Source organism: Vibrio sp. 05-20-BW147 (genome assembly GCF_013369385.1).
Lineage (GTDB): Bacteria > Pseudomonadota > Gammaproteobacteria > Enterobacterales > Vibrionaceae > Vibrio > Vibrio floridensis.
Genome location: NZ_SZTO01000018.1, coordinates 1 through 57,671 on the forward strand (window position 1 = coordinate 1; position 57,671 = coordinate 57,671).

Sequence of the window (57,671 nt, forward strand, 5' to 3'; positions counted from 1 at the left end):
TTGAAACCCCTGAGTTAGATTGATAAAAATAATTAATATTCATCCCATCGCGGCTTAACTCATCGACCATAAGTTTGCTATTATCTGTTGAACCATCATCAATAATTATCAACTCACAACTTGAAGAATGAAATTGATTAAAAAAAGACAATACCGTTTTTTTGATTGAATTCTCCTTGTTATACAATGGAATTATAACAGATATAATAGGATTAATCTTCATCATTGTTTCCTTTTATAAAATCACTGCATAATTTAATCGTCATCATTAAGTAGCATACTAAAACTGAGCATGAGAATGAAAAAATACCAAATTCGACAGAACCTAAAACTTGAGATAGCAAATATGAGCATACAGTTAGAACAAAAATTACCACATTAAAAATCAATAATAAATTTTGCTTTTCAAAAATAACAAATAAACTAAAAAATGGAGAAAAAGCCACTAAAGAAAAAATATATGGGATTAAGCATTTTATCATAACTGACACATATTCATACTCTGGACCAAACACTAACAATATAATAAAATCAATTGAAAAGTAAATAAACAGACATCCTACAAACGCTAAAGCTACTGTAAATCTCAACCCACCAATTAGCAGATTCATTACATTTTTCTTGTTCTCAATTACTTTAGACGTAAAAATCTGAGCTACAGAAGAGCAAAAGATTGATACTGGAGAAAGTGCAATTCTTATACTGGTTCCGTAGAATGCAGAATAAATGCTACCAAAGACTTTATCTATAAAAATTACCGGAAACCTTAATGTCAGAACATTAATGATTTCTGCCGTCATTTTTTGAATGGGTAATTTTTTAAATTCAACCAAATAATCATAAAAACCGTTGACACTCCACTTATATTGTTCTTGATTTGAAAAATTGACAGACCAATAAAATACATATAAGCAAATAATAGCTGTAAAACTCGTCCCTACGACATTCACCATCATCATAACTTGGCTATCTATCACCCCAGAGAACAACCAAATTAAATACACAAAAAGTGGTACAATTATTGCCACTACACATTCAAATAGAGCCAACCTAAGCAACTCACCTCTGACGATTGCAATGACTCTTGCCAAAGATTTTACACCGGAGAAAAATGCAAACAGTGTAATATAAAAATAATTTTGAACGCCCATTATTTTGAGAAAAACCAATGACAGGGAGCTAGTTGCTAATAAGAAAATTAAAACATGCTTTATATAATTGTGCACATTGTTGGGCTTCACATACAATGACTGTTCATAAAAACCTGTTATATAGACAGAACATATAGCGCCCACCGACAAAAACACAACATATTCACCAATTATTTCCGGCTTGGCAATTTTTGTTAATATAACAAATCCACAAAGTGATAGTAACTGAGCAACTAAGTTGATGAGAGTTATGTTAAACAATTTTATTAATTCACTCTTCACTCTATTTTCTCTAAAAAAAATTTTTGACTAGACAAGATTTTTTCTTTAGACCAATTCCACCACTGTTCAGACTCTAGACGCTCTATAGTTGTGTCACTAAATCTACTCTTTATGTACTTAGCTGGGTTACCACCAACGATTTCATATTTACCCACATTTTTAGTTACGACACTACCGGCTGCGATGACAGCTCCTCTGCCAATCGTAACTCCTGACAATATAACTGAATTAGAGCCAATCCAAACATCTTCTTCTATTATTATATCCCCTTTACTTGTTACATCATCCATGACAGAACCGCCATATATGTCTCTTGCAGCAAAGGTAGTAGATGCTCGGTCAAGTCTATGATTGCTATCCTGTATGGAAACGTTTTGACCTATTGATACAAAATCACCGATATAAATATTTGACTTAATGGAACTAATTATTGTACCTGGGCCAAAAATATTGACAAACCTGCCAATATTAATTTGACCCATGCACGTTGCCCGGTTAATTTTAGTTTCCTCACCGATAGACTCTATATACAACACGGACTTAGTTACTCGACAATTTTTTACTTGTTTTTTACGTAGAGATATGCTGGATACCATATCTATATTACTATACCCTTTAATAAATATAGCCCGATATAGAAACCACCGAAAAAGCACTCTGAACACATTAGTACCTCATACTTTTTATATACATATTTGTCAAATTATTAATTACTATTTTGACTTCCTTTGAAACTGGGACATTAAACCTTGCATATTGTTCACTTTCCTTTATCACCTGAGATATAGACATATGAACCCCAAAGTCTTTTACAGTTTTTATATAAGCAGCAATTGAATTTACGTTTACTTCCGCTGGGTCATCAAACTTTTTAATAAGTGAGGGTAGTTCATCAAATGAATTGCATTTATCCACCCCATCAATTAGTTCAAAAAATGCATTACCAAACATAATTGATCTTTTTCCGCAGTAGGTTGCCTCAAATGCTGATGTTCCCGATAGCGTAACCACGCCTTTAGATTTTTCTATCCAAGGTTTTGGATCATCATAACAATCTAATCTTGCCAACCTAACATTAGTTAGTTTCTTAAGTTCTTTATAAAATGAGAGAGGTCTCTCACCTATCATTGCGCCATGTTCTTTAACATATATTTTCCACCCCACAGGTAAAGACTTTGATACCGCGGCAATGACAGCATACTCATTGGGATAATGTGGTGATTTATTTAAAGTCGTAGACTCAGGTATTAAGTGCAATGGGAAATATACATAGTTTTCATCATAACTAGTGATATCTTCAAAGTATTTATTATTTCCACCTAATAAGACCCTTTCCCTATAAAACCATAGTATAAAGAAAAGTGAACTTTTTATTGGATTTGCTAATGGTGGTAATTTTCTAAATCTGAACCAGTTTGGAATGGTTGATATTAGGTAACAATTATAGTTAAGCAGCTTTTTTATATCAGAAAATGTGCTACTTTTATTTCTTTTAGCAGTATTGCTATTTAAGTAACCTTTTGATAATATATTATTCCTAGAAACAAGTTCATTAACTTTACTTATATAAACATTATCAATAGAAGTCTCTTTATTTTTATTGTATGCAGCAATAAAATAGTCGTCCGTTTTCCTCCCCAAATTAAAAGTAGGCAAAACGATATCATCGTATCTACTAAATTCAAGCGTGACATATTTCAAACCAAGTTGCTTTGAAATAACATGAAGAACGCTACGTCCAAGTTCTGCTATATCCAAATCCCAGATCATATCATAGTTATTTTCAGTCAATAGCTTTTCAATATATCTAAAGTTTAATTCAAGCCAATATAGTTTTTGAACTTCTGTCATCGGAGAAAAGAAGAATCGATAATGATAAGGCGTAGTAAAATATTGAGACGAAATTTGCAAAAGAGACAGTGGTAGATCGTGGCAGTACTTTTTTTCTACGTATTCTAGATATGATAAATCGACGGGATTTTCTAAGTCTATTTTTTCCAGATACTCAGAGAACACCCACTCTAATGTGTGAATTTTCACTGTACCAGCATGTTTATTGATTAGTGACACATAACTAGGGTCTTTAAGTAACACCTCAGTCGAATGTACAAATATAACTTCAACTTCGAAACCTTTTACTTTTAAATCATCAATCACTAAGTTCATCGGATATGCATATGTTTCCTTACATACCAATAGTATCTTATTCACCATTATCACCATGTAATTTTTTCATGAAATAATTCATCTTATTATTCTATTTAATTAAATCAAAACTAAGTGCTGTCCCTTTTTTTATATCGATAGTAGCATCCTTACCGATAACTTCTTCATAGTGTTTTGGTGCCAATCCAAATCCAGGACGGATACTACGGACATTCTCCGAAGTTAGGGGTTCGCCTTTAGCAATATCTTTTACTACATACAAAGAACGGCGAAATTTCACATTCCCTTTTTCAGCTTCTGTTCGCTCGTAGTTAACGCTCCCTATTGCTTGCCATGCTGTCTTCGTATCTTTACATAAAGCTGTTAATTCATGGGGTTCGATTGAGAAACTATCATCAGCACCTCCGCCGTTACGATCCATAGTCACATGTTTCTCAATCAAACACGCTCCTAAAGCCACAGATGCTACTGCTGTAGCATTATCAATAGTATGGTCGGAAAGGCCAGACAGAACGCCAAACCGCTCTGCAATATCAGTAATCGTCTTGAGATTATATTGCTCCGCTGGGGCTGGATAACCACTCACACAATGCAATACGATTAATTCTTTACAACCATTTTCTCTCGCTGTTTTTATCGCTTCCGCAATTTCAGCTTCGTTCGCCATTCCCGTTGAAATAATCATCGGCTTACCTGTTTGTGCGACACGCTTGATCAAAGGTAAATCAACCACTTCAAAAGAAGCTATCTTGTAAGCTGGGGTATCTAGAGACTCCAATAAGTCCACGGCTGTGAAATCGAAAGGGGAACTAAAGATAGTGATACCAAGTTCTTTCGCTTTTTCAAATAGAGGTTTATGCCACTCCCATGGCATATGAGCGCCCTTATATAGGTTATAAAGGGTCTGCCCATCCCATAGGCCACCATGAATCTGAAACTCTTCACTATCACAGTCCATCGTGATGGTTTCATGGGTATAGGTTTGCAATTTGATTGCATCTGCACCCGCTTTTTTCGCCTCTTCCATTATCTTGAAAGCACGATTAATATCACCATTATGATTAGCGGATAGTTCAGCAATGATGTAAGGAGCGAAATCAGGTCCTATTTTTCGACCGTCAATTGAAATATATGGTTTCATGTTAATCTCATAAAATGGGGTGGCGAATAAAAGTCTCAGGGCCGCTCTGTATGTAGTTTTCTGCACTTTCAAATAGCCTCTGAGAGGCCTTATTGTATTTTAATACGGTTGCGTTCAATGTTAGGTCTGGGTGTATTACATCTGCCATTTTTAGTGCTGCTGTCGCGACACCACACCCATAAGACGTTGGTGCGACAAAAATAGAGACCAGATAACTTTTCGCTTTTAACCTATCTAATCGCAATACACCTAGTTTTTCTCCAGTAACTTTGTCTTCCACCAAATAAAAAAAACCAGCGGTTGATGCTAGCTTGCGCTGCATCCAATTTTGATGTTCTTCCCAAGTAGGTACGGTGCGAATTAAAGCAAATTCTCGAGTCTTTGGGTGGCACTGCCACTCATAGACTTGCCGTATATCACTATGAGTCGCCAAAGACAGCTTGAACCGAGAAAAGAGCTGAGGCTCTACTAACTGCTGTATCTCCAAGACTATCCTTCTTATTCCAAGGCCATCACATAATTTCAAATTTGAAGTATATAGATCATTCCATTGGCTTAACGCTTTCTGGTAGGTGAGTAGTAGCTGGGTGTCGATATCATCTAGAGCAACTTTCAATATTGCTTCATGGAGTATCAGCTGCTCACAGAGCATTTGCTGGTTATCAGCCAACGGTATTAAGATGCTGGGTAAGCCAAGACAAGCCCGTTCCCAGCTTGTTGTTCCCGGTGCTCCTATTGCAATATCATGTTCAAGCATTAGGTTAGCCATATCTGCTTCAAAATCTTGATGCTGAACCTCTTCTTGCTGCTGACACCAAGCTTTAACCTCTTGATAATGAGGTGCTCTAGGACTAAGTAATACGGTAAAGTCAGCATTAACGTTACCCACAAGCGATTTTAGTGACTTCAAGGTCGCGTTCGGGTTATCTATTCCCCCCATAGAAATAAGAACTTTAGTTCTAGTTTCAGGTTGTGTTCTTAAGTAAGCAAACTCTCGTAACGACGCAAAATTAGGTGCTAAAATTGCGTATTCGCTACCAACTAACGGACGTGCTCTTCCCACGTAATCATTCGCATTACGTCCAAGCGTTTGATCAATAATTAAGTCAGCATCATGTTCTCGAGCTAGATCATCAATGGCTATCACAAAGCAATTAAAAGCATGTTGAATATGACCCTGCCATGCTTTACCAATTGCATAATGATCGGCAATAACAAGATCCGCACTCCCAACAACTTGAATGAAATCCAATGCATCATCTAGTTCAGGACGTTGTAGCCAAGCTTGATAGTCGGCTTCATATCGAGGTGTAATCAATTCGTTGGGAGCCGTAAGCCTTAGAACGTGAAAATCACGCTCCTCAATATACGACAGCATGTCACCAGGTTGAGGCAGACACGCAAAATAGATTGAATAGCCCTGTTTTTTTAATGCATCCGCAAGAACTAAACAGCGCATGACATGACCACTACCAATATGTAGTGAAGCATCCACTCTTATAACAACTTTCATTACCAAGCCGTCCAACCACCATCGACTGCGATATCGGCTCCATTTACAAATGAACTAGCAGAGCTCGCTAAAAACACAACGGGACCTTTCAACTCGGAAGCATTACCTACTCTTTGTAGAGGAACCTTATCAGCTAAAGACTGAACAAAATCAGGAACGTTATTGTTCAGGTTAGGAAAAGGACCTGGCGATATGGAGTTAAAGCGAATGCCCTCTTTGCCGAATTCACAAGCTCCATATTTAGTCCATTGAATCAAAGCTGCTTTTGCCACACCATAAAATGGCGGATTTGAACCTTCAGGCGCACTGTAAAGACTTAAGTTTGGGCTCACCTTACCGTACATCGATGCGATATTAATAACGGATGCGTCATCGCACTCTTTAACAGCAGATCTTAAACAAGGTAACGCTCTCTGAAGTAAATGATGAGCCGATTCGATGGTAATGGCATAGGCGGACATGTACTGCTCACTTGTCGAAGTCTCAATGGTTCCTCCAGCTCCAGCATATGCATTATTGATGATAACGTGCAATGATCCTGAGTACGTTTCAAAGAAGGCATCGACTTGTTTGTGAACGGTAACATCAAACACAGCAGCTTCAGCACTGAACCCTTTTAACGTTAATTGGTTCACGAGCTCTTGCGCTTTTACCTGTGAACGAGAGTTGACTAATACATGAGCGCCAGATTCAGCCAAACCAAAGCATATTTCTCTTCCTAAATACCCCACCGCGCCAGTAATCAATACACACTTACCTTGAAGGCTAAATAAACTATCTTTCATCTGCTCAGCTCCACATGGCTGGGTTTAGCGTTTTCTGGTCAAGTTCAAATGGTACTTTTAACGAAGCATCAAAAGCAACAGAGGGAGCATCAAAGCTCATCGCTGTGATGTTGTTTTCTAGTTGCTGTCGACTTTCACACCCAAGAACAAGTGCATCAATCCAACTTTGGGAACACGCATGCCTTATACACAACTCATAGATAGATGAGCAGTTATATTGCGCAGCAGTATCAGTAAGCCATTGAATAATTTCTGGGTAATTTTCGACATGGGCATTGAGCCAACTAATGGGATTATCCGACAATAACAGCCCTTGTAAAAAAACACTTCTTACGTGAATAGTTAAGTTACGTTTTCTCTTTTCAGCTAAGATTTTGTCTATCGAGGACCGCCACCTTTCATCCAATATATTAAATGGTAGTTGGATAAAGGATATGGAAGTGTTAGCAAGTGCGGCCTCAAGTTCCATTGGATTCTGAACCGAAACGCCTATATCTTGAATTGCACCGAGCTCTTGTTGATGTAACAATTCTTCCAAAATCATTCCATTCCACAATGTCATGTGTTCAGCTCGATGCAACATCAATACAGCAAGAGTTTTAGTCCCTAAAGCATGACAAGAACGGATAATTGATTCTCTCGCGGAAAGCCGCACCAAATCCAAGTTTGAATCTTTATTTAATGAAGAAAGAGGATCTAACTTGGTAATCACTTTGCAACGGCCAGACCATCCTTGCTTGAGCCACTCTCCAATGACTTTTTCACTGACACCATAAGCTCTAGCGGTATCTATATAATAAACACCCGAACGAACGGCTTGCGATAACAGACTATGGGCATCTTCGGTGGTAGGTTGTCCAATAGTGTTGTTCACACCGTAATTGAGCCCTAATTGCGCCCCACCTAATACAAGTTTGGCAACTCTTGAGTCCGCCCTCGCCTTAGGGTCTAGCTTCATACACAGTTCTGAAACTGATATCGCAACTGGGTCAACTATTTTTTCAAAGACTTTGGCGACTTGCAGGTAATCATCCAAGCTATCTATAGTGCAACGAAAACCCGTCAAATCCTCTTTAGTTCGAGGATTCATGTAATAGGCCTCCCCAAACTTTCGTCGAATATAAGGGGTCACATGCTCACAATCAAAATCAGAAGCCGTTGATCTTAAAGCCTCTCTAAGATACGCCAAGCGCGTAACTTCCGCTGCAAGTCCATAAGGTAAATTAGATTGCTCCCCATTTGCACATATGTAGTCGAGACCATTAGTAATAAACTGAGCAATAACATCTTCGATAAACTCGGCGTCCGGAAACACATTATCAGCCGTCAAGCGCACTACTATTGTATCTTCAGGGTAACCTTGAAATGCCTCTACGAACCGACTTAACACATTATTTAAATCGCCACGAAAACAATCTACGGAATGTTGAGCAAGTACTGAAGCCAAGTAGTCATCCGTTGGCTCATTCGACGTTAAAACACAAACATCAAAACTCTTATCGCGCCCAGCTCTTTTAGCTGCCAATACAGAAATAGGCATACCACCAATAGGCAGTAGTACCTTTCCAGGTAACCGACTAGAATTAGTGCGGGCTTGAATAGCGACGACTATTCTCGCTTCGCTCATGACCGCAGAACCTTTTCTAAGGCAACTTTCACTTGGTCCTGCTGTTCAATAGTCATCGTATGAAACATTGGAAGCGAAATAGCCTCTCTATAATAGCTTTCAGATTCTGGATAATCACCTTCAGAAAAACCCATAGATTGATAGTACGGCTGTGTATGCACAGGAATATAATGCAGATTCACACCGATGCCATTTTCGCGCAGAGCATCAAATACTTGCTTGTGGGTTAGTGATATTTCATCGACTTTCAAGCGTATAACGAATAGATGAAGACCAGAATAGGTATCTTCAAGCTGGTAAGGGAGCACAATAGGTAACGTCGATAGTATTTCATTGTAGCGTTTTGATAAAATATGACGGGCTGAAACAAAATCGTCAATACGTTGCATTTGGCTCACGCCCAAAGCCGCTTGCAACTCTGTCATACGATAATTGAAGCCAAGATCTATCTGTTGATAATACCAACCACCATGCGGTTCTCCTTGCATCAACTGAGGGTCTCGCGTAATACCATGACTACGTAACAGCGACATCTTATTAGCCAGTTTTTTATTGTTTGTAAGAACGGCTCCGCCTTCAGCAGTTGTCACGATTTTTACGGGGTGGAAACTGAACACTGTGATGTCTGAGTATTCACAATTCCCTATCGGTAAGCCTTGATATTTGCCACCTATAGCATGGGAAGCGTCTTCAATGACTTTAAAGCTGTATTCTTTTGCCAGCTCAGCAATCACTGCCATATCACATGGCTGACCGCATAAATGAACGGGTACAACAACTTTTGGAAGCCTACCTTCTGCTTTCGCTTTGATTAACTTTTCCTCTAGGCGTTTAGGACACATGTTGTACGTCTTAGGATCAATGTCGACGAAATCTACTTGTGCACCACAGTACAAGCCACAATTTGCTGATGCGACAAAAGTAATTGGCGATGTCCAAAGCCAATCCCCTTGCTTCAAGCCGAGAGCAAGACAAGCAATGTGTAACGCTGATGTCGCACTATTAACCGCAAGTGCATAACTAGCGCCAGTATAATCAACTAGCGCTTGCTCAAATGCAGGCACTCGAGGCCCCTGAGTTAGAAAGTCTGATTTCAAAACATCAACAACACCATCAATATCTTGTTGATTAATGTCTTGCTTACCGTAAGGAATCACTAATCACCTCACACTGTAAAATTTGGATCTACATGCTCAATAATAAGCTCACGCAGACTTTCAATAGTTTCCCACTCCGTATTTGTACCTGAATTGTATTTAAAACCAAACGGTACCTTCTCGGCTTTATGGTGCTTCATGTACTCTTCTTCAGTATAAGTAAATGATACTGAGGGCAGAATGGCATAATACTTACCCATATCAATAGTGTTCAAAGAGTCAGTATCTGTGATCATCTCTTCGTGCAATTTTTCACCTGGACGAATACCCACCACTTTTGTTTGCACGCTTGGTGCAATTGCTTCTGCAATATCTAGGATTTTGTATGACGGGATTTTAGGGATGAAGATCTCACCACCAAGGTGATTCTCAAGAGCGTACATTACCATGTTTACGCCATCTTGCAGTGAAATGTTAAAGCGCGTCATCTCTTCATGGGTAATAGGTAATAGACCTTCTACTTTTTTCTTCATAAAGAAAGGAATTACCGAACCACGTGAACCCATAACATTACCGTAGCGTACGACGCTAAAGCGAATATCTTTCGAACCACGAATGTTATTAGCCGCTGTAAACAATTTATCTGAAGCTAATTTGGTTGCTCCATATAGGTTAATGGGTGCACATGCTTTATCAGTGGATAATGCTACGACATCGTGTACACCACACTGGAGTGCTGCTTGGATGACATTTTCCGCACCATCAATATTAGTGCGAATGCACTCCGTTGGGTTGTATTCAGCAGTATCCACTTGCTTAATTGCTGCTGCGTGAATGATAACATCAACACCTTCACATGCTTGAATCATCCGGTTTCTATCGCGAACATCACCAATGAGAAAGCGAAGTTTATGATTACCAACATACTCTTGCTTTAACTCAAACTGTTTTAGCTCATCGCGTGAGTAAATTCTAATAGTTTTTACGTCTGGGTAGGATTTAAGTATGGTTTTGATAAACTGCTTACCAAACGAACCAGTACCGCCTGTGATTAAAACTGTTTTATTACTAAGCATTGAAATATCCAACATTTGCTAATTATTAATTCTTGTCCCATTTCCTTTATGCAACGAGATACTTTTATTAATTTTGAAATAGTTAATTTTAGTCTTTTTAAATCCTTTTTTTTGAAATTTTGTAACTACCACTTAAGCCTCTTTACTGCCATAGCTATAGTTGTAATAACCGTAGCCATAGGATGAGGAGGCTTTTTTCTCTATCGCATTGAGAATCACACCTTTCACTTCAATGCCCGCTTGTTCAAAGCGGCTACGTGCGACTTCTATCTCTTTAACTGTGTTCTGGCCAAAACGTGCTACCATCAGCGTAGTGCCTGCAAACGAACCAACAATGCTAGGATCGGTTACCGCCAACACTGGCGGCGTATCAATGATCACTAGGTCATAGTGTCCACTTGCCCATTCCATCAACTGTTTAAAGCGTGGATGCATCAGCAGCTCAGAAGGGTTTGGCGGCACTTGGCCACGGGTAAGAATGTCGAGATTGTTAACCTCAGTCTGTTTCACTGCAGTGGCGGTATCGATTTTACCCGCCAATAGATCAGACAAACCATTTTCCCATTTCAAACCAAAGCACTGTTGCAAATAGCCTTTGCGCATGTCGGCATCAATCAGCAGCACTTTTTGTCCAGTTTTAGCAGCAACCGCAGCAAAGTTAGTAGAAACAAACGATTTACCAATACCGGGCGCAGGACCAGAAATCATTAGCACATTATTTTTGGCTTCCATCATCGCAAAATGCAAACTGGTACGCAGACCACGTAGTGCCTCGATAGAAAGATCAGCTGGGTTCGTTTCTGCCAACAAAGCCAGCTCTTGGTTGTGTTTTCCTTTGCGCTTAATTTTTTCTTCCAATGCCAGCTGCAGGCTAGACTTTGGCACACTGGCGTACACAGAAAGGCCCACCTGCTCGATTTGATCAGGGGTCTCTACACCGCGGTGCAATGCCGCCTTCACCAATACAAGCACAACGCTTAATATACCGCCTAACAGAGTTGCCAATACAACAATGAATGGTTTCTTCGGTTTTACCGGCTGTGCAAAGCTTTGCGCCTCATCGAGAATACGTACGTTCCCCACCGTACCTGCCTTAATAATGCTCAGCTCTTGCACTTTATTAAGCAGTTGGATGTAAATTTGCTGGTTTACTTCCACATCACGTGTTAGGCGCAGCACTTCACGCTGGGTTTTCGGCAGTTTTTGCACTTGCTGATTTAGCCTCTCACGCTCTTTCAGCAAGGTTGTGCGTTTGTCTAGCAACGAAAGATAAGAAGGGTGATCTTTGGTAAAGCGTTGGCTAATTTCGCTCTCTTTAAACGTCAGCTCGTTGAGCTGAGCTTCCAGCTTTACCATCACATCCAATGTTGCTTTTGCTTCTAGGCCCAAATCGATCGATTCATTTTCTTGGCGAAAACGATTTAAGCTGTCTTCTGCAGTGGTGAGGCTGTTTTTAATATCCGGCAGGTGGCCTTTGAGAAAGGATAAACTTTTCTCTGCTTCCGCAGAGTTACGTTCCACGTTTTGTAAAAAATAGGTTTGACTAATATGGTTGAGGATCGCACTGATCTGTTTGCGGTTTTCACCTTCAAAACTTAACTGCAAAATGCCCGTTTGTTTACCACGCTCATCAATGGCTAAGTTTCTCTTTAACCATTCTATCGCATCTAGACGGCTACGTTGACCAAGCGAAAACTCTTGGCCAGTATGAGAGCGTAGTTCAGAAACAAATAACTCGTACCCCTCATTTTTCGCCAACTCTCCTGCCGCACCCTCCAGCACCACTTGCTCATCACCACGTACCAATTGATACGTTTTGTTTTCAGCATCGAGCACCACTAAGGTATGTCTCATACCTTGGACGTACTCAGGCACATCAAATCGGCTCACCTCAATTTGGTTTACCTCACCGGCTAAGCGCGCCAACCCTTTACCGGCAATCGGGATATATTGGGGTTCAGCTACGGTGGTCAAGTTGAACTTGTCTACCGTGTTGCCCAAAATCATACGCGATTTGATGATCTCAATTTCCGTCGTCGCGGAAGATTCTTGTGAAAAGAGCTCTCCCATATCCCCAACCAATGAGCTAATACCACCCGAGCTTTTTTGCTCAATTTGAATCAACGCATCCGCTTTGTAGATGGGAGTCGAAAGCAACGCAACGGCAACGCCTCCCGCAGCAAAGAGGAAAGTGGTCACAAGGATGAACCATTTAGCATCGATAATAATGCCAAGCAGCTTGCCTAAATCGATTTCGTCAGACGAGTTATCAACGGAAGATCGGTTTTGTGGTGTTGTCATTGTCTCGTTCAGTTCCGGGTTGGTGGATTTATGATTTTAAAATAAGGTTCTAGGGAAGAGCAGTTTTCTAGATTGCTAGGGAAGAGAAGAGGACTAGATTAATAGTTTTCTAGGTTACTAGTTTTTTCCTAGTCCCTAGTCATCTCGTCCCTGTTCTTTCTTAGTTACTAGTCTTTCCTAGTCCCTAGTAACCTCTTCCCTGCTCTTCTACAATTTCTTTGCCCAAGCTTGTGCAGCTTTGTCAATTAACTGATAAGCGTGCACAAAGGCTTCTTTGCTTTGGCGATAAGGATCGGGAATCTCTTGTTGACCAATCCATTGCCCGAATAGCATGGTTTTTCCGCGCGCTTCTGGGGAGATCTGTGTCAGTGCTTCCATATGGCCTTTTTCCATGACAAGGATCAGATCATATTGGCTACACAACGCTGGGGTAAGTTGCTGAGATTGATGATTCTCTACATCAACACCATTTTCTCTCGCCACTTCTATCGCCATTGCATCGGCTGGCTTACCAATTAGACGACTTTTCTCTGCTGCAATCCCAGCAGAAGCAACGGTTTTATTCGGAAGTAGTTTTTGTAACACACGCTCACCAGTTGGAGAGCGGCAAATGTTACCGACACAAACGACTAAGATTTTGTTAAACATGTTTTCCTCAGGTTGCTAGGGAAGAGAAGGTTACTAGATTAATAGTTTTCTAGATTAATAGTGTTCTAGGTTACTAGTCTTTTCCTAGCCTCTAGAAAACTAGATCCTGCTCTTCCTAGCCCCTAGTAATCTAGTCCCTGTAAAATTTTCTTACGGCCACGTTCTCACACGTAACACAGCTTCACTCAGTTCATTGAAACCGTAGATGGTTGGCATTAGCTGACTGATCACACGGTTCCAGCGGGTAATTGGTGCTGCGGTCACATAGACAATGTCGTATGGTTTAAGATCAAACTCAGTGCCAATGACCAGCGCAGAGGCATCTTTAATGTTGAGCTGGTAAATGTCTGCCATGCGTTCAGATTTGTTGTCTGACGTGCGGATAACGAAGACACCAGTTGCGTCTGATGAGAGTTCGTTAATACCACCCACGCTGCTGAGGGCTTCGGTCAAGCTCATACCGGAACGATCCATTTTAAGCAGTTTGGGATCATTCACTTCACCCATTACAAACACTTTTTGACTATCGTTGCGTGGCACGTGGAGGATATCGCCCGGCTCTAATAAACGGTTTTGCGTTAAGTCACCACGCTGCATGAGCGCGTAAAGCGAAATGGCTTGTTCTTCACCATTACGAGTGAGCGTCACGTTACGCCAGTCGGCATCTTGCGCTAAACCACCCGCACGGTTCACAGCATCAAGAATGGTTAGTGGGATATTGGTGATTGCTTGTTGGCCAGGGTTTTCAACTTCCCCAGTAATGTAAGCTTTCTTTGAACGAAATGCGGCGACGTTAACATCCACTTGTGGGCTTTCAATATACTTGGCAAGGCGTTTGGCGATATCAGCGCGTATCTCACGCACGGTTTTATCGACGACTTCGACAGTGCCAATATATGGATAGAAAATGGTGCCATCGGCATGAACCCAGTTACCCGCTTCGGATGCACTGCGGTAAGAACCTGCTGGAATCGTCAACTCTGGGTGATCCCAAATGGTAACGTTAAGAATATCACCAGGGCCAATCTTGTATTCATAACGGGCGATTTGCAGATCAAGCTCTGGGTTTGCGCGAGAAGTAAAATGCTGCGCTTTGGCGTATTCAGTCACCGAACGGGCGTTTAGCGGATACAAGTTAACCACCTCAGAAAGCTGACTTTCTTGGTTACTGTCGTTCACTTCAACAAGGGTTTTATTATCGGTAGGTAGATGTGAGCCTGGCACGGTACAGCCGGCAAGCAAGGCAGGTGCTAGCATCACTAGCAGAAGTTTTGTTTTCAGTTCCATGTAAGCCAAATCGTCTAAACGTTAAGAGCGTTTACTGCACTCTTAGAAGAATGAAAAGTTTGATTGAACACAACCCTTTCTATCGTTATGAAAGTGTCGGTATTCAACATAGTGAAAGGCGTTTTCCTTAAGCGCATTTAACTATACTTTATAGCCTAGCTCCCATGCAGAATACGGTTTTAAACCCTCTTGAGCCATATTCTACATTAACGCATCAGAATAAAAGGCATAAAGAGAGGCAAACTGTGGTTTTCTGCCCACATTTCTCTCGTTTTGATACGCTACCGCCCGAAGGCAAGCACGCAAAACCACATAGCGCAGAGAAATTGCTGCGTGAAGGCGTCGATGATAGCCAATCCCACAGCTTGCTGACGTATCATGGCAGCAATATGTATTGTGCCATGTCTAATAATATTTATGGCTGCTTATTATCCATATTGTGGCTCAGAGCACAATGGCTTTTAGTGAGCAAACGTTAACTTCAAATAGTTAGCACGATGCATACTCTTTTTGCTTTCCACGCTTTGCAACGGCAACTAGTTGTTTACATTCCATGCAAACTTTTCCTAAAATGATCAGCGGAGTGATAAATCACTCCAACATCGATGTTCATTATTTATGTATATACAAAAGGATTCGTCATGAAAAAAATCGCTTTAACAGCGTTAATTGCACTAGGTATGTCTAGTGGTGCTTTCGCTGCAGTAGATGCTGCTGCAGGTTCAACAGTGGCAACAGGTTCTACCACTGGTGTAGCAGCTGGCGCGACAGCTGGCACCGCAGCTGGTGTTGGTGGTGCTACGATAGCAGCTGTAGGTGTGGGTGCTGCAGTTGTTGCAACCACCGTTGTTGTTTCTTCAAACAACAGTACTTCAGGCACTACTGCTGGAACCACGACTGCCAATTAAGCTTTATTGGTTATTTTCTAAAAGCCAACTCGCTAGATAGTTGGCTTTTTATTTTATGACCCTCACATCTTTTCCGATAACTGCTGCCATAGCACCCTGAACGCCATTACTAAGATGGTTTTCTCTCCAAAACAAGGTTGTTAGTAGATGCCAAAACACTCTTTTTTTCGACCGATATACACTCGTCAAACAATCTTCATTGCTGTTATTGCCCTCGTTGCTTCGCTTTCTGGCTGTGTACAACGGTTTGAAGACATGAACTCTACGATTCATGAGGTCGTTTCTGGCACTGAGGACGTGACCCAAACCTCTCAGCAGGTGTTAGAGCTTCCCTACGCCAGTACTTATATGCGAATTAATGACGGCCAGCGCATTTTCATGGTGCTCGGCTACGCTGAGCAAAACCCAGACAATAATCAACTACAGCTAAAATGGGTTTCTTCAGACGGCGGGATGATTGTGACGGAAAACGGCCGTGTGGTTAAAACGCTTAATCTACCTTACGGGAATCTTATACGTAGAGAGGTGGATTTAGCGCACTCTCAACAAGCAAAACCTTGGCAAGCCAACCTTCAATGGCAAAGCCAGTATGATTGGAAGACACAAGGCTCCAATAGCAATGAAGGTATGCATTACGGGTACCTTGGCAATGTAACGCTCACACAAATGGGGAGTGAAGAGGCTATTTCCGCTATTTGGCAGCAAACGTTAACCATCTGGCAAGAGAACATCTTTTTCCCTCAATTAGATACCACGGTGCAAAACCAATACTGGGTTAATGACAGTGGTCAAGTAATGAAGAGCATTCAATATCTTGGGCCTGAAATGACGCGCATTGAATTCGAGATCTTGAAACCGTTTGCGGAGGCGGCACAATGAAAAATGGCTTTTCCTTTGTCACTCTGTTGAGTGGAATTGTGGCGTCTGCATTGGCTCTTTCACCTAGCGCTGTAGCTAGTTCACAAGAGAGCAATATTCAGCAACCCACTCAAGTGGTATTGCTCAATCACGATTTACAACTCAACTACCCACAACAGGTTCGTCTTGAGCAAGTGCTCTTGGATGCCAAGCAGCAAAATCGCCAACAAAATGGCTCGTCGAATGCACAAGCATTGAGTTTTCATGAAGGCTTCCAGCTGTTTAATCTCAACAAACAAGCCGAGGCGGATGCACTGCTACTGCACGTTCGCCAGCAACTTATTGAACTCGCTAAAGTTGAAGATTATCGCCAGGCCAGCCAGCTTTTACTAACGCTACTGGAAAAGCATCAATACGGTTATCGCGAAAACATTAATTTGGATATTGATGCGGTTCGTTTGAAAGCGGATCTCAACCCTGCCCTACCGGGTCACTATGCCTTGAAACAAGCCTCACGCGAGAACAAGGTGCTTTTATTAGGATTGATTGACCCGAAAACAGTGCCTTTTTCTGCAGATCTCGACGTAGCAGATTACATTGCCACCAGCACATTGAATAACAATGGCAATAAAAGCGAGGCATGGGTGATCGCGCCAAATGGCAACAGTAGCAAAGTGGGTTATAGCTACTGGAATAATCAGCATATGCCCGTGCTACCTGGCTCTACGATTTTCATTGGCTTTAACTCCAGTAATAATGAGCTTCAGGCGCTAGAGAGCGACATCGTCAAACTATTAGGGATGATCAAAGGTTAATTATGACGTACTTCAATTCCTCATCAGAAATCCCAAGCGTTGGCTTTCGCTCTCAAATTTCCGCCGTTTGTCTTGGCGTGCTCTCCGCGCTTGCAGGCGTAACTTCTTTGCATTCACAAGCCTCTGAGCTTGAAACCGTGACACTTCGCCCCTCACAAACTGATTTTGGTGGCGTGGGTTTAATGCAAATGCCGTCTGGCCGTATGGCAAAAGAAGGTGAATTCAACTTTGGTGTTAACCTCAACGACGACTATCACCATTATTACACCTCGCTGCAGTTGTTTGATTGGTTTGAAACCACCATTCGTTACACGCGCGTGCCAGATATGCTGTTTAACCCGAACCCAGATTACAGCGGCGATAATCTCTATACCGATAAAGGTATTGATTTCAAAATACGCCTTTGGCAAGAGAGCTACTGGTTACCTGAAACCTCAATTGGCATTCGAGATTTTGGCGGGACAGGTTTATTTGATGGCGAGTTTATTGCCGCGACCAAACGGTTTGGTCCTATCGACTTTACCCTAGGTATGGGATGGGGTTATATCGGCCAAAGTGGCAATTTCACCAACCCATTTTGTAAAGCTAGCGACAAGTTTTGTGAAAGGCCAAGTGATTTCAAAGGCTCAGGTGGCAGCGTTGATTTTGAGCGCTGGTTTAAAGGCCCTGCTGCCCTCTACGGCGGCATTGAATATCAAACACCGTATCAACCACTGCGCTTGAAAGTGGAATACGATGCCAACGATTACAGCCAAGATTTCCCTTATGTCCGTGGTGGTAAACCGATGCCACAACATACCCCTTGGAACTTTGGCGTACTCTATCAACTTGGGGATTGGGGCGATGCTAAGTTAAGTTATCAACGTGGCGATACACTGACATTTGGTTTTAATCTCTACACCAATTTTGATGATCTCAAAGCCGTTTGGCGAGATGAACCAAAGCAAGCCGTTACGGGAAGACCAAGCGAAGGCAATACCGATTGGCAAGCAGTCGCCCAGCAACTAGACAGCAACGCGGGTTATCAGCAAAGCACCTTGTATGAACAAGGCGATGCTTTGGTGGTTGCGGGTGAGCAGGTTAAATACCGTGATAGAAAAGAAGCGCAAGATCGCGCCGCCGCGATTTTAGCCAATAACGCACCAGACTACATCACTACCTATAAGATTGTTGAAACGCGCAATGGCGTGGACTTAACACAAACCGAGTTTGATGCAGAAGCTTATAAACAAGCGGCGACGTATCAATACCTTGGTGCCAATAGCCGTGAGCTAGGCAGTACCAGCGAGCCCGATTACCGTGAAAACGCAAAACCATTAACGACATATCACGAGCGCTGGAACGCAGGTATTTCTCCTGTGTTGGCGCAATCATTGGGTGGCCCTGAAGCGTTCTACTTGTTCCACCTTGGTTTTAATACCGAAGCGAACTATTGGCTAACCAACAACATCGAAGCGAGCGGTTCTATCTACGTCAACCTTGCCGATAACTACGACAAGTTCAACTACGTAGAGAAAGACCCTCATATTTCGAACTTCGCTGTGCCGCGCGTGCGAACGATGTTCCGCTCATACGTGAGCGATAACCCTGTTCGTCTAAACCATATGCAGCTCACTTGGTTTGCTCAACCTACGCAGCAAGTCTATACCCAAATGTACGGCGGTTATTTGGAAACCATGTTTGCTGGTGTAGGTGGTGAAGTGCTTTACCGTCCATTAGGTAAAAACTGGGCTTTGGGCTTGGATGCGAACTTAATCTCACAGCGTGACCCAGATAGCTGGTTTGCTACCTTTGATGAGCCGTTTGTTTATTACGATGGCTACGACGCCTCTAACTGCAAACCAAACGATGTTGGCTGCCAAGCTTACGTGCTTGATAAAGGCACAACGGGTCAACTTTCGGCTTACTACATGCCTCAGTGGTCTTTGTTGGAGAACACGTTGTTTAAAGTCAGCGCGGGTAAGTTCTTGGGCGGCGACAACGGGGTACGCGTCGATTTCTCCAAACAGTTTAAATCCGGCATGATTGTTGGTGCATTTGCGACCGTGACGGACCTGACAACTGAGGAATATGGCGAAGGCAGTTACAACAAAGGCTTCTATATTTCGATTCCATTTGATGCGATGACAATCAAACCAAGCACGGCGCGTGGTGTTTTTGCTTGGCAACCCATCACGCGAGATGGCGGTCAAACACTGAGTCGCAAGTACGAGCTATTTGAAGTGACCAACGCGAGAAGCCGTTGGTATTAAGATAAAAGGGTCTAGGGTCTAGGGTCTAGGGTCTAGGGTCTAGGGTCTAGGGTCTAGGGTCTAGGGTCTAGGGTCTAGGGTCTAGGGTCTAGGGTCTAGGGTCTAGGGTCTAGGGTCTAGGGTCTAGTTTTCATATTTCTTCCCTCTAGGCAACTGAATTCTCATCTGATTGGGAGTTCAGTTGGCCTCACACCAAGGACCCAGGTTAAGACCTAGTTCTAGCGCCCCCCCCATTTTCCTGATAAAATTTGCCAGCATTTTTAACCTTAGGTGGAAGATTTATGATCATCGTCACTGGCGGTGCTGGCATGATTGGCAGCAACATTGTTAAAGCCCTAAACGAGATTGGTATCAATGACATTCTGGTGGTGGACAACCTAAAGAACGGTAAAAAGTTCAAGAACTTGGTCGATCTCGACATCACAGACTACATGGATCGCGATGATTTTCTCACTCAGATTATGGCTGGAGATAACTTTGGCCCAATCGAAGCGGTCTTCCACGAAGGTGCTTGCTCTGCTACCACAGAGTGGGATGGCAAGTACATGATGCTCAACAACTACGAGTATTCAAAAGAGCTGTTACATTACTGCTTGGATCGCGACATCCCATTCCTTTACGCTTCATCTGCCGCCACTTACGGTGAAACCGCGGTATTTAAAGAAGAGCGTGAATACGAAGGTGCGTTGAATGTTTACGGTTATTCAAAGCAACAGTTTGACAACTATGTCCGCCGTTTGTGGAAAGATGCGGAAGAACATGGTGAGACGCTATCACAAATCACAGGCTTCCGTTACTTCAACGTTTATGGCCCTCGTGAACAGCACAAAGGCAGCATGGCATCAGTTGCTTTCCACCTTAACAACCAAATCCTTGCGGGTGAAAATCCAAAGCTGTTTGCCGGTAGCGAGCATTTTAAGCGCGATTTCATCTACGTGGGTGATGTGTGTAAAGTCAACTTGTGGTTTATGCAACACGGCGTGTCAGGCATATTCAACTGTGGTACAGGCAACGCGGAATCTTTTGAAGAAGTGGCCAATGCCGTAATCAAACATCATGGTAAAGGGCAGATTGAAACCATCCCATTCCCTGAACATTTGAAAGGCGCGTATCAAGAGTTTACTCAGGCCGATCTCACAAAACTGCGCGCCGCTGGGTGTGATGTTGAGTTTAAGACTGTCGCTGAAGGCGTGGCAGAGTATCTGTCGGTTTTAGATCCTAGGATCTAGGACCTGCTCTTCCCTAGGATCTGCTCTAAAAAATTAGTATGAAAACTGAACGTAACGATTTCGATCCCAAAGCGTACAACCCCACCTTTCAGTGGGGTTTTCTTGCTCCTAAGCATTGGGGAACTTGGTTAGGTTTACTGATCGGCATTCCACTCGCTTTACTGCCAATACGATTGCAACGATGGATGGTCAGCAAAATCATCAACTGGCTAGCCAACAAACCACCACGCACTGTGCATAATATCTGGACCAATCTGACGTTATGTTTCCCCGAAAAAAATGACGCAGAAAAAGAAGCGATTTTACGCGATTGTTTGACCACCGCAGGCGTTTTCCTGTTCAACTTCCCGCTTATCACCCTATTTGGTCAACGCTACCTTGAAAGACGTTGCGATATTGAAGGCTTAGAGCATCTTGAAGCGGTGAGACAACAAGGCGATAACGTCATTTTGCTCACGCCACATACTTGGGCCATTGATGTCCTTCCCATATTACTTGCCGCGAAAGGCAGCCCCGTCGTGGCGATGGTCAAACAGCAAAAAAATCCGGTCGGTGACTGGTTGATGCACAGGCAACGCATTCAGTTTGGCGGCCGCATTTACGAGCGCAGCGCGGGCATCAAACCCTATATGAAATCGATTCGTGAAGGGTACATTGGCTACTATCTGCCCGATCAAGATCATGGTCGTGAACAGAGTCTGTTTGTCGATTTTTTCGCAACCCAAAAAGCAACCCTGCCGGGCTTGGGTAAACTGGCCAAAGTGAGCAAGGCGAAAGTACTGTCAAGTTTTACTCGCTTCAACACAGAGACTGGACGCTACGAAGTACGCATTTTTCCCGCTTGGGAAAACTTCCCATCAGAGAATGAACACTCCGATGCAAGACAAATGAACGCTTTTATTGAACAACAGATCGCACAATACCCAGCACAATACATGTGGACTTTCCAACTACTGCGCACTCGGCCCGATCCTGAAGAACAAAGCCCCTACTACGATGAACAGCTAAAAAAACCAACGGCAAAATCATGAAAAAGATTCTAATCATTGGCCCTTCATGGGTTGGCGATATGGTGATGTCGCAATCGCTCTACACCACGCTAAAACAGCAACACCCAGATGCACTCATCGATGTGATTGCCCCAGGTTGGTGTAAGCCTATCTTAGAACGTATGCCGGAAGTTAACCGAGCGATTGAAATGCCTCTTGGACATGGCGAGTTCAATCTATTAGGTCGCCGAGAAATTGGCAAATCCCTCAGAGAGTTTGGTTATGACCACGCTTACGTTTTACCGAATTCTGCCAAATCAGCCCTAATCCCTTGGTTTGCTAATATTCCAAAACGCACAGGGTGGCGAGGCGAAATGCGCTATGGGCTGCTTAATGATTTGCGCCCCAACAAAAAGGCCTTTCAGTATATGGTGGAACGTTATGTTGCATTAGCGCACCCTCGCGAGCAGATGACAGATTCCTCTTCTTTGGGTGGCTTGGAAACCTTGCCTCGGCCAAAACTCACGATTGATACCGCCGCTCAGCGACAAACACTGAACAAGTTTGAGCTATCAACCGCATCAAAAGTGATCGGACTCTGCCCAGGCGCGGAATTTGGCCCTGCGAAAAAATGGCCAGAAAGCCACTACGCAGAGGTCGCGCATGCGATGTGCCAACAAGGCCACCAAGTCTGGCTATTTGGTTCACAGAAAGATCTCGATACCTGCAACAACATCAAGCACGGTGTTCCCCACGAGTTCCATTCTCAAATCCATGTTCTCGCGGGCCAAACCAGCTTAATTGAAGCAGTAGACCTGCTTGGCGCTTGCCATACTGTTGTTAGTAATGATTCTGGCTTGATGCATGTCGCGGCGGCCGTGGGCTGTAACGTTGTGGCTGTGTATGGCTCAACCTCACCCAAATATACCCCACCACTGGCGGAAAAAGTCGAAATCGTACACACCGATATTGAGTGTCGTCCATGTTTTAAGCGTGAGTGTCCAAGAGGACACTTGAAGTGCCTAAAAGAGTTAAAGAGTATCGAGGTCATTCGCAAGTGCTAGAGCGATTAAACTTAAAAAATGCACACCTACTGTTGGTGCTATTTTGTTTCACTGGTTTATTTCTTGCCGTGGACTCCTATAACCATATCACTTTGCTGATTGTTGGCTGTATCTTGGCTAACATCATACAAAAAAAGAGCGCAAAAATAGATATAAATGAAACCACCTTAGTGTTTGGTTTTTCTTTGCTAACCGCGATAGCCATTAAGCACTTTTATGGTTATAGTTCGAGCTCTTTGAGAATTATTGCTCTATTTTTTCTTTTGAGCCTATTTTTACCTAAAGCAACAATTTCTAAACACGCTTTGTCGACTATTATTGTCATTGCTTCAATTAGCACAGTTTCCTATAGTCTTTTTCAGTATTTTATATTAGACAAAGGTCGCTATTGGGATATTAACCCAATTCTACATGGCACATTCACATCTACTATGGTTTGCCTATGTTTGTTCTTCTGTTTAACCGCCTCAAAAAAAAAGGAACAGTGGCTTTATTTTGGCGCAGGAACTTTATTTGCGTTCAGTCTAAACCTCTCAGAGTCCCGAGGCCCATTGCTCAGCATGCTAATAACCGGCCTTTGCATCGTGATATTCCTCTGCTTTTCCAAACGCTGTAAACACAAACAAGCAATCATCGTGTTTGTTACTTTTCTAATTTTTAGTACAGCAAACTCGCAATTGTTACAAAGGGTTTTTTATAAATCTGAAATGTTGCAAACGTCAAGTTTGGCATCATCTACTTCAGGAGCAGAAAAAAACGTTCAAGCCCGATTCGACATGTGGAAACAGGGAGTCTTGCTATTACAGGAACAGTTCCCAAACGGATATGGGAATGAGACGACTTCCTTGATGAACAACATGCTAGATGAAAAAGGAATCAGCTATTTTAATGGTGTTAACTTTCAGCACTTTCACAATCAATACATAGACTACTCTGTTCGATATGGCTTTTTGGGTATCATCTTTGTCATTTTATTATTTAGTTTCCCGTTTTACTTCGCTCTTAAACATAGAACTGACAACACTTACATTTTAGCTATAGCATCTCTAGTATATGCAATAAATTCATTAACTGATGTTCCTTTATCACACAAGCCTACTTTGGCATTTTTCTTGTTTATGTTTATTGTCGCCATTTGGTATCAGCCATCAGAAAATAAGCAAAGTCATATTGGTTAGAGCATGATTATTATTTATAGATTACTACTGGCACTATTGCTCCCGGCAATAATAGTGATTTATCTGCGAGAAGCCTTAAAAAATCAGCGCAGAATGTATCGCTTCGGAGAGTACTTTGGCATCACCCCCAAAACAACCCCGAATACTCGCCCATTGTGGATTCACGCCGTATCGGTCGGGGAAAGTCTTGCCGCTATACCTTTGATTAAAGCTATTAAAGCGCAAACGCCAGAACAGCTGATTGTCGTCACCACCACCACCAGTACTGGCGCTGAGCAAATCGAAAAATTGGGCGAGTTAGTCGAACATCGTTACATGCCTATCGATTTCTCTTTTGCGGTTCGCAGTTTTATCCGAACAATAAATCCAGCCAAGATGTTGATTATTGAAACAGAGCTGTGGCCAAACACACTCACTACCGTGCGGGAAGCCAATATCCCGATAATCGTGGTGAATGCTCGTTTATCAGAAAAATCTCAGCGAAACTACGCAAAAGTTCAGCCGTTGTTTAACCGAATTCACCCTTGTTTTAGTAAAGTGTTGTGTCAATCGCAGGTAGATGCAGATCGTTTTGCCAAACTTGGTGTTTCATCAGATAAGCTCGTTGTGACGGGTTCAATCAAATTTGATATCTCTATCTCCGATGAGATAAAACGCCAAGGTTCTGAACTACGCGCTCAGCTTGGCCAAAGCAGGCCTGTATGGATAGCCGCGAGCACCCACAAAGGTGAGGATGAACAGGTACTAGATGCCCATAAACAAGTACTAGAAACACATCCAAATGCACTCTTGATATTGGTCCCCCGCCACCCTGAGCGTTTTGATTCAGTCTTCGAATTATGCCAAACGCAAGGCTTTGAAACAGAAAGACGTACACAAACAAACACGTTTGTCGACTCCGCCCAAGTTTATCTCGGTGACACCATGGGTGAGATGTTGGTGTTACTTGGTGCCGCGGATGTCTGTTTTATGGGCGGAAGCTTGGTTGGAGACAAAGTCGGCGGGCATAATGTGTTAGAACCTGCAGCGTTGGGCATACCAGTCATTACCGGCCCAAGTTTCTTTAACTTTAAAGAAATCACCATGGAGTTACAGCAAGCCAATGGCATCATCATTAGTGAACATACTGATATAGCTCAGAACGTAACGAGATTACTCTCAAGTCAGATTATGCGGAAAACCATCGCAGACTCGGCGATTGCCGTTGTGCTCCGAAATCAGGGCTCATTGAATGCTACACTTCAAATCATTACGGATTAATCTATGAACGTTTTTCTAATTACCTCACCATTTCAATATATATGTGCCAATGAAGCACGATTAACTTATCATTTGGAAGAAAATATACTGATCTACGTTGAGCAAGAGTCTGAAACTGGCATTAGACAAATGAAGAGGCTCTTCGAGGAGGATGTGTGGCAGCATATCATTCGCATCCCCCGCTCCAATAGAACATTTCACGTCCCCTCAGCAATAAAAAAAGTCAAACGTTTACTCGGTAATAAATCGGTCAAAAATTTTGTTTTTAGTGAGTACTATGGCTGGAGAAGCAATCTATTTCTTGCCAACTTGAACGCTGAACACTACATATACATCGATGATGGTACATCAACCTTGTTAGAATACGATGATTTTATCTTACCCAATAAGGCCTACACCAGAAAACGAATTATTCAGGATGCTTTGATTCGCCTACAGGGGTTAAAACCGCCACAACATCAAACTCGAAATGACAAATTGGAACTTTTTTCCATTTTTGAGTTTAATGAAAATAAAGTTGCATTTCGAAAAAATAATTTAGATGGGCTAAAAAAACTCATCCATACTAAAAATGTTTATCATGAATCTGCACCAGTAGGTTTGATAGGTCAAGCGTGCGTGGGGGAAAAACGAGGTATCTCAATTGACACTTACATTGAAGAGCTTTCTAGAATTGCAGAGAGCGAGCACAGAGGCATCGTGTATTTCCCACATCGGACCGAGTCAGAGACTGTGAAGAGCAAGGTGCTAGAGATAAACAATTTAACTTATCACCAGCCTTCTTCACCGATTGAGTTAGAAATTGCACTGTCAGGGCAGCGGCTATCTGGTATTACTGGAGTAACATCAAATGCCCTTTATACTGTGTCACTCATTTATCAAGATTTGCCGATTCAAGTGATTGGTGGCGAACTCAAAGGAAATAATGATAGAGATGCCAGAGTGCGATCTTTCCTAAACGGTTACTTTAAAAATTATCGTGAAAGCAATATTTGATTCACTTGATTGACAACCAAGTTGGCAACGACTTGGTGTCCTTGCTCATTCAAGTGATAACCATCGTCTAAAGTGATATCTTCTATCGATTCATCTGGAATAGTCACAATGAACACATTATTGCTTATGGATACCATTTTTTCTATAACACTATTATAGAGATCAATCTGCGACTGAATACTCGGATTACTCTTCAACATTGCCTGACCAGGGTTGATTATCTTAATAAAAATAACAGAGCTTCCATTTACTATCTGCAAGATTTTATTTAAATTTTTCTCAAACCTCTTTGGTTTCACATAAGCACGCTCAGCACTAGATTGACGATTCTCTTTGGCCCACTTGATGATTTTTTCTCGCCACGACTGTGGTAATCTCGCCAATTGTTTACTTTCAAAACGAGTAAATAATCTAGGAGCACAATCTACTATGCCCAGCTGAATGATAAAAATATCGGCTTCAACACCCACCAGTTTTTTCACTTTTTTTGTCGTTGATGCACCTTTTACGCGATTAATATATTCCACCGGTTCAATTCGGCTAAATAACACCTGCGGCCAACGAGCGGCATCTGAAATATCGTCTTCCCTCGGAGCTGCGAGAGAATCAGCTAAAATACATATTCTTTTCATAGCGAACTCATCGAGCAAGTCAAGTGACTTGCTCTTTTTTCATCCGTTAATACCCTGCGATACGAGCATAGATATTGGCATTTATTTTATGCTGAGCTAAATGGCATAGGGACTCACGATGTCCAAAGAGGAAAGCTTCCACCTGTTTATATAAGCCCGGCTTGAATTGCGTATCCAAACTATCATCCAACTCAACAAACTCAACTGCCACACTGCCCAGTTTTTGGATCTGTAATTTTTCCATCGGTCTGAAAATAAGACGATGGGATCGGGTTAGCACTTCAACACTCCACCGACCTGGTGCGCCCCAGTGTCCATGGTAAGAAAAAAGTGCACCTTTATCTGAAACCCCAGCACCAGCAAAGTTATACGAGCGACTATGCCAATGCGATCCACCTTTAACAAAGCAATTAATTTCACGCGGAAAGCCACCTAGGAAAAATGCCATATCAGTAACGTGAGTGGTATTCGCCATAAACCAGTTTTCTTTCACACCATCGGCCTTTTGAATACCTTCAATCACGTGTCCCCACTCTGTAACTTCAAAGTTGAAGCTTTCTACACCGCCATCTTGCGCGATGATTTTCTGCGCTTCAAGTAGTGATGCATAAAAACGTCGGTTGTAGGCAACGTAGACATCAGCCTTCATGGTTTGAGCATAATCCGCTAACGTGCCGATTTGTTGTACATCCAAACCCGCTGGTTTTTCTACCAAAATGTTCTTAATACCATGCTCAATCAATGCTCGCGTAGTCGACGCCAACTGCTCTACTCCAGTAGTGACGATCGCATGCTCATATGCGTCCAGCGACTCAGTAAGGCAAAATTGTTCGAGCCCCCCAACAAAAGGCTGAACCCCGGTCGCCAACTTAAACTTTTCGGCAGACGCTTCACTGCGTCCAACAACATTAAATGTCTGTTTTTGCGCTACCAACACTTTCGCGTAATCTTGTGCCATTGCACCAGCGCCTACAATTAAAATCATGGTATCTCTCTTAGGTAATGGGAGCTAAACGATGTGGATCGAGTACGGATTTAGGTTCAAATACTACCGCAGCTGACATCAAAAAATGCTTGTGCAGCATGGCCGAGATCGACAATGGCGTTAGTGGACACTCTCCCGTTGCCATCAAAGATTGCACCACTTCGTTCGTCAATTGACTCTGATAGAGAACTTGCATTGGAGTGCATTCAATCACACCATCCTGTGCATCCAAATGACGAACTTCGCCTTCACTCTCAGAAAGCTGATAACGCTCTCCATTGCAGATAACCTCTATCTCTAGCGACACTTGGCCATCTTCGCTGGCTAAACAGCTTAATGATAAATGGTGTCGTTGGTCTTGGGTGCTCGCTGACAAACCGCCTAATACCTCTTTGTAACCTGAACGCTTACTGTCAATGATCTGACAGTCAGCAGAAAAATGCAGTGAGTAATCGGAAAAATTGGTAAAATATTGCCATAAATCAACAAAGTGAATCGCATTACAACCCAGCCCCCAGTTGTAACCTCGTACATTGAGTGTCAGTGACTGAGCGTGCCTAAAACGTTCTGCGAGCTCTTGGTAGGCAACGAATTGTCTTCTAGGGCAATTAACCCAAGTTTTTACGCCATGTTCCGCTAACAAGTCACATGCTTCATCCAGCTGTGCAACAGACTGGAAGAGCACTTTCTCTAAAATCAAGAACTTTACTCTTACCTGTTGAAGCAAAGCTTTCACCACTTGCAAACGAATCGCAGCATTGGTTGCCACCACCACCACTTCAAACTGCTCACCAGCTAGCTCTTCAAGTGAGTGTACGAAATTACAGATTGGACTCGTTACTAAGCTAACCTCTTGGTAACGTTGCTTTGCAATACTCAGTGAGGTGTCGACTGGATCGACAACGTTAATCTGGTAGAGGTCACCCGATAATCCAGCCAACGCTTGTAAATGCCGGCTACCAAGTTGCCCTGCACCGACAATAAGGAGTTTCTTCATTTTTTTCGTTTCATTTTTTTTCATGGCGAATGGTTTCCTCCAGTAAAGTTTCCCATTTAGACCAAATGTGTTCTGCACTGTAACGTCGGACGGACTCTTTGGCTTGCTGACCAACTGTCAGCCGTAGCTCTCTATTTTGCATAAGCTCAGACAACGTATCTGCCATGCTATCGACACTACTTTCAAGATAACCAGTATGACCGTGTTTTATCTGGCGACTAAGCCCGGAACAATCGTCAAAAGCAACACAGGGTAGTCCCGCGGCCATCGCTTCTCCCAAGGCTAAACCAAAACCTTCAAACGCAGATGGAAAGCAGCAGATCGATGAGTTGAGCAGCTCTGCATAAGGTTGCTCGGTCACCCCTTCAATTTTAACCATCTCAGTCAATTGTTTAGATGCGATTAAGCGTTTCAAACCTTGCACGTAGCCCTCATTGGCAACATTGCCGAACAAGTGAAGTATCCAACCATTGCGCACCTCTTTGGGAACTTTGGCTATCGCTTCAATTAACTTATGCTGACGTTTGTTCTCTTCCAGGCGAGCCATGTAAACCAGTTTAGGTTCAGTACAGGTCGATGAATACTCCAACTGAGGAATCACATTACCGATGGTAACCACCGGAACGGACGTTAACTTGCTCACTGGAGCTTTATACTCATCAAGCAGTACCTGGAACACGTCACTATGTTTGACGATATCTCGTTCATAGCTAGCTAACTTAGGAAACACTCGATGGGTATCGGTGTGGCACATGGTAATTATTGGAAATGCACTCGTTGGCATGGTAGCAAGAGCGATTGATCGCAAATCCGACATATTAAACGCAATACAAATATCGGGTTGAAAGGCATTTAGAGTATCCTTTAGCGCGTCGGCAACCAGCTCTTGCCGCTTCTTCGTCAACGCATTGTAATTTTTAGGGAAACCTAAAAGTTTTTCACTTGCGCGGATAAGCTCCCTTTGTACTTTGACCAATTTGTAGCCAGAAAAACGGAGCGGTATCGCAAGATTAACCATCTCAACACTCGAATCATAACTGTAGAGAGGCTGACCTTGTCTTGCGTCATCATAAATGGCCATAACCTGATGCTTTTGGCCAAAATGATTTGCCATGGAAAAAAACACGTCGTGCCCGCCACCTTTACGATTGTGAACTTGACTGTGCGCCATCACTAAAGCAATTTTCATGTTTGTCCTTATAGGCTAAAGCCATCATCAACAACAATGTTCTGTCCGGTAACGTAACGCGATTGTTCTGAGAGCAAAAACAGCACTGAACCAACCACTTCTTCCACATCCAACATGCCAGCGCCATGCGTTTTCTCTTTATAGGCTTGCAAAAATGCTTCAGGTTGATGGTCAAAAATGCCGCCAGGGCTAACACAGTTGATGCGAAAACGACTGTCATTCACGTAAGACACCACGTATTTGTTGAGGTGTTGAATAGCCGACTTGATCGCTGCGTATTCAACTGGCATCGTCATCGGCGTGTTGTTATAAATCTCGAATTTTGGTGCTACGACCCCATAAATAGAGGAGATATTCACCAACGAAAATGGCTGTTGCTGCAACTTAAAGTAAGCTGCACATTGTTGGGTGAAAAGAAAAGCACTACCCAAATGCAGAGACAAATTTTCATTAAAACTGTCTAAACTTACGTCAAAAAAGTGCTTACCGTAGGTTTTATTACGAGGATAGGTTGAGTTGACCGCGCCATCAATGTGTTGGGCCTGCTTACTAAAGAAAGCTTTGACACTCTCTTCTTTAGTCACATCGAGTTCGCAACAGCATAGCGTCTTATCTTGTAAGTCAACGCCAAGTGAAGAAAGGCGTTCACGCATCGCTTCTACATGAATATCCGCTGCAATGACCTTAGCACCTTGCTTGAGTAAAGCGGGAACTAAGCGTGTTCCAAGTAGACCACCCGCCCCGGCAACAAGAATAGTTTTATTATTGAGCAATTGTTCCATTAGTTGCTTCCCTCAAGGATTGCTTGGGCTAATTTAAAGTCATAAATATCATCAATATCCACCGCTCGCTCTTTTGGCACTTCGATGCTGGTGACTTTGCCCGAAAAAATACCATAGTGATTGAGCACAAAGTGAGGCGTCGTCGCATACACAACCGTAGTGATATCAAACACCGCAGGGGCATCTTGACGGCGAGCCACTTCACCTTGTGGCTTATTGACGAGCTCAACCATCCCAGTATCGGTCTGCTTCACCATATTAAAAAAAGGACTGCGACTCGCTGGTGTCACTGATATACAGATATCTGCTTCGGTGGTGAAGAGTTTGTTGATAGCACCTTCCACATCATCAATACTTCTCAACGGACTGGTGGCAGGTAAACTAATAAATCCATCAAACTCTCCATAGTGTGCTTGTACCCATTCAATAGCATGACGCCAAGACAGCCATTCAGGACTTGTATCACTGGCGAGCTCCGCAGGACGCTCAATCACTATCGCTCCCGATGCAAGCGCGACATCTGCAATTTCAGCATCATCCGTTGAAACAAAAACATGCTCAATTGAAGGGGTGGCCAAAGCAGTATCAATGGAATACTGCAGTAATGGTTTGCCCGCTAGTAATTTGATGTTTTTTCTTGGTAGCCCCTTAGAGCCACCTCGGGCAAAAATAAAAGCACAGTTTTTCATTCGATTATTCACCTTTTAACTCACCCTGCACCGATGTGATTGGAAAGCGCTGTTTGATTTCTTCTATAAGTTCAACACTTTGAGCTGCCTCAGCAAGAGAGACACATTGATTGGGTTGTTGATGGATTTGCGCGACAAAGTCGGCAAGCATCGCCGTGTACATTTGGTTTTTATCCCATTTGGGCTCACTGTAAAGTACTTGGACACCTTGCGGTGTAACAAATCGGATTTCATTGCCAATTAAGTCCCACTCCAGCGCTCCTTTGCTACCCACAAAACGACATTGCCGATGCGCCTTGCGCTGCAAAAAGTCGAGGTGCATGTGTACGATCGCTTGCTTTGAGGTACTTAACAACAGATCTGCACTGTCTTCAACTTCAAGAGCAAGCTCTTTGGTTTGACGCAAAATAGCGTGTTCGAGCGTTAGAGTACCCAGTAGCCATTGAGTGTAATCAAACTCGTGACTAAGCTCTAACAAAGCACCTCCGCCTAAACTGGCTTTCGCGGAAACACTGTCACGATAGTCTTTGCTTGGTCGCCAATCAGGCAAATACTGCCCAATCTCGACATGAGCATGATACAAATACCCAATTTTGCCTAAGCTAAGTAGGCTTTTCATCTGAAGTGCCGAAGAGAGATACCGTAGACAATAACCAATTGACACTGGTGTATTGTACTGTGAGGCAATGCTCTGTAGTCTTTTTACGTCATCGACTGTTGCAGTCACTGGTTTCTCAATTAAAACTGGAATACCCGCTTTGATCAGAGGGATTGAATGCAGTGCATGGAAAGGTGCTGGCGATGCAATGATCACGAGTTGAACATGCTGATCGACGAGTTCCTCAATAGACGTCACCAGTAAGTCTGCATCATTGACCGTTTCTTGAGGAACACGCCCACTGGCCGACATCGCATACAGCAGTGCGTTGGGGAATAACTGTTTTAAATTCCGTCGATGGCGAGTCGCGATATTTCCTAGCCCAACAACAGCAACTCGTTCCATTAGTCCAATCCCAAAGTATGGATATCTGCTTGCGCTCGATTGAAATCATCCATTCGGCCGATATCCAACCAATACTCGTGAATTGGGAACATCAAGACGTTGTTTTTTTCCTGCATGTGTTGTTCTAATAGCGTCGGCATATCAATACGATGATTTTCGGGTACCGATTGAATGACTCTCGGAGAAACCACGTAAATCCCGGCATTGACAAAGAAACGTTGAATCGGCTTCTCCACCATGCTGGTAATTTTGTTGCCTTCACCGTTGATAACACCGTAGGGAATTTGATAGTCGTATTCGCGAACACACATGGTTGCGTCGGCGTCATGGCTCACATGAAAATCGAGCAGGCGTTGAAAATCGACCTTGGTCAGCACATCACCATTCATCATGATAAGCGGCAAGTCTTTTGGCAGATCGTTCGGCAATAATCCCAGTGCGCCACCAGTGCCCAATGGTGACTCTTCGTGAACATACGTGATATTGACTCCGAACTCTGAACCATCACCAAAGTGAGCATGGATCAACTCTGGCATGTAGTGAGTTGAGATATAGAAATTGACGAAGCCCGCCTTAATAAAACTGCGGATCACCGTTTCAAGGATCGGTTTGTTGCCGATTTTGAGCATTGGCTTAGGACAGTTATCCGTCAGCGGACGCAAACGAGTACCGAATCCGCCCGCCATCAAAAAGACCGGATTTTGGTAAGAGGGTTTGTCGACGAGGGCGCTGTGCAAGGTTTCGAGACCAACAAGATAAGGGCCATCGACCAGAGGAATAAAAAGGATATCCAATTGGTTCATTCGCGCAATCAGATCACTACGATCACTATGTACACTTGCCGTGATGGGCTGACGATTCATCACCTCAGGTAATGTCGTTTCTAACGTTTTGCCTGCGAGCAATCCGCGGCGAATATCGCCATCAGTGACAACACCGAGCAAAACACCCGCCTCATCAACCACCAAAGCAACCCTGAGTGATTCTGCGTCAATAACACGAAGAGCGTCTTTAACCGTCGCGTTTGGTGAAAGGACGGCCTTTTTCCAGTTATTCTTCATTTCAACCAACTTATTGTTTTGAATTCTGTTTGCCAACAACCACCGCTTCGGCTGGCACATACCTCAGTATTGTAGCGCCTGCACCGATGATACTACTTTGCCCTAGATTAATTCCTGGCAAAATAGTGGATCCTGCACCAATGAAGACCTGAGCTTCACTGACAACTTGCCCACATAGGGTCGCACGTGGCGCTATATGGTTATAAGCTCCAATTTGGCAATCGTGCTCAATCAAAGCTTCGCTATTCACTATGGTATGCTCGCCAATAACCGCGCCAGTCTGTACTCTCGCACCAGGGAAAATCTGTGCTCCCGATTTCACTTCAGCAAAGGAAGAGACCTTAGCGTCACTCGCAATCACCGTTTCAAAAACATACCCTTGTGCGAGAAACTTCTCGTTAATACGCTGACGAAAAGTTGAACGAGGCATCATGCCAATACCGTTTACCAACCGCACACTATCTGGAGAGAAGCGTGTAATATCCTTATCTTGGGTAAGATGGGGAATGCCTGCCAATACCGCTCGTGATGAAACGTCATCAGGGCAAATGACGGCAAGTATTTCTCGTCCTTGGCCAAGTAAGATATCAGCCAAAACACTGGCGTGCCCGCCTCCTCCAATCAAAACAAGTGGTAACGGTTTATTCAATGATCAAATCTCCGATTTGGTAATCTCGGCTTGCTTTGCGCTCGAGCATCTCCCAATACTGATAAGGAGACATACCATTACCCGGGCGCTTAATCGTCACGTTATCTGCACTAAAAGCATCTCCCACTTGAATCGCTTGACTTGCCACCAGGCTTTTGCGTGCCACCGCTTTATTTTTGACTTCAGAGACGGTTGGAGATTTCACTGCTGATCCTAGCGCCAACTCAACCTGACGGATAGCCTTCACCATCGTGGTAAGTTCATCAGGTTCAAGTGATGCCTTGTGATCTGGCCCTTCCATATTTTTGTCCAGCGTGAAGTGTTTTTCGATCAACACCGCACCGCGCGCAACGGCGGCAATCGGTATGGTGATCCCTTCGCTGTGATCAGAGTAACCCGCAGGTAAATCAAACGCCTTGCCGAGCGTATCCATCGCTTTCAGATTAATTTCTGCCATCGGGGCTGGGTATTCGGTGGTGCAGTGCAGGATGGTCACTTTCTCTTTCAGAGCTTTCTGCCCTTCATTTGATGCGTAAGCTTGCTGAAAAGCCAATACCGACGGTGCAACGTGATCCGCTGCAGTGTAGCCAAAAGCGATGACGCCCAATGCCATTTCAATCTCGGCCAGTGTCGCCATCCCCGTAGACACGATTAAATCACATCCTGTGCGCGCATGCTCAAGGACTAATGGCGCATTGGTCAACTCACCAGAAGGCAATTTCAGTCGCGTTAAACCAAGATCATTAACGAGGAAATCTAAGCTTTCAGAATCAAAAGCGGTCGAAAGGAACTCAATACCCAGTGAGTCACAATGTTTGACTAACTGGTGGTGAGCCGCATAAGACAGCTCAAGTCGGCTAAGCATGGCTAGCTGCGACTCTTGCTTTTGCGTATTGGCCACTTGGTAATCCGCTTGCTTGGCTTGTTCTGTCACTAAGTTTTTGGCTTTAAAGGTTTGAAACTTAACAATATCGGCACCAGCTTGATGCGCAGCGTCGACGAGTTTAAACGCCAGTGCTTCGTCGCCATTATGGTTTACACCCGCTTCTGCAATGATTAGAGTCATGCTGCCTCACTCAATCGGTTCAAAGGGTAAGTCATAGAATGACTTACAAGGTTCAAAATGAAGTGATTTTATCATTGCAATCACTTGCGCACTGCTATCACCTTGGCCATAAGGATTATCGATCACTTCACCGTCAGCCTTATAACCTATGGTAATGGCAGTTTGAATTGCTTGTTCAATCTCTTCTTTAGATGCCCGGCAATGCAAGACACTTTTTGCGGCCAAACGCCCTTGCTGACGCACACCAATATTCACCGTCGGTACATCAAAAGCAGGCACTTCAATAATGCCACTGGAAGAGTTGCCAATCACAACGCTAGCATGTTTCACCGCGCTGAGATAACGCACTTGCCCTAAAGAAGGAATAGCAAGCACACGCTGGGGATTTGCCGCAGCATACGCTTCAAGCATTGGGATGATACGACGTCCACCATCATCGGCATTCGGATAAGTGAGGATAATTTGATGCTCAGGATACGAATCCAGTGCATCCAGTAACGCTTGAAAACTGGTTTCGGGCGCTTCTTCACCCAAGGTAACGGGATGGTAGGTCACCAAGAAGTACGGCTGAGTCAAAGGGAAGTTGAGTGATTGAGCCAGAGCAGGCACATTCATGAACTGAGCGCGTTTAAGGTGGTCAAGCCCAATAGCGCCGATATTTTTCACGCGCTCTGGCGCTTCCCCTAGCTGGATCACACGTTGACGATACGCTTCGGTCGAGGTGCCATGCAAATAACTCAGCTTGGTGATCGCATGACGAATGGCGTCGTCATACGCGCCCTCGGTGATCTCCCCACCATGCAAATGAATCACCGGAATACGCAGAATCATCGCCGTTTGTGCCGCGGCCAAAGCTTCAAAACGATCGCCAAGAATCACCAGAACGTCTGGGTTAAGCCGAGCCAAAGCATCCGCAAACCCCAACACGCCTAGCCCCATGCTTTTGGCGGTGCCTACTGCCGAATCCGATGAAAGTAAGATTTCGATTTTTTCGTCGATATGAAAGCCATCTCGCTCAATTTGCTGATAGGTTTCGCCGAACTCAGGCGATAGATGCATACCAGAAACCAGCAGTTGAAGCTTCAGATAAGCATCGGCTTGAATATCCTTTAGAAGCCAAAAGAGCAGACCATATTCTGCTCTTGTTCCGGTAAAGACGGCGACTTTTTTCTGATGTTCGCTCATGCTCGCTCCCTCACCTAAATGCCGACAGGCGTACTCGGTAAGTTAATCAGGTGTGCTTCAATGAACTCTGAATGGGTCAAATCCCCACGCAGGGCTTGTTCGAACATTGGCAAACGATGCATTAACTGCCAAATTGGGCGAGTCATAACGCCAACTGCATTAGTTTGCTCTAGCAGTTCATTACGCTGCTGTGTATCCGCGCAAATGATGGCATTGAGCCAGTAGTTTGATTGCGCGTATTCTGGCTCGACCACAAACGTCACATCGCTACTGGCGAAAAACGCTTGGTATTGATGTGCCAATTGGCGTTTTTGCGCCAGATAGTGTTCAAGTACTTCCATCTGCGCACAACCCAGCGCCGCATTTAAGTTCGGCATGCGATAGTTGAAGCCAGGCTCATCATGGAAGAACTCATAAGGATGGGGAACTTTTGCGGTTGTGGTAACGTGCTTAGTGCGTCTGCCCGCCTCTTCACTCCCGCAAAGCACCATACCACCACCACCTGTGGTAATGATTTTGTTGCCGTTGAAACTCACCGCACCAAAATTACCGATTGTTCCCGTGTGCTTCCCCTTGTAAAACGAGCCTAGACTTTCTGCTGCGTCCTCGACTAGCGTGATGTTCCATTTCGAACAAACGGCAATCAGTTCATCCAATTCTACCGGATGACCAAAAGTGTGCATTGGCACCACGGCTTTGATTCTTCTGCCCGTTTGCTTATGGATGCAACCTGCCTCAGTGACTTGCGCATTCTCTTCTAAGAAAGCATCCATCGCTTTAGGGCAAAGCCCCAAGCTCACAGGGGAAACATCCACAAAAATCGGCTCGGCGCCCATGTGATAAAGCGCATTACAAGTAGCAACAAACGTCAGTGCTTGCGTGATCACAAAATCACCACGTTCAACCCCTGCCATGTAGAGGGCGGCGTGCAAGGCTGCGGTACCGTTGACCGTCGCCACCGCCTTTGGAGTACCAGTAAACGCTTCCATTTTACGTTCGAATTCATCGACAAACTTACCGACGCTGGAGACAAACGTGCTGTCAATGGTTTCCATTACATACACTTTCTCATTGCCCGCAAAAGTAGGGGCATGCAATGGAATAAAATCTTGGGTTTGGTATTGGTCGCGTACAAACTCAACCAGTAACTGTGCGTTCATTCTTCTTCACCCTTACATCTTGCTATCGAGGTATTTGCCCGTTTCTTTATGACCGAAATCGGGGATCATCGTAAAGAAGAGCGCCACAATCTGCTCTTTGCTCCAAGCTCGTTGATCTTTCATTTGGGCAATTTGTTCTTCAAAAAGACTCAACAGCTCCGGTTGATACAGAGGTTCATTTTTGATGATGCCCAAATTTTCAAAACGAGCCATATCAAGCACTTCTTTATCAGTGAAAAACTCTTCGAAATCCTTTTCACCCGTTGTATCACTTTCGGTGAAAAGACAAGGCCATTTGCCTTGTGCGGGTAGCGTTTTCGCCAGTTCACGAGCTTCATCTTCATTGGCACACAAGTGAGGCTCGTAACCACGTTGCTCGAGGTACTTCACTGCAATGTCGGCAAATGTAATCAGATGCAATGCTTCACTGAGTTTCGGGAAGAAGATGTCGCGATTTTCACCAAAAATACACGACATCAAACACAGCTCACCCGATTCTTGAGGAGTGACAAAATAACGTTTGATATCGTTTGGTGCGACAATCGGCTGATTTTTTTGGATACGTTGGTTAAAACCGTGTAGCAGCGAACCATCAGAAAAGGCCACGTTAGCAAAACGCGCAGTTGAGATGGCAATTTGCTCACTCTTGCGCATCAAGAACATTTCCATAATGCGTTTGGACGCCCCCATCATATTGACGGGGTTGGCCGCTTTATCCGTCGAGACACAGAAGTACTTTTTAACGCCAGCATCAATCGACTGTTGAATCGTCTTGTCAGTGTTGAATACATTGACATCGATCATACGCATTAAGGTAAATGGGTCTTTCTCACTGCGAACATGCTTAAGTGCAGATAAGTTCAATACGTAGTCATATTGGCCATCCGCCTTAATAAACGCATCATACTCAATAGAGCCGATGTCCAACGCGAAAGTTTGGAAATCACCATCTATGTAACCGAATGAACTGCGAATATCGCGTACCAACTCCACCATATTATTCTCGCTGATATCAACAACGTGCAACTTCTGCGGATGGCGCTTAAAGATTTCTTTAGTGACCGCTTGGCCAATCGACCCCGCACCACCAAGAACAAGAAAGCGTGACCCTGAAACGATATGAGATAACTCAGCTTCGTGCTGAGCAATGTCTTGAGTAAACAGCGCATCGGTACGACCGATAAGAGGTAGAATTGGGTTCATAAGAGATGACTACGAGTTATGACTAATAGTCGGATTTTAAACCAAGCCAAGGATTGGGGAAAGGTAAGGTTAATAAAAGTACCAGATACTCAATATCTAGCGATACAAAATTCCATCAAAGGCAGCATTAGCTCTCGTAGGTAATGGCATATGAACACGTGAGAACCAGCGACACAAGTCCTGCTGGCTTTAGCATGCTGCTCACAACAATATCGCGTTTTTACCGATAAAAGCGCCTTGGCTGTCTTTTGCCGACAATTGCGGTTCGCCAGCCTTTTCTAATGGCCACTCAATGCCGATGGCAGGATCGTTCCAGGCGATGCACTGCTCTGATTGAGGGTGGTAGTAGTCGGTGCATTTGTAGACAAATTCGGCTTCTTCACTGGTTACATAGAACCCGTGAGCAAACCCCTCTGGCACCCATAATTGGCGTTTGTTCTCAGCCGATAGATAAACTCCGACCCACTGGCCAAAGGTTGGTGAGTGCTGACGAATATCCACTGCGACGTCAAAAACCTCACCGGAAACAACGCGCACCAATTTGCCTTGTGTGCGCTGTGTTTGGTAATGCAAGCCTCGTAGGATGCCTTTGTTTGACTTCGAGTGGTTGTCTTGGACAAATCGGGTTGGCAGCCCTGTCACCAGCTCTTCAAACCGGGCCTGATGCCACGTTTCCATAAAAAAGCCGCGCTCATCACCAAAGACCGTTGGCTCAATAATTTTGACGTCAGGAATAGTGGTATCGATCACTTTCATTATTTTTGCTCCACATAGCGGTCGAGTTGATTGAGTGCTGCTTTCCAATCACTTGGTTCAAGCTGCAGGTAGGTCTGAAGTTTGGTTGAGTCTAACCTTGAGTTCATCGGTCTTGCTGCGGCGGTCGGATACTCTAGCGTGCTAAGCGGTTTTAGCTGCACATCACGTTCTAACACCCCTTGTTCGTGCGCCAAGGAAAAAATTGCTTGAGCAAACTCAAACCAGCTCACGTGTGGCATGCCAGAAAAATGATACAGACCATAAGCCACAGGCTTGCCACTCTGAAAGCACTTCAGTAGCCTCGCGATAACACACGCAATATCCCCAGCATAGGTTGGCCCACCCACTTGGTCAGAGACGATGCCCAGCTGCGATCGCTCTGCCCCTAGCCTTAACATGGTTTTAACGAAGTTGCTGCCAAACTCTGAAAATACCCACGATGTGCGCAGAATATAGTGTTGTGTACAAGCGTGTTGTACGGCGCGCTCTCCGGCAAGTTTACTCATGCCATAAATATTGCGTGGCGCTGGTATATCGTCTTCGTTGTAAAGGCCATGTTTTTCACCATCAAATACATAGTCTGTGGAGATATGAACAAAGACGCTGCCATGCTGATGACAGGCTTGAGCCAATAACTTGGGCCCTTCTTCATTGACCAGATACGCACTCTCTGGCTCACTTTGCGCTTTATCGACCGCGGTATAGGCTGCAGCGTTAATCACGAACTGAGGCTGAAAAGTTGCCAACACCCTCTCTATTGCTTGCTCATCACAAATGTCCAGTTGCTGACGATCCAGCGCCAAAATCGGATACTCCGAATGCAACGCTCTCACCAAGCATCTCCCCAGTTGTCCGTTCGCTCCAACAATCAACACTCTCATTTATTTGCCTTCTCCGTGACCAACTTCAGCAGGTATTGGCCATAATCATTTTTAAGCATCGCCTTAGCCAAGGTGGTGAGTTGGTCGCGACTCAGCCAGCCGCTGCGCCAAGCAATTTCTTCCAAACAAGCGACCTTCAAACCTTGCACGTTTTCAATAGTTTCGACAAACGAAGACGCTTCGTGCAAGCTCGCATGTGTGCCGGTATCCAACCAGGCGAAACCACGACCAAGCAGTTCCACATTTAAGTTTCCTTGTTCGAGGTAGACTTGGTTCAACGTGGTAATTTCCAGCTCACCGCGTGCTGAAGGTTTCACCCTCTTGGCCATTTCGACCACTCGGTTGTCGTAGAAGTAGAGGCCCGTCACGGCGAAATCGGATTTTGGCACAAGCGGTTTTTCTTCTATCGAAAGCGCTTGCATGTTGTCGTCAAACTCCACCACGCCAAAGCGCTCTGGGTCTTTGACTTGGTAGCCAAACACCGTGGCACCTTGGCCACTTTGTGCATTTTCAACCGCGCTTTTCAATTTGGCGGTAAAGCCCTGCCCATAAAAGATGTTGTCACCCAACACGAGGCAAACGCACTCCTCACCAATAAACTCTTCACCAATAATGAACGCTTGCGCTAAACCATCTGGGCTCGGTTGAATGGCGTATTGCAGAGAAATCCCAAAGTCTGCCCCATCACCGAGCAGACGCCGAAAGCTCGCCTGGTCTTCTGGTGTGGTGATGACCAAAACCTCACGGATACCTGCTAACATTAGCACCGACAGTGGGTAGTAGATCATCGGTTTGTCGTAGACAGGCAACAGCTGCTTGGATACGCCGCGCGTAATCGGATAGAGACGTGTGCCTGAACCGCCGGCAAGAATAATCCCTTTCATTGAAAATAGATCCTAGATTTCTGGGCCCTAACCCCCGACAAGAGCAAGGGCATAGAACCAGCAATTGAAATATGCAAGTTAGTTTGTGCCGAGACGTTCGCGCGAATAAGAACCGTCTAAGACCCGAGACCACCATGCTTGGTTGGTTAAGTACCATTCAACCGTTTTACGAATTCCTGATTCGAACGTCTCTTCTGGCTTCCACCCAAGTTCACGCTCAATTTTGCTTGCATCAATTGCGTAGCGTACGTCATGGCCTGGACGATCTTTGACGTAGGTAATCAGGGATTCGTAGGCATCGATACCCGCAGGTTTGTTTGGTCGGTATTCTTCTAACAAGGCGCAAAGGGTTTTCACCACTTCGATGTTGGCTTTTTCGTTGTGACCGCCGATATTGTACGTTTCACCGATCTCACCTTCCGTCACGACTTTATAGAGTGCGCGAGCATGATCTTCAACGAATAACCAATCACGAATTTGCATACCATCACCATACACAGGCAACGGCTTGCCTTCTAAGGCATTTAAAATCATCAGAGGGATCAGTTTTTCTGGGAAATGGTAAGGCCCGTAGTTATTTGAGCAATTGGTGACGAGTGTGGGCAAGCCATAAGTACGCTGCCACGCTCGCACAAGATGATCGCTGGACGCTTTGGAAGCTGAGTAAGGGCTACTCGGTGCATAGGATGTCGTTTCAGTAAACAGATCATCCGTACCTTCTAGATCGCCATATACTTCATCTGTCGAGACATGATGGAAGCGAAAGCGTGCTTTCGAACTTTCTTCTAGGGTTTGCCAATAAGCACGCGCTGCCTCCAGCAGTGTATAGGTGCCAACGATGTTGGTTTCAATAAACGCTGCGGGTCCATCAATTGAGCGATCCACATGCGATTCCGCAGCTAAGTGCATCACGGCATCTGGCTTGTGCTGAGCAAAAACACGCTCTAACTCCGCACGATGACAAATATCAACTTGTTCAAAAACATATCGCGAGCTCTCAGCAACATCACTTAACGATTCAAGGTTACCCGCATAAGTTAGCTTATCTAAGTTGACGACACTATCTTGGGTGTGATTAATAATATGCCTTATTACCGCAGAGCCAATGAAACCTGCGCCCCCTGTGACTAAAATTTTCATTTTGCTTCCCTTAAGGTATCAATCCCTTGCTCTGCCCATGAACGCTGTTGCCTCACTGTCTCTTGGAACAGTTCATAGTTTGGTGAAGTGCGGCTAAGCCAAGGGTGGTAGATGTGCAGTTGAATCGCCAAACCTTTCATGACTCGGTTCTTGATGCCAATTAAGCCCAATCGGTAATCAAGGTCTGTATCCTCTCCCACCGCTGGTGCTTCATAGCGCATGTCGAACCCATTCACCTTGAGCAAGTCGCTTTTATACAGAGAAAAATTACAGCCCAAGATGCCTGCCGGCTTAAAGCCACCAATCAACTTCTGCTGCCAGGCATAAGGCAATCGGATCCCTTTTTCAACGTGACGGCCTCGATTGCAACGACCTTTCGTTTCAGCATCTGGAGAGGTAAACAAATACTGGCGGAATATTTGCCATTTATGTTGGCTGAAAAACGTTTCAGGGTTTTCACAGGCTTGCATTAAGGGAGTGAAAGGCTCAGGCAGCTCAACTCGACGGCCACTCAGTGCGCTGCCTCGTTGTGCATTGTTAATGTGGTCTTCAATGAAGTGCTTTTCCGGAATGCAATCACCATCAATAAAAATAAGATACTCAGACTCAGCCGCCAGCACCGCATGGTTCAAAATGCGATTTTTCCTAAAACCTTTATCCTCGTGCCAGACTGATTTTAGGGCAAACGGGACTTGGCTCTTCTGTTCCTCAAGCCAAGTGACCGCACCTTCTTTTGAACCATCATCCGCAATCACCACTTCAAAATCCATACAGGATTGCGCTGAGAGAGCTTTAAAAATCAAATCAAGCGCTTGAGTGTTGTTGTAGAACGCGATAATGAGAGAAACTTTCCGTGTCATAGTTTGCCTTTTTATTTACTAAATCGACTGATCTGCTCTAAGGCTTGCTGCAGATAGGTGAAATTCGGTTGTTGACCTTTCAACTGGCGATTGGTCTTGTCCATAAATTGGTACTGGCCACCGCCACTCACTTCTAGGATGTTGTCATCGGTGATAATGGCATAACCGCTGTAGTTTGAGGAAATGATCCAGTTACGTTTCACTGCTTCACCAAGCAAATCATCACCCACAGAGTAATCTTTTACATCGTTGGTCACCCCGAGATAGTGCTTCATCAACGTCGGTACAACATCTTGGTGACTGGTGAGCGCTTCACTACTCCACTGCATTTGCGCCGCATCAACGCCAGGGCCAAAGATGGCAAACGGCACGTTGACCTGCGCATCGGTAAAGTTGCTGTTGTGCCCCCAGAAATTGAGTTTGTTGTCGTTCATCTCTTGCCCGTGGTCACCGGTAATGATCACCAAGGTATTTTCCAGATCGCCACTCTCTTTGAGTTTATCGAGCACTTTTGTTGCCATTGAATCGACGTAGCGCACACTGGTTTTGTAGCGATTGAAAAATGGCGCCGGATCCGTGTCGTTGTCTAGCTTGAGATAATTCACTGCTGTGAGCATCGGCTCGTATTTCGGCTCAAAATCTGCGGGGAAATCGTAGCCATGTGGCGCATCGTAAAACAAGAAAGAAAACGTTGGCTTCGATTTATCACGTTGATCGTACCAAGCTAACCAATCTTGAGTGAGGTCGGCATCCAGCTCAGACGGGCTGTCACCTTCAGAGCCAATACGTAAGTTTTCTACTTTGGTGAAAACCGTTTGATTGAACTCCGGTTTACGCAACTGAGCGGCAGTGAAAATACCTAATTGGTAATCCAGAGCCTGTAGACGGTCGATCAGTACCGGGCTTTGTTGGTTTGCTAAGAAGCCATGCCAGTAGGTGCCCGGAATGCCGTAGAAAAGACCAAAGATACCTGTGCGGGTCGCGTTGCCTGTCGCGATGTGATTATTGAAAACCACACCCGACTGCGCGTATTTCCACATGTTTGGCGTATTGTCTGCGTTGAAGGTATCGGCGCGCCAAGAATCCACCACCAGCAACATAATATTGAGCGGTTTCTCTACAGGTTGTGTTTGAAGTGGTGCTAATGGGTAATTCAAATCATTTTTGCGTTTAAACGCCAGTGCCTTTTGACGCTCAAGCGCCTCTTCATCCACCCAACCTTGTTTGCGCATAAATTTATCTGCTGTAGCAGGATAAAACAGCGGTAAATAGCGCTTCACCGTGGTCACCGGTTGATAGGCATGCGCTGCGGCCCAAATATGAATCGCGTTGGTGGCCAGTAGCGCGGCAAAAGTCAACAACGCAAACTTGCGGCCAAGTTTCAGCGCTCTGACGGGTGCACCATTTTCTAGCCAGCGAATTGTCCACCACTGAGCGGCCAACAACAAAGCAACACCGCCAATCACCATTAACCAAGTGATCAACGGAAAGCTAACAATTTGCCCCGACATCACGAGCTCTAGCACCACCGCATTAATATGGAATCGATACTGTGCAAACACGATGGTATCAATAAACAAAATCGCGACGCCTAACGAAGCAATCAGAGCTTGGGTACCATTACGAAATGGTTTCGGCAAAAATAAAGTGGGAATGGTCACTAAACCAATGATGGCAGCAAGCAGCGTCATCTGCCCCCAAGTACCAGCAAGAATAAAGGTAATGCCTAATGGATCCGTCGGGAACTCTGGCAGAAAGGCGAAATAACGACTGGCAATCAACATTAACACCAACGCGTTAATTAGAATAAACCATCCGTGAGCGTGCAGCTTTTGCTTAAAAGACATGTAACTAACTTCCTGAGACTTACGTCTATTTACGAGAATAGCGATTATTGCTGACTTTTGTAACCTGTCAGTAAGGCGTGAAAATCATTGTCGTGCCAGTGAATACTTCGCTTCACTCGCTCTTTGTTAAATGAGCGTTTGAGTCGATCTAAGTTCTCTTTTTTCCAAGCGTTCCCAGCTTGCGGATAGCATTTATCAAAATCGATAATCCAGATCGTTTCCTGCGCATCAATCAGAATATTGTGAATATTAAGATCGGTATGATTGACACCAACGCGATGCATTTTCGCAATTTCGACACCGATTTTTTGGTAAAGCTCCGCACTCAGTGAGTGTTTTTGCAGTATGGTCACTAAATCTTGCGCATTGGCAATGCGTTCACTCAGCAAATCCGCTTGGTAAAAAAGCCCTTTTCTCATCGCATAGGCTGCGATCGGTCTCGGGACATTGACCCCGGCTTCGCGTAATTGTTTAAGCAGATGAAATTCCGCGAAACTGCGTGTTGCAGACCAGCTTCGAAACCAATAGTGATCTTTCACCAACTTGCCGAATAGTCCACCGCGACGATAGTGACGCAATGCTGCTGTGATCTTGGGCAGTTGCACAAACCACGTGGTGCCGCGTCCGGTGGCACTTCCTACCACTTTGTTTTGTGCTTGCCAATACTGCGGGTCAAATAAAGCCAGCTCTGGCGAACTCACCCATTCGCTGTCGTAACAAATTCGACTTTGACCAAACTGCTGTTGTTCAATCATGCTTTACCACCACCAATCATGCTTTACCACCAATAGTGACTACCAACGATATAAAGCCATGTAAAACCAGCGAAGATCAACGCCACCAGCACCGCCGCAGAACCAATGTCTTTAGCTCGGCCACTGAGTTCGTGATGCTCCACCCCGATGCGATCCACCACCGCTTCCACCGCTGAATTCATTAATTCAACAATCAGCACCAGCACAACCACCGCAAGCAACGTGATACGTTCAAGCATCGATACATCAAGCCAAGTCGCTAGCACAATCGCAACGACGAGCAAAGCAAACTCCTGACGAACCGCAGCCTCATGCTTAAAGGCTGCTTTCAAGCCCTGAATCGAGTAACCTGTGGCTTTTATTATGCGCTTAATACCAGTATTGCCTGGCTTGCCTATATTGGGCTGAGTCATAGAAAGGAATGCCTTATCGTTGCCATCAATGAAAGAGGGGTATTTTACATTTATCTTGGGTATCTGCATAATTTAGCCAGATATTTTTTTGAGCAGAACTTATGCCGCTTTTTGAACAAGCCCCAAACTCCGTCTGTTTCCTCCGTTTGTCCGCCATTGGTGATGTTTGCCATGCGGTCGCCGCCGTTCAAGCGTTGCAACGCCATTGGCCTTCCACCAAGGTGACCTGGGTGATTGGCAAAGTAGAAGCGCAACTACTACAAGGTTTAGAAGGCGTTGAGCTGATCGTTTTTGATAAAAAACAGGGGCTCGATGGCATGAAAGCCGTTTGGCGCCAGTTGAAAGGGCGTCGTTTTGATGCGCTTGTTCATATGCAACTTGCCCTAAGAGCAAGCTTAGTCACTCTTGGCATCAAAGCCACGTATAAGGTTGGCTTTAACTTTAAACGCGCAAAAGAAGGGCAATGGCTGTTCACCAATCGCAAGATCTCCGATACCGAATCCGCGCACGTCTTAGACAGTTTCTACTCGTTTATCGAATATTTGGGTGTGCCCCGAACGTCTCCTCAATGGCAATTGCCCATCAGCGATGCTGATCATCACTTTGCCCAAGAGACCCTCGGTGACCAACCGACTCTTGTCATTTCGCCGGCAGCCAGTAAGGATGAGCGTAACTGGTTGGCAGACCGCTACGCCGCATTAGGTGATTACGCTTATGAACAAGGCTATCAAGTGGTGATTTGTGGTTCTCCCGCTGAACGCGAAAAAGCCTTGGCTGCGGATATTCTGCGCCACATGCAGCACCCTGCGCTGAGTCTAGTGGGTAAAACCAACCTCAAACAACTTACCGCACTATTAAACAAAGCTGCCGTGGTATTGGCGCCCGACTCTGGTCCCGCGCACATTGCCACGACCCAAGGCACACCCGTCATTGGCCTTTATGGACACAGTAACCCCAAGCGCACCGGACCATACAATAACCTCACCGAGGTAGTGAGCGTCTATGAGCAATTTATTGTCGAACAACACGGCAAAGCGGCTGAAACGCTGCCTTGGAGCACTCGCGTTAAAGGCGATCATATTATGCAAGCAATCTCGGTCAGCGATGTGATTCGCAGCTTTGACCACATCACGAAAAAGGAATCAGCATGTCTGAATCAATAAACAAGCCAACGCTCGCCGTGGCTCTGATTGTCAAAAATGAAGCCGCCAACTTGGATGCCTGCTTAAAAACGGTCGAGGGTTGGGTCAATGAGATCGTTATTTTGGATTCAGGCAGCAGCGATGAAACCGAAGCCGTTGCCAGACGCTACACCGACAAATTCTTTATTAACAAAGAGTGGCCGGGCTTTGGCCCACAACGCCGTCTTGCTCAGCAGTATGTTGAATCCGATTATGTGCTTTGGCTCGATGCCGATGAACGCATTACACCAGAGCTTAAAGCAAGTATTGAACAGGCTGTTGCAAGTAACAAACCTTCAACCGTCTACCAAATTTGCCGATTAAGTTGGGTGTTTGGTCGCTTTATCCGCCACTGTGGCTGGTACCCTGACCACGTGGTCCGACTGTATCCCACTCAGCTCACACAATACAATGACGCACAAGTGCATGAAAAAGTTGAAGTTTCAGAAAAGATGCACATAGTAACTCTAAAAGGGGATGCCATTCACTATACGTATAATGATTTAAGTCATTACTTGAATAAGTCCTCCTCTTATGCCCTTGCATGGTCAAAAGATCGAGCTGATCGCGGCAAGAGTTGCTCATTTGCTTCAATCATCACTCACTCTGTTGCATGCTTCATTAAAATGTACATCATAAAAGCTGGCTTTTTAGATGGAAAACAAGGGCTTTTGCTTTCACTTCTATCAACCCATTACACCTTAACCAAGTACGCTGATCTCTGGATAAGAACCAAAACTAAGTCGAGAATGCTAGCAGAACAGCAGTTCGAGAACAGGCTAATCAACAAGGTTGAAAAATAAATGCACATCTGTCACGTTAATCTTGCCTCGGGTTTTAGCGGTGGTGAAAAGCAAACTTTGGTATTGCTCGCACAACAACGGGAATTGGGTTACCAACTCACCGTGGTCGCCAATCCCGTAAGCTCATTTTTCAAACAAGCTGAAGCGCTGGGGTGCAATATGATTGCAGCCAAAAGCATGTGGCATGCACACAAGAAAGCCGTAACACAACATTGTGATGTCATGCATGCTCATGAAGGCAAAGCCATCTACTGGGCTTTTTTACAAAATTTGTGCTTTCGTGTTCCTTATATCATTACACGACGTATTGATAACCCGCTTAAGCGCAAGTGGCTATCTGAAAAAGCCTATCAACACGCAGCTCACGTCGTCGGTGTAAGCAAAGCGGTTATCGAAGAAGTCCTCAAACGCCATCCAAAAGCAAACTGCAGTTTTATTCCAGACTCTCCAGCGCGTTACCCAACGAACTTAAACAATGTCCAAAAAATTCGAGCGCAATATCACGACAAATTTTTGGTTATCAAAGCAGCCAAACACCTAAAACACAAAGGTTTTGATGTCGCGATCAATGCTGCTCGGCTCTTGCAATCGCACAGTGATTCTATTCACTTTGTGTTACTCGGTTCCGGCCCTGAGGAACAAGCACTCAAGGCACTGGCTGCGGATCTCAATAATCTCTCTTTTGCTGGAAATCAGGCCGACATGGGCGATTGGTATGCTGCCGCAAATCTTTTGATTCATACCTCTTACACTGAAGGGATGGGATCCGTGATTCTAGAAGCGATGGCGGCCGGATTGCCTGTCATCGGTTCGAAAGCGGGTGGAATTCCCGATGTGATTAAGAATGAGGAGTCTGGTCTGCTATTTGATGTGGGTAGTTCGGAACAACTGGCATCTAGCATTCTCAGAATCTTCAATGATTCCGCTCTAAGAACACGATTGATCGAAGGTGCAAATCGTCATTTAAACCAGTTTGAGGTTGCTACAACAGCCATTAGCTATCAAAACCTCTACTGCATCTATAGCGAGAAATAAACAATGGAAGTAATTTACCCAGGAACCTTTGACCCCATTACCAACGGCCATCTCGATTTGATCGAGCGTGCAGCAAAAATGTTTGATAGCGTCATCATCGCAGTCGCAGCCAGTCCAAGTAAAAACACCATGTTTACCTTGGAAGAGCGCGTCAACTTTGCCCGTCAAGTCACTCAACATCTCCCCAATGTGGCCAGCATGGGGTTTAGCGGCTTACTTGTCGACTTCGCTGCGGAGATTAAAGCAGACATTTTAATTCGCGGCCTACGTACCACGGTCGATTTCGAATACGAATTTGGCTTGACCAACATGTACCGCCGCTTGCTACCTGGGCTTGAAAGCGTTTTTCTCACCCCTTCTGAAGAATATGCCTTTATCTCCTCGACCATTGTGCGCGAAGTGGCTATTCATGGCGGGGATGTGAGCCAATTTGTTCCGCCGATTGTTGCGCAGGCACTCCATCAAAAGAAGAAAATATAACGCCCAAAACTTTCCGCTGAACGAGTCGCTCAGCGGAAGATCGTTAAGGTTGAGTCACTTGATAGCGCAAGTAAGCATTCATTAACTGGCGATACTCCTTCGCCCATTCAGGGTTTGAGTTAACCGCCGTTTCCGTCTTGGTTAACCAACCTTCTCCCCACGGATATAACACTTCTGGTTGAGCGCTACTATACGCCCCTTGATCTGTGATCACTCGTGACGTGTTGAAACCGATATTACTCACACCTTGCGTTGAGAGCATATTTTCCCCACCAAGGGAGACATACTGCTGCGCGGATAAACTCAAATGGTAGAGCGTAGGGAAAATATCGCGATGAGAACCAATTCGACTTGGATCATATTGATGTTCCACATGCTGTAGGATGCTTTCAGGCACATAGAGATAGAACGGCACTCCAAAGGTCAAACCAAACTCCGCCTCTTCATCGACGGCGAGGTAACGCACGCGATGATCGCCAGAGGCCGCAATGACGGTTTTCTCAGCCAATGGGGATTGCTTCACACCATGGACAAATTGACCTAGAGAATCGTTCGCATATTGGTACGCTTGCAACAAGCCTTCCGCTTCTTCTTCCATCGGCCCCAGTAGAGTTTTTAATCGCTCACTTGGTTTAACAGGCTTAGCCTGATAATCACCCGGGGCGCGAAATGGCGAGTGGTTGGTCACTGTCATGATGTAAATCAGCGTTGGTTGCGTGGCTTCATCAAGGACTTTGCGAGCAAACTTGAAGGTAAACGCATCGGGCACGCCCCAAGTATCGGCATGTTTAGCGGCATCAGGAAAGGCGTTTTTAATGCTGTTTTCATCGTAGACCTGATCAAAGCCTTGCACCGGCAAATAGTTGGACAAGTTGCGCCACATCCCATTGCCACCATAGACAAACACCACACGATAGCCCGCCTGCTTGTATGGCAATACCGCAGAAGAAGCTAGCGGTTTTTTCTGTGCACTGGAATGGCTGATCGTTGGTACATCGCTATGCATTAGCATCATCACAATGCTATCAATGGTCGCCGACGTGCCGGCCATAAAACGCTTGAAAACAAAGTCTTGCTCAAATCCTTCACGTAATGAACCTAACAAATCGTTACTCTGAGCATCGTCTTCAATCAAGACGTTGTTGCCCATTCCCTCCATCAAAGCCATAACGACATGCGGAGGATTGTCCGCGAGATAGGTGTTCTCTGGTGTGGCAAATAAAGGCTGTGGCTGACCAAGTACTTTTATCATTTGCGCTTCCACCTCTTGGGCAGAAATGGGCTCAAATTTCGATTGCTTTTTATAGTCACTTTTTGCCCAATCGAGCGCCATAAAGGCGTTGGGGGTAATAATATTTAGAAGCCTATTTTCTGAAACGTTCGCGTGATAGCGTTTGAGTGGCAGCGTACCAACCGACCCTCTTGCTATCACAACATACAGCAAAATTGTAACCACGATCGTTACTGCAGCCACACTCCAATGAAGCGCTTTAAACCGCCATTGTTGTGAACATCCAACCAACCATTGGCTGCACTTTCTCGCCAACCATGCCACGGCAAGCGAAGCAAAGAAGGAACGCAAGATCGGGTAATCATCCCAAGCATTTTCTAAGACCGCCTCGGTATCATCATCGAACAAGCCAAACGCGAACACATCAATATAGTTGCCGTAGGTGACGTAGTAGTAATAATTACCGATGGAAAAGGCCGTGAGTAAAAAGAAAATCACGAACGCATAATTGGGCACAGATCGCTGCCAAAGCGAAAAGCCTCGTGGAAAAGAGGCCAGTATCAACCCAACTAAAAATAGCGGCGCGAAAGCAATCGCAATGATTTTGGCATCAAAACGCGCACCCACCCAAAATGCTCGCAACAGATCATCGCCTAAACCAGCAAGCTCCGAAACATCGGCCGCAAACAGCAAAAAAAGACCACGGGACACCGTGAGCAGCAGCAGAGCCACTACGATTAACGAAAATATAATGCGAATTGTTTTGTACGCATTCTGCTGAAAATTCATTGAATCAAAACCTGTGGGTATCAATGCGAAAAGGCGCACATCTTAACATAGTGGCCAATCAACCCTTTAGCTGCCGATGCCAAAGCAGTGATCAAACACACGAACGATTTTTGAAGAGGAGGTTAATGCTGGCATCGTGGGCAGAAGAAGGTGTTTCTCTGGGCAATTTTCAGCTCTTGAATCGCTTCGCCGCATTCTGGGCATGGCTCTCCGGCTTTTCCATACACTTGCAATTCTTGGGCAAAATACCCCGGCTTACCATCGGCTTGGGAAAAGTCTTTCAGAGTCGTGCCACCTTGCTCAATCGCCGTTTGCAAGGTTTGCTTGATGTGACTCACCAAGCGTTGCCATTCCTCGGCACTGAGTGACATCGTCGCTCTGCTCGGAAGGATGCGTGAACGAAACAAAGATTCGCTGGCATAAATGTTCCCCACGCCCACAACGATTTTGTTGTCCATAATAAACTGCTTCACCGCCACACGTTTACCTTGCGCTTTTTCAAGCATGTATGCTCCATCAAAAGCATCCGTTAGTGGCTCTGGGCCAATATTACCCAACACCGAGTGATCTTCATTTGGCGCTGCGTAAAGCCAAGCACCAAAGCGACGTGGATCGTTGTAACGCAACACTTTACCATTAGAGAGCTTGAGATCGACGTGATCGTGTTTGCCTGCCGGGAAGTCAGCGTCCAACACGCGCAATGAACCAGACATGCCTAAATGGACAATCGCACTGCCAACATCGGTTTCGATGATCAGATACTTAGCTCGGCGTCCAATGTGACGAATCACTTGCCCTTGCAGCTTTTTTAGCTCACTTGGAATGACCCAACGCAGCTTAGGCGTGCGAAAAATCAGTGATTGGATGGTTTGATTGAGCAAATGCGGCGTGATGCCCATTCGGCTCACTTCCACTTCTGGTAATTCAGGCATGGTGGCTCCAAGGTCAAGAGACTCATCTCTAGTAGGGAAACAAGTAATCAGGGGAAACCGATATGGCAATCCAGTAATCCTGCCAGTTTTGGAATACCCAAAAATCCGCCAGACGATAAAAAGTCACTCTTTGTGGCTCTTCCTGATCTTGGTACCACACTTCGATGGTTTCTGGTTTGATCAACTGGGAGGCTAATGTCTTCATCGTGGCTTCGTCGAGACGAGTACCAATCAAGGTTTGCCATCTTTCTCCCCACTCTTGTGGAGAAATAGTGATCTCACGCTCTACGCTCCAAGCACCGTTATTCCACTCTAAAGCATTACCTGCAAGCTGGATAGAGAGCAGCTGAGCATTGGGGTTGAGTAGAGAAGGATAGCCATTGGTACTTTCAATCTGAGTCGTGCTCTGATCGTCAAGCAAATAGGTTTTGATCAACGTCGGGGCATTGATGATCACAATAAAGAAGGTGATGCCAGCGATGAGGATATTATTCCATTTCCGGCGACGCTTTGGTGAAACCCGCATATTCTCAATCCAGACTGATAACTGTGCAAAGTATACCAACCAAGGGAACTGCGAGGGTTCTAGGTTCTAGGTTCTAGGTTCTAGGTTCTAGGTTCTAGGTTCTAGGTTCTAGGTTCTAGGTTCTAGGTTCTAGGTTCTAGGTTCTAGGTTCTAGGTTCTAGGTTCTAGGTTCTAGGTTCTAGGTTCTAGGTTCTAGGTTCTAGGTTCTAGGTTCTAGGTTCTAGGAGGAGCTTAAAAGAACAACAATAAAAAACCCAGCTCGAAAGCTGGGTTTTCTACAATCTTCAAAGAGACTCAATCAATTACTTGATTTTCGCTTCTTTGTACACAACGTGCTGGCGTACTACTGGATCAAATTTTTTGATCTCGAACTTGCCTGGCATGTTGCGCTTATTTTTGTCAGTTGTGTAGAAGTGACCAGTATTTGCAGTAGATACTAGACGAATTTTCTCACGAATGCCTTTCTTAGCCATTGCTAATTCCTCTTATTAAACGGTTTCGCCGCGTGCACGCATATCAGCTAGAACAACATCGATGCCTTTCTTATCGATGATGCGCATGCCTTTTGCAGTCAGGCGTAGTTTAACAAAACGTTTTTCGCTCTCTACCCAGAAACGATGAGTTTGTAGGTTCGGCAGAAAACGACGCTTAGTAGCATTTCGTGCGTGTGAGCGGTTGTTACCAACTGCAGGACGCTTACCAGTTACTTGGCATACTCGGGACATGAATGTCTTCTCCAAATCGTTTCAGCTCGATATCAACCTTGGTGGCCGAACCTCATCAATTAGAGGTCAAATACCATTATGGAAAATCCATACAAGGCTATCAAAGGTCGCGCATTATACTAACTTGCCATGCATTGCTCAAGACCCGAACAGATCCTTTTTACAGGTTTTCGTGATCTTTTTTTAGACAGCACGTTTTCAAGCAGTCCAAGCTGAATGTAAATTAAAATATTTGAGTGGCGAGGATTGTAGCAGAAACTCACTTATGAACAACAAAAAGTTTGCCTGTCAAGAGCGATGATTTTTGCGCTTCATATCCAACCTCTTTCCGCGAATGAAACCACCTCGCCATCGCCGACAACAAAGTGGTCCAACACCCGAATATCCACTAGGCCCAATGCGTCACTCAAACGGCGTGTAATACGCCTATCCGCTTGGCTTGGCTCTGCTACGCCTGAGGGGTGATTGTGTGCCAAAATCAGGGCAGCGGCGTTATGGTGTAGTGCTCGTTTGACCACTTCTCGCGGGTAAACCGAAGCAGCATCAATGGTACCTTCAAACATCACTTCATCTTTAATGACACGGTTTTGATTATCCAAAAACAAAATATAAAACGCTTCACGATGGCGATCGCGCAATATTGAAGAAAGATAGAGCTTAGTATGCTGAGGGCTGGTGAGCGCATCACCACGTTGCAATGTTTCCGCCAAATAGCGTTGCGTCATCTCCAAAACGGCTTGTAATTGAACGTACTTTGCCTGCCCCAATCCTTTGTGACGACAAAAACTCTGTTCATCGGCAGAAAAGAGTTTTCTCAGCGAACCAAAGTCTCGCAACAAAAAATCGGCAAGTTCAATCACGTTCATTCCTTGTGTGCCTGTTCGCAAAAAGATCGCAAGTAACTCCGCATCAGACAAAGACTGAGGGCCTCGCTGAAGCAGTTTTTCTCTTGGCATCGATTCACTGGGCAGATTTTTTAGGCTCATCATCTTTCTCTGTTTTTTTAGATGTGCCTATTGCAACGAGAAAACCAGCAAAGTCTAGTGTGACGATGCTGGTTCGCTATTCATGCAGCAAGAGAATGTAACCAAGCGTTTTATCAGAGCTTAAAATGACCGACCAAGTCATGCATCTCTTGGCCAGATACATTTAAGCGTGAACTAATGGCTTCCGACTCTTGTAAGTTGTGATTGATCTCATTAACGATTTGCTGAATGGTGACAAGGTTTTGGTTGATATCCTCAGCGACCGCGCTCTGTTGTTCAGCGGCGGATGCCGTTTGAATGCCCATATCACGGATCATTTCCACCGCCGACTGGATACCAGCAAGTGACTCTTTGATTTGTACTGACTCAAGCGCCGTTTGCTCACCACGCTCTTGGCTGGCAGACATAGTGGTGACCGCTCTGGCCACACCGTTTTGCAACTGCTTGAGCATATCACCAATTTCTAAGGTGCTGTTTTGTGTTCGACTCGCCAGTGAACGAACTTCATCAGCTACCACGGCAAACCCGCGACCTTGTTCTCCCGCACGCGCAGCTTCAATGGCGGCATTCAGTGCCAGTAAGTTCGTTTGCTCGGCAATTTCGCCTATCACTTGCAACACTTTGGTGATTTGAACGGTCTGTTGGCTAAGCTGAGAAATCGCGTCTGAGGTGATGTTCACTTCGTCGACCAATTTACCAATCCCTTCTATCGCGTGATTCACTTCGACTTGCGCTTCTGAGATCTGCGCATTGGCAGAATCAATCGCTTGTGCCGTGGCATGGGTATTGTTGGCGACTTCTCTCGCGGTAGCACTCATTTCCGTCACAGCAGTCACTACTTTATCCGTCTCCAAACAGTGCGTTTGCATTTGGTTACTGGCAAACGAGGCTTGCTGAACCAGCCCAGTGGCCGCGCTTTGCACCGTTTGTGCCGAACTGCGAATATCGACCATCAATGGATGCAACTTGTCCATAAACTGGTTGAACGCTTTTGCCACTTCCCCCACTTCATCTTGGCTGTCCACACTCAAGCGAGCGGTCAAATCGCCACCGCCTGCTGCCACATCTTGCAACGAGGACGCGATATGCTGCAGAGGTAAAATCGCTCGGGAAACCATCACGCCAATCACACCGCAAGCAATCAATAGACCCACCAGCGTGAATCCAATCGCCGATAAGGTATGCTCATTCAAACTGGCAATACTTTGTACACGATGCTCTGCCACTTGCATGTCGATATCATCGATGTAGATCCCCGTACCAAGTACCCAGTCCCATTTTGGCAGATATTCCGCATAACCCAGTTTAGGCGCTTGTGCATTGATAGTCGGTTTGTGCCATGAGAAATACAGGAAGCCATCGCCTTTGTGTGAAGCATCAATCAGCCCTGCTATCACCGCAACACCATTGTCATCTTTCATGCCGTATAGATTTTTACCTTCCAACTCCGGCTTGATCGCGTGCAGCGTGTTGACGCCTTTAGAATCATAAGCAAAGAAGTAACCATCACTCTCAAAGCGCATTGCTTTCAAAATCTGTTTGGCTTGTTGTTGATTATTGCCATTCACATCTGTGTCATACAGCGGCTTAATGGCGGTAACCCCCATCATTAGATACGCTTTTAACTCTGTTTTGCGTGTTTCTATCAGTTCGTTTCGATACTCACTCAACTCTACTTCTAGACTTTTGAGGCTATTGAAGTAAAAAACCGCCGTCACCATGGCGGTCAGCAGCACTAAAGGGATGATAGTAAGCAGTAATAATTTGTTCCGACTCTTCATGACAAGTTCCGTCGCTATCCATATGATTGTTTTAATTTTTAAGAGATGTATCGCCAGCATTATCTGGTATCTGCACCAATAATGTCCGTGAGCGACATTCTCTTTTTCTGATCGATTTGTCATATTTGTCTCAAATCAGAGAGGTCGGATCTTACTTCTCGTTCAATTTGACGACATCGTCACACCAGCGATCCGAATGCTCAATCGCCTATCTTTCAATCACCTGAGCAAATAATTTGTGTTAGGATCGGCAACAATTATTTTGGAGAGTAATCAAATGCAAACATTGGCAGGAAAGAAGATTCTACTGGGTATCAGTGGTGGTATTGCGGCCTACAAATGTGCAGACCTCACCCGCCGTCTCAAAGAAAGAGGCGCAGAGGTGCAAGTCGTCATGACCAAAGCCGCAAAAGAATTTATTACCCCGCTCACGATGCAGGCA

General features: G+C 44.7%; 56 protein-coding genes (1 of these 56 running past the window's edge). 15 read left to right on the plus strand and 41 right to left on the minus strand.

The window, feature by feature from the left end:
* From FC652_RS15650 to FC652_RS15710, 13 genes are all read right to left on the minus strand, one after another.
* On the minus strand, nt 1–223 hold a 223-nt coding region (locus FC652_RS15650; protein WP_217904645.1), incomplete at its 3' end, for a glycosyltransferase.
* Nucleotides 213–1,433, minus strand: a complete 1,221-nt coding sequence (locus FC652_RS15655; protein WP_176299320.1) for a lipopolysaccharide biosynthesis protein — start codon at nt 1,431–1,433, stop codon at nt 213–215. The genes FC652_RS15650 and FC652_RS15655, both read right to left, overlap by 11 nt.
* Entirely contained in the window at nt 1,430–1,915 is a 486-nt protein-coding gene (locus FC652_RS15660) for a CatB-related O-acetyltransferase (protein WP_176299321.1), read from the minus strand. The genes FC652_RS15655 and FC652_RS15660 overlap by 4 nt, the downstream gene beginning before the upstream one ends.
* A gap of 184 nt (nt 1,916–2,099) precedes the next feature.
* Complete coding sequence (locus FC652_RS15665) at nt 2,100–3,644, minus strand: hypothetical protein (RefSeq protein WP_217904646.1); 1,545 nt, start codon at nt 3,642–3,644, stop codon at nt 2,100–2,102.
* Nucleotides 3,645–3,690: 46 nt separating this feature from the next.
* Nucleotides 3,691–4,740 carry a pseudaminic acid synthase gene (gene pseI, locus FC652_RS15670; protein ID WP_176299323.1) on the minus strand — a complete coding sequence of 350 codons (1,050 nt, stop codon included), beginning with the start codon at nt 4,738–4,740 and terminating at the stop codon, nt 3,691–3,693.
* A 7-nt stretch (nt 4,741–4,747) separates the two neighbouring features.
* Entirely contained in the window at nt 4,748–6,253 is a 1,506-nt protein-coding gene (pseG, locus tag FC652_RS15675; RefSeq protein ID WP_176299324.1) for a UDP-2,4-diacetamido-2,4,6-trideoxy-beta-L-altropyranose hydrolase, read from the minus strand.
* The gene (locus FC652_RS15680) at nt 6,253–7,038 is read right to left on the minus strand and encodes an SDR family NAD(P)-dependent oxidoreductase (RefSeq protein WP_176299325.1); all 786 of its coding nucleotides are present in this window, start codon (nt 7,036–7,038) and stop codon (nt 6,253–6,255) included. Before FC652_RS15680 ends, pseG begins: the two co-directional genes overlap by 1 nt.
* Before the next feature lie 4 nt (nt 7,039–7,042).
* A complete protein-coding gene (locus FC652_RS15685) occupies nt 7,043–8,665 on the minus strand; it encodes an aldo/keto reductase (protein WP_176299326.1) in 1,623 nt (540 codons plus the stop codon).
* A complete protein-coding gene (pseC, locus tag FC652_RS15690) occupies nt 8,662–9,822 on the minus strand; it encodes a UDP-4-amino-4,6-dideoxy-N-acetyl-beta-L-altrosamine transaminase (RefSeq protein WP_176299327.1) in 1,161 nt (386 codons plus the stop codon). The genes FC652_RS15685 and pseC overlap by 4 nt, the downstream gene beginning before the upstream one ends.
* An 8-nt stretch (nt 9,823–9,830) precedes the next feature.
* A complete protein-coding gene (gene pseB / locus FC652_RS15695) occupies nt 9,831–10,838 on the minus strand; it encodes a UDP-N-acetylglucosamine 4,6-dehydratase (inverting) (RefSeq protein ID WP_176299328.1) in 1,008 nt (335 codons plus the stop codon).
* Nucleotides 10,839–10,970: 132 nt separating this feature from the next.
* Nucleotides 10,971–13,139 carry a polysaccharide biosynthesis tyrosine autokinase gene (locus tag FC652_RS15700; protein ID WP_176299329.1) on the minus strand — a complete coding sequence of 723 codons (2,169 nt, stop codon included), beginning with the start codon at nt 13,137–13,139 and terminating at the stop codon, nt 10,971–10,973.
* A gap of 207 nt (nt 13,140–13,346) precedes the next feature.
* Nucleotides 13,347–13,787 carry a low molecular weight protein-tyrosine-phosphatase gene (locus tag FC652_RS15705; RefSeq protein ID WP_176299330.1) on the minus strand — a complete coding sequence of 147 codons (441 nt, stop codon included), beginning with the start codon at nt 13,785–13,787 and terminating at the stop codon, nt 13,347–13,349.
* Between the two features lie 150 nt (nt 13,788–13,937).
* Entirely contained in the window at nt 13,938–15,074 is a 1,137-nt protein-coding gene (locus FC652_RS15710; RefSeq protein ID WP_176299331.1) for a polysaccharide export protein, read from the minus strand.
* A 641-nt stretch (nt 15,075–15,715) separates the two neighbouring features.
* Between FC652_RS15710 and FC652_RS15715 the strand changes: the two genes are divergently transcribed.
* The 10 genes from FC652_RS15715 to FC652_RS15760 all read left to right on the plus strand — a co-directional run bounded on the left by FC652_RS15715 (nt 15,716) and on the right by FC652_RS15760 (nt 26,623).
* Nucleotides 15,716–15,982 carry a hypothetical protein gene (locus FC652_RS15715; RefSeq protein WP_176299332.1) on the plus strand — a complete coding sequence of 89 codons (267 nt, stop codon included), beginning with the start codon at nt 15,716–15,718 and terminating at the stop codon, nt 15,980–15,982.
* 147 nt (nt 15,983–16,129) lie between these two features.
* The gene (locus tag FC652_RS15720) at nt 16,130–16,861 is read left to right on the plus strand and encodes a YjbF family lipoprotein (protein WP_255199174.1); all 732 of its coding nucleotides are present in this window, start codon (nt 16,130–16,132) and stop codon (nt 16,859–16,861) included.
* Nucleotides 16,858–17,655: a capsule biosynthesis GfcC family protein gene (locus tag FC652_RS15725; protein WP_176299333.1), complete on the plus strand. Its 798-nt coding sequence runs from the start codon at nt 16,858–16,860 to the stop codon at nt 17,653–17,655. The genes FC652_RS15720 and FC652_RS15725 overlap by 4 nt, the downstream gene beginning before the upstream one ends.
* A gap of 2 nt (nt 17,656–17,657) precedes the next feature.
* The gene (locus FC652_RS15730) at nt 17,658–19,907 is read left to right on the plus strand and encodes a YjbH domain-containing protein (protein ID WP_176299334.1); all 2,250 of its coding nucleotides are present in this window, start codon (nt 17,658–17,660) and stop codon (nt 19,905–19,907) included.
* A 281-nt stretch (nt 19,908–20,188) separates the two neighbouring features.
* Nucleotides 20,189–21,136, plus strand: a complete 948-nt coding sequence (rfaD, locus tag FC652_RS15735) for an ADP-glyceromanno-heptose 6-epimerase (RefSeq protein WP_176299335.1) — start codon at nt 20,189–20,191, stop codon at nt 21,134–21,136.
* 38 nt (nt 21,137–21,174) lie between these two features.
* Complete coding sequence (lpxM, locus tag FC652_RS15740; protein ID WP_176299336.1) at nt 21,175–22,167, plus strand: lauroyl-Kdo(2)-lipid IV(A) myristoyltransferase; 993 nt, start codon at nt 21,175–21,177, stop codon at nt 22,165–22,167.
* The gene (waaF, locus tag FC652_RS15745) at nt 22,164–23,189 is read left to right on the plus strand and encodes a lipopolysaccharide heptosyltransferase II (RefSeq protein WP_176299337.1); all 1,026 of its coding nucleotides are present in this window, start codon (nt 22,164–22,166) and stop codon (nt 23,187–23,189) included. The genes lpxM and waaF overlap by 4 nt, the downstream gene beginning before the upstream one ends.
* On the plus strand, nt 23,144–24,367 hold the full coding sequence (locus FC652_RS20845; RefSeq protein ID WP_176299338.1) for an O-antigen ligase family protein: 1,224 nt from the start codon (nt 23,144–23,146) through the stop codon (nt 24,365–24,367). The genes waaF and FC652_RS20845 overlap by 46 nt, the downstream gene beginning before the upstream one ends.
* Before the next feature lie 3 nt (nt 24,368–24,370).
* On the plus strand, nt 24,371–25,627 hold the full coding sequence (waaA, locus tag FC652_RS15755; protein WP_176299339.1) for a lipid IV(A) 3-deoxy-D-manno-octulosonic acid transferase: 1,257 nt from the start codon (nt 24,371–24,373) through the stop codon (nt 25,625–25,627).
* Between the two features lie 3 nt (nt 25,628–25,630).
* Nucleotides 25,631–26,623, plus strand: a complete 993-nt coding sequence (locus FC652_RS15760; protein WP_176299340.1) for a glycosyltransferase 52 family protein — start codon at nt 25,631–25,633, stop codon at nt 26,621–26,623.
* Here FC652_RS15760 and FC652_RS15765 read toward each other — a convergent pair.
* From FC652_RS15765 to FC652_RS15865, 21 genes are all read right to left on the minus strand, one after another.
* Nucleotides 26,602–27,255, minus strand: a complete 654-nt coding sequence (locus tag FC652_RS15765; protein ID WP_176299341.1) for an SGNH/GDSL hydrolase family protein — start codon at nt 27,253–27,255, stop codon at nt 26,602–26,604. The two genes, FC652_RS15760 and FC652_RS15765, sit on opposite strands and share 22 nt — an antisense overlap.
* 46 nt (nt 27,256–27,301) lie before the next feature.
* Entirely contained in the window at nt 27,302–28,240 is a 939-nt protein-coding gene (locus FC652_RS15770; protein WP_176299342.1) for a Gfo/Idh/MocA family oxidoreductase, read from the minus strand.
* Nucleotides 28,241–28,250: 10 nt separating this feature from the next.
* A complete protein-coding gene (locus FC652_RS15775; RefSeq protein ID WP_176299343.1) occupies nt 28,251–29,261 on the minus strand; it encodes a Gfo/Idh/MocA family oxidoreductase in 1,011 nt (336 codons plus the stop codon).
* Nucleotides 29,248–30,426, minus strand: a complete 1,179-nt coding sequence (locus tag FC652_RS15780; protein ID WP_176299344.1) for a glycosyltransferase — start codon at nt 30,424–30,426, stop codon at nt 29,248–29,250. Before FC652_RS15780 ends, FC652_RS15775 begins: the two co-directional genes overlap by 14 nt.
* Nucleotides 30,427–30,434: 8 nt before the next feature.
* Nucleotides 30,435–31,208: an oxidoreductase gene (locus FC652_RS15785; RefSeq protein WP_176299345.1), complete on the minus strand. Its 774-nt coding sequence runs from the start codon at nt 31,206–31,208 to the stop codon at nt 30,435–30,437.
* Nucleotides 31,208–31,897, minus strand: coding sequence for an acylneuraminate cytidylyltransferase family protein (locus FC652_RS15790; protein ID WP_176299346.1), 690 nt, complete (start codon nt 31,895–31,897; stop codon nt 31,208–31,210). Before FC652_RS15790 ends, FC652_RS15785 begins: the two co-directional genes overlap by 1 nt.
* 4 nt (nt 31,898–31,901) lie before the next feature.
* The gene (locus FC652_RS15795; RefSeq protein WP_176299347.1) at nt 31,902–32,900 is read right to left on the minus strand and encodes a Gfo/Idh/MocA family protein; all 999 of its coding nucleotides are present in this window, start codon (nt 32,898–32,900) and stop codon (nt 31,902–31,904) included.
* Nucleotides 32,900–33,961 carry a nucleotidyltransferase family protein gene (locus FC652_RS15800; protein WP_176299348.1) on the minus strand — a complete coding sequence of 354 codons (1,062 nt, stop codon included), beginning with the start codon at nt 33,959–33,961 and terminating at the stop codon, nt 32,900–32,902. Before FC652_RS15800 ends, FC652_RS15795 begins: the two co-directional genes overlap by 1 nt.
* Nucleotides 33,962–33,971: 10 nt before the next feature.
* Complete coding sequence (locus FC652_RS15805; protein ID WP_176299349.1) at nt 33,972–34,610, minus strand: acetyltransferase; 639 nt, start codon at nt 34,608–34,610, stop codon at nt 33,972–33,974.
* Nucleotides 34,603–35,676 (minus strand): N-acetylneuraminate synthase, encoded by a 1,074-nt coding sequence (neuB, locus tag FC652_RS15810; protein WP_176299350.1) that lies wholly within the window; start codon nt 35,674–35,676, stop codon nt 34,603–34,605. Before neuB ends, FC652_RS15805 begins: the two co-directional genes overlap by 8 nt.
* 6 nt (nt 35,677–35,682) lie before the next feature.
* Nucleotides 35,683–36,861: a UDP-N-acetylglucosamine 2-epimerase gene (gene neuC, locus FC652_RS15815; RefSeq protein ID WP_176299351.1), complete on the minus strand. Its 1,179-nt coding sequence runs from the start codon at nt 36,859–36,861 to the stop codon at nt 35,683–35,685.
* 14 nt (nt 36,862–36,875) lie between these two features.
* Nucleotides 36,876–38,021 carry a LegC family aminotransferase gene (locus tag FC652_RS15820; protein WP_176299352.1) on the minus strand — a complete coding sequence of 382 codons (1,146 nt, stop codon included), beginning with the start codon at nt 38,019–38,021 and terminating at the stop codon, nt 36,876–36,878.
* Nucleotides 38,022–38,033: 12 nt separating this feature from the next.
* Complete coding sequence (locus tag FC652_RS15825; protein WP_176299353.1) at nt 38,034–39,224, minus strand: UDP-N-acetylglucosamine 4,6-dehydratase; 1,191 nt, start codon at nt 39,222–39,224, stop codon at nt 38,034–38,036.
* Between the two features lie 201 nt (nt 39,225–39,425).
* A complete protein-coding gene (rfbC, locus tag FC652_RS15830) occupies nt 39,426–39,980 on the minus strand; it encodes a dTDP-4-dehydrorhamnose 3,5-epimerase (protein WP_176299354.1) in 555 nt (184 codons plus the stop codon).
* Entirely contained in the window at nt 39,980–40,861 is an 882-nt protein-coding gene (gene rfbD / locus FC652_RS15835; protein ID WP_176299355.1) for a dTDP-4-dehydrorhamnose reductase, read from the minus strand. Before rfbD ends, rfbC begins: the two co-directional genes overlap by 1 nt.
* Complete coding sequence (gene rfbA / locus FC652_RS15840) at nt 40,858–41,745, minus strand: glucose-1-phosphate thymidylyltransferase RfbA (RefSeq protein ID WP_176299356.1); 888 nt, start codon at nt 41,743–41,745, stop codon at nt 40,858–40,860. The genes rfbD and rfbA overlap by 4 nt, the downstream gene beginning before the upstream one ends.
* Nucleotides 41,746–41,823: 78 nt before the next feature.
* Nucleotides 41,824–42,885, minus strand: coding sequence for a dTDP-glucose 4,6-dehydratase (rfbB, locus tag FC652_RS15845; protein ID WP_176299357.1), 1,062 nt, complete (start codon nt 42,883–42,885; stop codon nt 41,824–41,826).
* Nucleotides 42,882–43,745: a glycosyltransferase family 2 protein gene (locus FC652_RS15850; protein WP_176299358.1), complete on the minus strand. Its 864-nt coding sequence runs from the start codon at nt 43,743–43,745 to the stop codon at nt 42,882–42,884. Before FC652_RS15850 ends, rfbB begins: the two co-directional genes overlap by 4 nt.
* 11 nt (nt 43,746–43,756) lie before the next feature.
* Nucleotides 43,757–45,592, minus strand: a complete 1,836-nt coding sequence (locus FC652_RS15855; protein WP_176299359.1) for a DUF3413 domain-containing protein — start codon at nt 45,590–45,592, stop codon at nt 43,757–43,759.
* 44 nt (nt 45,593–45,636) lie between these two features.
* Nucleotides 45,637–46,347 carry a 3-deoxy-D-manno-octulosonic acid kinase gene (locus FC652_RS15860; RefSeq protein ID WP_176299360.1) on the minus strand — a complete coding sequence of 237 codons (711 nt, stop codon included), beginning with the start codon at nt 46,345–46,347 and terminating at the stop codon, nt 45,637–45,639.
* Nucleotides 46,348–46,370: 23 nt separating this feature from the next.
* A complete protein-coding gene (locus FC652_RS15865) occupies nt 46,371–46,760 on the minus strand; it encodes a diacylglycerol kinase (protein WP_013572545.1) in 390 nt (129 codons plus the stop codon).
* Nucleotides 46,761–46,861: 101 nt separating this feature from the next.
* Here FC652_RS15865 and FC652_RS15870 point away from each other — a divergent pair, with 101 nt between their 5' ends.
* The 4 genes from FC652_RS15870 to coaD are packed head-to-tail and all read left to right on the plus strand — an operon-like array spanning nt 46,862 to nt 50,259.
* Nucleotides 46,862–47,923: a glycosyltransferase family 9 protein gene (locus FC652_RS15870; protein ID WP_176299361.1), complete on the plus strand. Its 1,062-nt coding sequence runs from the start codon at nt 46,862–46,864 to the stop codon at nt 47,921–47,923.
* A complete protein-coding gene (locus FC652_RS15875) occupies nt 47,908–48,744 on the plus strand; it encodes a glycosyltransferase family 2 protein (protein WP_176299362.1) in 837 nt (278 codons plus the stop codon). The genes FC652_RS15870 and FC652_RS15875 overlap by 16 nt, the downstream gene beginning before the upstream one ends.
* Nucleotides 48,745–49,779 carry a glycosyltransferase family 4 protein gene (locus FC652_RS15880; RefSeq protein WP_176299363.1) on the plus strand — a complete coding sequence of 345 codons (1,035 nt, stop codon included), beginning with the start codon at nt 48,745–48,747 and terminating at the stop codon, nt 49,777–49,779. It abuts the gene before it with no gap.
* Between the two features lie 3 nt (nt 49,780–49,782).
* A complete protein-coding gene (gene coaD, locus FC652_RS15885) occupies nt 49,783–50,259 on the plus strand; it encodes a pantetheine-phosphate adenylyltransferase (RefSeq protein ID WP_176299364.1) in 477 nt (158 codons plus the stop codon).
* A 43-nt stretch (nt 50,260–50,302) separates the two neighbouring features.
* Here the strand turns inward: coaD and FC652_RS15890 are convergent, their stop codons facing one another.
* From FC652_RS15890 to FC652_RS15920, 7 genes are all read right to left on the minus strand, one after another.
* The gene (locus FC652_RS15890; protein ID WP_176299365.1) at nt 50,303–52,279 is read right to left on the minus strand and encodes an LTA synthase family protein; all 1,977 of its coding nucleotides are present in this window, start codon (nt 52,277–52,279) and stop codon (nt 50,303–50,305) included.
* 122 nt (nt 52,280–52,401) lie between these two features.
* Nucleotides 52,402–53,211: a bifunctional DNA-formamidopyrimidine glycosylase/DNA-(apurinic or apyrimidinic site) lyase gene (mutM, locus tag FC652_RS15895; protein ID WP_176299366.1), complete on the minus strand. Its 810-nt coding sequence runs from the start codon at nt 53,209–53,211 to the stop codon at nt 52,402–52,404.
* A gap of 28 nt (nt 53,212–53,239) precedes the next feature.
* Nucleotides 53,240–53,737 (minus strand): hypothetical protein, encoded by a 498-nt coding sequence (locus FC652_RS15900; RefSeq protein WP_176299367.1) that lies wholly within the window; start codon nt 53,735–53,737, stop codon nt 53,240–53,242.
* A 302-nt stretch (nt 53,738–54,039) separates the two neighbouring features.
* The gene (gene rpmG / locus FC652_RS15905; RefSeq protein ID WP_011078893.1) at nt 54,040–54,210 is read right to left on the minus strand and encodes a 50S ribosomal protein L33; all 171 of its coding nucleotides are present in this window, start codon (nt 54,208–54,210) and stop codon (nt 54,040–54,042) included.
* A 15-nt stretch (nt 54,211–54,225) separates the two neighbouring features.
* Nucleotides 54,226–54,462, minus strand: coding sequence for a 50S ribosomal protein L28 (gene rpmB / locus FC652_RS15910; protein ID WP_176299368.1), 237 nt, complete (start codon nt 54,460–54,462; stop codon nt 54,226–54,228).
* Between the two features lie 311 nt (nt 54,463–54,773).
* Nucleotides 54,774–55,448, minus strand: coding sequence for a DNA repair protein RadC (gene radC / locus FC652_RS15915; protein ID WP_176299369.1), 675 nt, complete (start codon nt 55,446–55,448; stop codon nt 54,774–54,776).
* 113 nt (nt 55,449–55,561) lie between these two features.
* Nucleotides 55,562–57,229, minus strand: a complete 1,668-nt coding sequence (locus FC652_RS15920; RefSeq protein ID WP_176299370.1) for a methyl-accepting chemotaxis protein — start codon at nt 57,227–57,229, stop codon at nt 55,562–55,564.
* A gap of 277 nt (nt 57,230–57,506) precedes the next feature.
* Here FC652_RS15920 and coaBC point away from each other — a divergent pair, with 277 nt between their 5' ends.
* Nucleotides 57,507–57,671 carry the 5' end (the start) of a bifunctional phosphopantothenoylcysteine decarboxylase/phosphopantothenate--cysteine ligase CoaBC gene (coaBC, locus tag FC652_RS15925; protein ID WP_176299371.1) on the plus strand. The gene runs 1,041 nt beyond the window's last position, so the window shows 165 of its 1,206 coding nt (coding positions 1–165); the start codon lies at nt 57,507–57,509; the stop codon falls past the right edge of the window.

Coding starts and splice junctions, on each gene's coding strand:
- FC652_RS15875 (WP_176299362.1), top strand. CDS start 47,908: ATGTCTGAATCAATAAACAAGCCAACGCTCGCCGTGGCTCTGATTGTC.
- FC652_RS15900 (WP_176299367.1), bottom strand. CDS start 53,737: ATGCGGGTTTCACCAAAGCGTCGCCGGAAATGGAATAATATCCTCATC.
- rfbA (WP_176299356.1), bottom strand. CDS start 41,745: ATGAAAGGGATTATTCTTGCCGGCGGTTCAGGCACACGTCTCTATCCG.
- FC652_RS15820 (WP_176299352.1), bottom strand. CDS start 38,021: ATGAACGCACAGTTACTGGTTGAGTTTGTACGCGACCAATACCAAACC.
- FC652_RS15660 (WP_176299321.1), bottom strand. CDS start 1,915: ATGGGTCAAATTAATATTGGCAGGTTTGTCAATATTTTTGGCCCAGGT.
- rfbB (WP_176299357.1), bottom strand. CDS start 42,885: ATGAAAATTTTAGTCACAGGGGGCGCAGGTTTCATTGGCTCTGCGGTA.
- FC652_RS15795 (WP_176299347.1), bottom strand. CDS start 32,900: ATGGAACGAGTTGCTGTTGTTGGGCTAGGAAATATCGCGACTCGCCAT.
- FC652_RS15760 (WP_176299340.1), top strand. CDS start 25,631: ATGAACGTTTTTCTAATTACCTCACCATTTCAATATATATGTGCCAAT.
- FC652_RS15865 (WP_013572545.1), bottom strand. CDS start 46,760: ATGACTCAGCCCAATATAGGCAAGCCAGGCAATACTGGTATTAAGCGC.
- lpxM (WP_176299336.1), top strand. CDS start 21,175: ATGAAAACTGAACGTAACGATTTCGATCCCAAAGCGTACAACCCCACC.
- FC652_RS15825 (WP_176299353.1), bottom strand. CDS start 39,224: ATGAACCCAATTCTACCTCTTATCGGTCGTACCGATGCGCTGTTTACT.
- FC652_RS15780 (WP_176299344.1), bottom strand. CDS start 30,426: ATGAAAATTGCTTTAGTGATGGCGCACAGTCAAGTTCACAATCGTAAA.
- FC652_RS15890 (WP_176299365.1), bottom strand. CDS start 52,279: ATGAATTTTCAGCAGAATGCGTACAAAACAATTCGCATTATATTTTCG.
- FC652_RS15705 (WP_176299330.1), bottom strand. CDS start 13,787: ATGTTTAACAAAATCTTAGTCGTTTGTGTCGGTAACATTTGCCGCTCT.
- FC652_RS15720 (WP_255199174.1), top strand. CDS start 16,130: ATGCCAAAACACTCTTTTTTTCGACCGATATACACTCGTCAAACAATC.
- FC652_RS15785 (WP_176299345.1), bottom strand. CDS start 31,208: ATGGAACAATTGCTCAATAATAAAACTATTCTTGTTGCCGGGGCGGGT.
- waaF (WP_176299337.1), top strand. CDS start 22,164: ATGAAAAAGATTCTAATCATTGGCCCTTCATGGGTTGGCGATATGGTG.
- pseG (WP_176299324.1), bottom strand. CDS start 6,253: ATGAAAGTTGTTATAAGAGTGGATGCTTCACTACATATTGGTAGTGGT.
- FC652_RS15765 (WP_176299341.1), bottom strand. CDS start 27,255: ATGAAAAGAATATGTATTTTAGCTGATTCTCTCGCAGCTCCGAGGGAA.
- waaA (WP_176299339.1), top strand. CDS start 24,371: ATGATTATTATTTATAGATTACTACTGGCACTATTGCTCCCGGCAATA.
- FC652_RS15725 (WP_176299333.1), top strand. CDS start 16,858: ATGAAAAATGGCTTTTCCTTTGTCACTCTGTTGAGTGGAATTGTGGCG.
- radC (WP_176299369.1), bottom strand. CDS start 55,448: ATGAGCCTAAAAAATCTGCCCAGTGAATCGATGCCAAGAGAAAAACTG.
- FC652_RS15860 (WP_176299360.1), bottom strand. CDS start 46,347: ATGATTGAACAACAGCAGTTTGGTCAAAGTCGAATTTGTTACGACAGC.
- rfbD (WP_176299355.1), bottom strand. CDS start 40,861: ATGAGAGTGTTGATTGTTGGAGCGAACGGACAACTGGGGAGATGCTTG.
- rfaD (WP_176299335.1), top strand. CDS start 20,189: ATGATCATCGTCACTGGCGGTGCTGGCATGATTGGCAGCAACATTGTT.
- FC652_RS15700 (WP_176299329.1), bottom strand. CDS start 13,139: ATGACAACACCACAAAACCGATCTTCCGTTGATAACTCGTCTGACGAA.
- FC652_RS15775 (WP_176299343.1), bottom strand. CDS start 29,261: ATGAAAAAAAATGAAACGAAAAAAATGAAGAAACTCCTTATTGTCGGT.
- FC652_RS15715 (WP_176299332.1), top strand. CDS start 15,716: ATGAAAAAAATCGCTTTAACAGCGTTAATTGCACTAGGTATGTCTAGT.
- FC652_RS15850 (WP_176299358.1), bottom strand. CDS start 43,745: ATGACACGGAAAGTTTCTCTCATTATCGCGTTCTACAACAACACTCAA.
- neuC (WP_176299351.1), bottom strand. CDS start 36,861: ATGAGCGAACATCAGAAAAAAGTCGCCGTCTTTACCGGAACAAGAGCA.
- mutM (WP_176299366.1), bottom strand. CDS start 53,211: ATGCCTGAATTACCAGAAGTGGAAGTGAGCCGAATGGGCATCACGCCG.
- FC652_RS15710 (WP_176299331.1), bottom strand. CDS start 15,074: ATGGAACTGAAAACAAAACTTCTGCTAGTGATGCTAGCACCTGCCTTG.
- pseB (WP_176299328.1), bottom strand. CDS start 10,838: ATGCTTAGTAATAAAACAGTTTTAATCACAGGCGGTACTGGTTCGTTT.
- FC652_RS15680 (WP_176299325.1), bottom strand. CDS start 7,038: ATGAAAGATAGTTTATTTAGCCTTCAAGGTAAGTGTGTATTGATTACT.
- FC652_RS15685 (WP_176299326.1), bottom strand. CDS start 8,665: ATGAGCGAAGCGAGAATAGTCGTCGCTATTCAAGCCCGCACTAATTCT.
- rfbC (WP_176299354.1), bottom strand. CDS start 39,980: ATGAAAGTGATCGATACCACTATTCCTGACGTCAAAATTATTGAGCCA.
- FC652_RS15920 (WP_176299370.1), bottom strand. CDS start 57,229: ATGAAGAGTCGGAACAAATTATTACTGCTTACTATCATCCCTTTAGTG.
- FC652_RS15870 (WP_176299361.1), top strand. CDS start 46,862: ATGCCGCTTTTTGAACAAGCCCCAAACTCCGTCTGTTTCCTCCGTTTG.
- pseI (WP_176299323.1), bottom strand. CDS start 4,740: ATGAAACCATATATTTCAATTGACGGTCGAAAAATAGGACCTGATTTC.
- FC652_RS15800 (WP_176299348.1), bottom strand. CDS start 33,961: ATGAAGAATAACTGGAAAAAGGCCGTCCTTTCACCAAACGCGACGGTT.
- neuB (WP_176299350.1), bottom strand. CDS start 35,676: ATGACTCTAATCATTGCAGAAGCGGGTGTAAACCATAATGGCGACGAA.
- coaD (WP_176299364.1), top strand. CDS start 49,783: ATGGAAGTAATTTACCCAGGAACCTTTGACCCCATTACCAACGGCCAT.
- FC652_RS15790 (WP_176299346.1), bottom strand. CDS start 31,897: ATGAAAAACTGTGCTTTTATTTTTGCCCGAGGTGGCTCTAAGGGGCTA.
- FC652_RS15770 (WP_176299342.1), bottom strand. CDS start 28,240: ATGATTTTAATTGTAGGCGCTGGTGCAATGGCACAAGATTACGCGAAA.
- FC652_RS15730 (WP_176299334.1), top strand. CDS start 17,658: ATGACGTACTTCAATTCCTCATCAGAAATCCCAAGCGTTGGCTTTCGC.
- FC652_RS15880 (WP_176299363.1), top strand. CDS start 48,745: ATGCACATCTGTCACGTTAATCTTGCCTCGGGTTTTAGCGGTGGTGAA.
- FC652_RS15855 (WP_176299359.1), bottom strand. CDS start 45,592: ATGTCTTTTAAGCAAAAGCTGCACGCTCACGGATGGTTTATTCTAATT.
- rpmB (WP_176299368.1), bottom strand. CDS start 54,462: ATGTCCCGAGTATGCCAAGTAACTGGTAAGCGTCCTGCAGTTGGTAAC.
- rpmG (WP_011078893.1), bottom strand. CDS start 54,210: ATGGCTAAGAAAGGCATTCGTGAGAAAATTCGTCTAGTATCTACTGCA.